Annotated in this window: 50 protein-coding genes (2 of these 50 only partly in view); 24 read left to right on the top strand and 26 right to left on the bottom strand. The window is 54.8% G+C overall.

What is annotated here, in order from left to right:
- Together gatA and gatC are read right to left on the bottom strand one after the other, a co-directional pair.
- Positions 1-625, bottom strand: partial view of an Asp-tRNA(Asn)/Glu-tRNA(Gln) amidotransferase subunit GatA gene (gene gatA / locus TMES_RS09765; RefSeq protein ID WP_085581894.1) — the 5' end (the start) only. Its footprint begins 854 nt before the window's first position; 625 of the gene's 1,479 nt are visible here — the first part of the coding sequence; its start codon is at positions 623-625; its stop codon lies beyond the left edge, outside the window.
- A complete protein-coding gene (gene gatC, locus TMES_RS09760) occupies positions 625-915 on the bottom strand; it encodes an Asp-tRNA(Asn)/Glu-tRNA(Gln) amidotransferase subunit GatC (RefSeq protein ID WP_085581892.1) in 291 nt (96 codons plus the stop codon). Before gatC ends, gatA begins: the two co-directional genes overlap by 1 nt.
- 258 nt (positions 916-1,173) lie before the next feature.
- On the opposite strand from gatC, the gene ruvX reads away from it, so the two are divergent.
- Positions 1,174-1,734 carry a Holliday junction resolvase RuvX gene (gene ruvX, locus TMES_RS09755; protein WP_085582106.1) on the top strand — a complete coding sequence of 187 codons (561 nt, stop codon included), beginning with the start codon at positions 1,174-1,176 and terminating at the stop codon, positions 1,732-1,734.
- A gap of 65 nt (positions 1,735-1,799) precedes the next feature.
- Here the strand turns inward: ruvX and TMES_RS09750 are convergent, their stop codons facing one another.
- Positions 1,800-2,624, bottom strand: coding sequence for a VOC family protein (locus tag TMES_RS09750; RefSeq protein WP_085582103.1), 825 nt, complete (start codon positions 2,622-2,624; stop codon positions 1,800-1,802).
- A 336-nt stretch (positions 2,625-2,960) separates the two neighbouring features.
- Between TMES_RS09750 and TMES_RS09745 the strand changes: the two genes are divergently transcribed.
- The 7 genes from TMES_RS09745 (at position 2,961) to rnr (ending at position 13,730) form a co-directional block, all read left to right on the top strand.
- The gene (locus tag TMES_RS09745; protein WP_085582102.1) at positions 2,961-3,884 is read left to right on the top strand and encodes an AEC family transporter; all 924 of its coding nucleotides are present in this window, start codon (positions 2,961-2,963) and stop codon (positions 3,882-3,884) included.
- Between the two features lie 159 nt (positions 3,885-4,043).
- Entirely contained in the window at positions 4,044-5,006 is a 963-nt protein-coding gene (locus TMES_RS09740) for an aspartate carbamoyltransferase catalytic subunit (protein WP_425444052.1), read from the top strand.
- Entirely contained in the window at positions 5,003-6,340 is a 1,338-nt protein-coding gene (locus TMES_RS09735; protein WP_085581888.1) for a dihydroorotase, read from the top strand. The genes TMES_RS09740 and TMES_RS09735 overlap by 4 nt, the downstream gene beginning before the upstream one ends.
- Before the next feature lie 2 nt (positions 6,341-6,342).
- On the top strand, positions 6,343-7,020 hold the full coding sequence (plsY, locus tag TMES_RS09730; protein ID WP_085581886.1) for a glycerol-3-phosphate 1-O-acyltransferase PlsY: 678 nt from the start codon (positions 6,343-6,345) through the stop codon (positions 7,018-7,020).
- A gap of 64 nt (positions 7,021-7,084) precedes the next feature.
- A complete protein-coding gene (gene dprA, locus TMES_RS09725) occupies positions 7,085-8,404 on the top strand; it encodes a DNA-processing protein DprA (RefSeq protein ID WP_245835316.1) in 1,320 nt (439 codons plus the stop codon).
- 162 nt (positions 8,405-8,566) lie between these two features.
- Positions 8,567-11,245, top strand: a complete 2,679-nt coding sequence (topA, locus tag TMES_RS09720) for a type I DNA topoisomerase (protein WP_085581884.1) — start codon at positions 8,567-8,569, stop codon at positions 11,243-11,245.
- A gap of 151 nt (positions 11,246-11,396) precedes the next feature.
- Positions 11,397-13,730, top strand: a complete 2,334-nt coding sequence (rnr, locus tag TMES_RS09715; protein ID WP_425444051.1) for a ribonuclease R — start codon at positions 11,397-11,399, stop codon at positions 13,728-13,730.
- A gap of 121 nt (positions 13,731-13,851) precedes the next feature.
- Here rnr and TMES_RS09710 read toward each other — a convergent pair whose 3' ends face one another.
- The gene (locus tag TMES_RS09710) at positions 13,852-14,637 is read right to left on the bottom strand and encodes an Hpt domain-containing protein (protein ID WP_085581881.1); all 786 of its coding nucleotides are present in this window, start codon (positions 14,635-14,637) and stop codon (positions 13,852-13,854) included.
- A 206-nt stretch (positions 14,638-14,843) separates the two neighbouring features.
- On the opposite strand from TMES_RS09710, the gene TMES_RS09705 reads away from it, so the two are divergent.
- The 3 genes from TMES_RS09705 to rpmG all read left to right on the top strand — a co-directional run bounded on the left by TMES_RS09705 (position 14,844) and on the right by rpmG (position 17,382).
- A complete protein-coding gene (locus TMES_RS09705) occupies positions 14,844-15,233 on the top strand; it encodes a DUF983 domain-containing protein (protein ID WP_085581879.1) in 390 nt (129 codons plus the stop codon).
- A gap of 255 nt (positions 15,234-15,488) precedes the next feature.
- The gene (locus TMES_RS09700) at positions 15,489-17,120 is read left to right on the top strand and encodes a S41 family peptidase (protein WP_085581877.1); all 1,632 of its coding nucleotides are present in this window, start codon (positions 15,489-15,491) and stop codon (positions 17,118-17,120) included.
- Between the two features lie 94 nt (positions 17,121-17,214).
- Complete coding sequence (rpmG, locus tag TMES_RS09695) at positions 17,215-17,382, top strand: 50S ribosomal protein L33 (protein WP_007089918.1); 168 nt, start codon at positions 17,215-17,217, stop codon at positions 17,380-17,382.
- Between the two features lie 136 nt (positions 17,383-17,518).
- On the opposite strand, the gene TMES_RS09690 is transcribed toward rpmG, so the two are convergent.
- Together TMES_RS09690 and TMES_RS09680 are read right to left on the bottom strand one after the other, a co-directional pair.
- Positions 17,519-17,911: a DUF423 domain-containing protein gene (locus TMES_RS09690; protein ID WP_085581875.1), complete on the bottom strand. Its 393-nt coding sequence runs from the start codon at positions 17,909-17,911 to the stop codon at positions 17,519-17,521.
- Between the two features lie 369 nt (positions 17,912-18,280).
- Positions 18,281-18,961: a Crp/Fnr family transcriptional regulator gene (locus TMES_RS09680; protein ID WP_085581871.1), complete on the bottom strand. Its 681-nt coding sequence runs from the start codon at positions 18,959-18,961 to the stop codon at positions 18,281-18,283.
- Between the two features lie 382 nt (positions 18,962-19,343).
- On the opposite strand from TMES_RS09680, the gene TMES_RS09675 reads away from it, so the two are divergent.
- Complete coding sequence (locus TMES_RS09675; protein ID WP_085581869.1) at positions 19,344-20,180, top strand: alpha/beta hydrolase; 837 nt, start codon at positions 19,344-19,346, stop codon at positions 20,178-20,180.
- A 230-nt stretch (positions 20,181-20,410) separates the two neighbouring features.
- Positions 20,411-22,294: a gamma-glutamyltransferase gene (gene ggt, locus TMES_RS09670; RefSeq protein ID WP_245835315.1), complete on the top strand. Its 1,884-nt coding sequence runs from the start codon at positions 20,411-20,413 to the stop codon at positions 22,292-22,294.
- Positions 22,295-22,386: 92 nt separating this feature from the next.
- Here ggt and TMES_RS09665 read toward each other — a convergent pair whose 3' ends face one another.
- Entirely contained in the window at positions 22,387-23,064 is a 678-nt protein-coding gene (locus tag TMES_RS09665; RefSeq protein WP_085581867.1) for an HAD family hydrolase, read from the bottom strand.
- Positions 23,064-23,417: an ArsC/Spx/MgsR family protein gene (locus tag TMES_RS09660; RefSeq protein ID WP_085581865.1), complete on the bottom strand. Its 354-nt coding sequence runs from the start codon at positions 23,415-23,417 to the stop codon at positions 23,064-23,066. Before TMES_RS09660 ends, TMES_RS09665 begins: the two co-directional genes overlap by 1 nt.
- A gap of 151 nt (positions 23,418-23,568) precedes the next feature.
- On the opposite strand from TMES_RS09660, the gene dusA reads away from it, so the two are divergent.
- The 4 genes from dusA to TMES_RS09640 all read left to right on the top strand — a co-directional run bounded on the left by dusA (position 23,569) and on the right by TMES_RS09640 (position 28,099).
- A complete protein-coding gene (dusA, locus tag TMES_RS09655; RefSeq protein ID WP_085581863.1) occupies positions 23,569-24,591 on the top strand; it encodes a tRNA dihydrouridine(20/20a) synthase DusA in 1,023 nt (340 codons plus the stop codon).
- Positions 24,588-25,913, top strand: coding sequence for an FAD-dependent 5-carboxymethylaminomethyl-2-thiouridine(34) oxidoreductase MnmC1 (gene mnmC1 / locus TMES_RS09650; protein ID WP_085581861.1), 1,326 nt, complete (start codon positions 24,588-24,590; stop codon positions 25,911-25,913). Before dusA ends, mnmC1 begins: the two co-directional genes overlap by 4 nt.
- On the top strand, positions 25,910-27,088 hold the full coding sequence (locus TMES_RS09645; protein ID WP_085581859.1) for an MFS transporter: 1,179 nt from the start codon (positions 25,910-25,912) through the stop codon (positions 27,086-27,088). The genes mnmC1 and TMES_RS09645 overlap by 4 nt, the downstream gene beginning before the upstream one ends.
- Before the next feature lie 153 nt (positions 27,089-27,241).
- Positions 27,242-28,099 carry a class I SAM-dependent methyltransferase gene (locus TMES_RS09640; protein WP_085581857.1) on the top strand — a complete coding sequence of 286 codons (858 nt, stop codon included), beginning with the start codon at positions 27,242-27,244 and terminating at the stop codon, positions 28,097-28,099.
- 63 nt (positions 28,100-28,162) lie between these two features.
- Here the strand turns inward: TMES_RS09640 and TMES_RS09635 are convergent, their stop codons facing one another.
- The 15 genes from TMES_RS09635 to TMES_RS09560 all read right to left on the bottom strand — a co-directional run bounded on the left by TMES_RS09635 (position 28,163) and on the right by TMES_RS09560 (position 47,562).
- Positions 28,163-29,335 carry an ABC transporter permease gene (locus TMES_RS09635; RefSeq protein WP_085581855.1) on the bottom strand — a complete coding sequence of 391 codons (1,173 nt, stop codon included), beginning with the start codon at positions 29,333-29,335 and terminating at the stop codon, positions 28,163-28,165.
- A complete protein-coding gene (locus tag TMES_RS09630; protein WP_085581853.1) occupies positions 29,332-30,330 on the bottom strand; it encodes an ABC transporter permease in 999 nt (332 codons plus the stop codon). The genes TMES_RS09635 and TMES_RS09630 overlap by 4 nt, the downstream gene beginning before the upstream one ends.
- A gap of 70 nt (positions 30,331-30,400) precedes the next feature.
- Positions 30,401-32,386, bottom strand: coding sequence for an ABC transporter substrate-binding protein (locus TMES_RS09625; protein ID WP_085581851.1), 1,986 nt, complete (start codon positions 32,384-32,386; stop codon positions 30,401-30,403).
- The gene (locus tag TMES_RS23310; RefSeq protein ID WP_143589599.1) at positions 32,386-34,440 is read right to left on the bottom strand and encodes an ABC transporter ATP-binding protein; all 2,055 of its coding nucleotides are present in this window, start codon (positions 34,438-34,440) and stop codon (positions 32,386-32,388) included. The genes TMES_RS09625 and TMES_RS23310 overlap by 1 nt, the downstream gene beginning before the upstream one ends.
- A complete protein-coding gene (locus tag TMES_RS09610) occupies positions 34,437-35,117 on the bottom strand; it encodes a hypothetical protein (RefSeq protein ID WP_143589598.1) in 681 nt (226 codons plus the stop codon). Before TMES_RS09610 ends, TMES_RS23310 begins: the two co-directional genes overlap by 4 nt.
- Positions 35,108-35,866 (bottom strand): polysaccharide deacetylase family protein, encoded by a 759-nt coding sequence (locus TMES_RS09605; protein ID WP_085581845.1) that lies wholly within the window; start codon positions 35,864-35,866, stop codon positions 35,108-35,110. Before TMES_RS09605 ends, TMES_RS09610 begins: the two co-directional genes overlap by 10 nt.
- On the bottom strand, positions 35,850-36,992 hold the full coding sequence (locus TMES_RS09600) for a glycosyltransferase family protein (RefSeq protein WP_085581844.1): 1,143 nt from the start codon (positions 36,990-36,992) through the stop codon (positions 35,850-35,852). Before TMES_RS09600 ends, TMES_RS09605 begins: the two co-directional genes overlap by 17 nt.
- Positions 36,989-37,594, bottom strand: coding sequence for a histidine phosphatase family protein (locus tag TMES_RS09595; protein ID WP_085581843.1), 606 nt, complete (start codon positions 37,592-37,594; stop codon positions 36,989-36,991). The genes TMES_RS09600 and TMES_RS09595 overlap by 4 nt, the downstream gene beginning before the upstream one ends.
- Positions 37,587-38,753, bottom strand: a complete 1,167-nt coding sequence (locus TMES_RS09590; protein WP_085581842.1) for a glycosyltransferase family 4 protein — start codon at positions 38,751-38,753, stop codon at positions 37,587-37,589. Before TMES_RS09590 ends, TMES_RS09595 begins: the two co-directional genes overlap by 8 nt.
- 5 nt (positions 38,754-38,758) lie before the next feature.
- Positions 38,759-40,030: a glycosyltransferase family 4 protein gene (locus TMES_RS09585; protein ID WP_085581841.1), complete on the bottom strand. Its 1,272-nt coding sequence runs from the start codon at positions 40,028-40,030 to the stop codon at positions 38,759-38,761.
- The gene (locus TMES_RS09580; RefSeq protein ID WP_085581840.1) at positions 40,027-41,244 is read right to left on the bottom strand and encodes a glycosyltransferase family protein; all 1,218 of its coding nucleotides are present in this window, start codon (positions 41,242-41,244) and stop codon (positions 40,027-40,029) included. The genes TMES_RS09585 and TMES_RS09580 overlap by 4 nt, the downstream gene beginning before the upstream one ends.
- 415 nt (positions 41,245-41,659) lie before the next feature.
- Positions 41,660-43,231 carry an MBL fold metallo-hydrolase gene (locus tag TMES_RS09575; RefSeq protein ID WP_085581839.1) on the bottom strand — a complete coding sequence of 524 codons (1,572 nt, stop codon included), beginning with the start codon at positions 43,229-43,231 and terminating at the stop codon, positions 41,660-41,662.
- 135 nt (positions 43,232-43,366) lie between these two features.
- Complete coding sequence (locus tag TMES_RS09570; protein ID WP_085581838.1) at positions 43,367-44,698, bottom strand: molybdopterin molybdotransferase MoeA; 1,332 nt, start codon at positions 44,696-44,698, stop codon at positions 43,367-43,369.
- 99 nt (positions 44,699-44,797) lie between these two features.
- Positions 44,798-46,534, bottom strand: coding sequence for an ABC transporter permease (locus TMES_RS09565; protein WP_143589597.1), 1,737 nt, complete (start codon positions 46,532-46,534; stop codon positions 44,798-44,800).
- A gap of 14 nt (positions 46,535-46,548) precedes the next feature.
- The gene (locus TMES_RS09560; protein ID WP_085581836.1) at positions 46,549-47,562 is read right to left on the bottom strand and encodes a Fe(3+) ABC transporter substrate-binding protein; all 1,014 of its coding nucleotides are present in this window, start codon (positions 47,560-47,562) and stop codon (positions 46,549-46,551) included.
- 290 nt (positions 47,563-47,852) lie between these two features.
- Between TMES_RS09560 and TMES_RS09555 the strand changes: the two genes are divergently transcribed.
- A complete protein-coding gene (locus tag TMES_RS09555) occupies positions 47,853-48,443 on the top strand; it encodes an RBBP9/YdeN family alpha/beta hydrolase (protein ID WP_085581835.1) in 591 nt (196 codons plus the stop codon).
- An 86-nt stretch (positions 48,444-48,529) separates the two neighbouring features.
- Here the strand turns inward: TMES_RS09555 and TMES_RS09550 are convergent, their stop codons facing one another.
- On the bottom strand, positions 48,530-49,360 hold the full coding sequence (locus TMES_RS09550) for a 3'-5' exonuclease (protein ID WP_085581834.1): 831 nt from the start codon (positions 49,358-49,360) through the stop codon (positions 48,530-48,532).
- Positions 49,361-49,712: 352 nt separating this feature from the next.
- On the opposite strand from TMES_RS09550, the gene TMES_RS09545 reads away from it, so the two are divergent.
- Positions 49,713-50,753, top strand: a complete 1,041-nt coding sequence (locus TMES_RS09545; protein WP_085581833.1) for an ABC transporter substrate-binding protein — start codon at positions 49,713-49,715, stop codon at positions 50,751-50,753.
- A gap of 147 nt (positions 50,754-50,900) precedes the next feature.
- Here the strand turns inward: TMES_RS09545 and TMES_RS09540 are convergent, their stop codons facing one another.
- The gene (locus TMES_RS09540; protein ID WP_085581831.1) at positions 50,901-51,404 is read right to left on the bottom strand and encodes a MarR family winged helix-turn-helix transcriptional regulator; all 504 of its coding nucleotides are present in this window, start codon (positions 51,402-51,404) and stop codon (positions 50,901-50,903) included.
- A 227-nt stretch (positions 51,405-51,631) separates the two neighbouring features.
- Between TMES_RS09540 and proV the strand changes: the two genes are divergently transcribed.
- The 5 genes from proV to TMES_RS09515 all read left to right on the top strand — a co-directional run bounded on the left by proV (position 51,632) and on the right by TMES_RS09515 (position 57,291).
- Positions 51,632-52,837: a glycine betaine/L-proline ABC transporter ATP-binding protein ProV gene (gene proV / locus TMES_RS09535; RefSeq protein WP_085581829.1), complete on the top strand. Its 1,206-nt coding sequence runs from the start codon at positions 51,632-51,634 to the stop codon at positions 52,835-52,837.
- The gene (gene proW, locus TMES_RS09530; protein ID WP_085581827.1) at positions 52,830-53,960 is read left to right on the top strand and encodes a glycine betaine/L-proline ABC transporter permease ProW; all 1,131 of its coding nucleotides are present in this window, start codon (positions 52,830-52,832) and stop codon (positions 53,958-53,960) included. The genes proV and proW overlap by 8 nt, the downstream gene beginning before the upstream one ends.
- A 62-nt stretch (positions 53,961-54,022) precedes the next feature.
- Positions 54,023-55,039: a glycine betaine/L-proline ABC transporter substrate-binding protein ProX gene (proX, locus tag TMES_RS09525; RefSeq protein ID WP_085581825.1), complete on the top strand. Its 1,017-nt coding sequence runs from the start codon at positions 54,023-54,025 to the stop codon at positions 55,037-55,039.
- Between the two features lie 351 nt (positions 55,040-55,390).
- The gene (locus TMES_RS09520) at positions 55,391-56,263 is read left to right on the top strand and encodes an ABC transporter permease (RefSeq protein WP_085581823.1); all 873 of its coding nucleotides are present in this window, start codon (positions 55,391-55,393) and stop codon (positions 56,261-56,263) included.
- Positions 56,260-57,291 carry a quaternary amine ABC transporter ATP-binding protein gene (locus TMES_RS09515; RefSeq protein WP_085581821.1) on the top strand — a complete coding sequence of 344 codons (1,032 nt, stop codon included), beginning with the start codon at positions 56,260-56,262 and terminating at the stop codon, positions 57,289-57,291. The genes TMES_RS09520 and TMES_RS09515 overlap by 4 nt, the downstream gene beginning before the upstream one ends.
- A 75-nt stretch (positions 57,292-57,366) precedes the next feature.
- Here the strand turns inward: TMES_RS09515 and rfbC are convergent, their stop codons facing one another.
- Positions 57,367-57,671, bottom strand: the end of a protein-coding gene (gene rfbC / locus TMES_RS09510; RefSeq protein WP_085581820.1) for a dTDP-4-dehydrorhamnose 3,5-epimerase. It continues 346 nt past the right edge of the window; only the last 305 of its 651 coding nucleotides appear in the window; the start codon falls outside the window, past its right edge — the gene reads right to left on this strand; it ends in the stop codon at positions 57,367-57,369.

The raw sequence follows: 57,671 nt of genomic DNA, 5'->3' as shown, positions 1-57,671 counted from the left end.
AGGCCACCACACCCCAGCGCGAGCAACGGCCATAGGTTGGCTTTAAACCAACAATGCCGCAATATGCCGCAGGCTGGCGAATAGAACCGCCGGTATCGGTGCCGGTTGCTGCCAGCGCCATGCGCCCGGCAACGGCCGCCGCCGACCCGCCCGATGAGCCGCCAGGCACCAGATCCTTGCCATCCTTGCCCTTCCACGGGTTAATGACATTGCCGTAATAGGACGTCATGTTGGACGACCCCATGGCAAATTCATCAAGGTTGGTTTTACCCAGCATCACCGCGCCATTGCCAAACAGGTTGGCCGTCACGGTTGATTCGTATTGCGGGATGAACCCTTCAAGAATATGCGACGCAGCGGTTGTCTGTACATTTTCGGTACAAAACAGATCCTTGATCGCAATCGGCAGGCCTTCCATTTTACCAGCTTCGCCTTTGGCGCGTTTGGTATCGGAGGCCTTGGCCATTTCAAGGGCCTGTTCCGGCGTTTCGGTAATATAGGCATTCAGCTTGCGCTGCGCTGCCATCGACGCAATATGGGCTTCGGTCAGTTCAACCGACGTGTAATCCCCCTTTGCCAGCCCGTCACGGGCATCGGCAAGGGTCAAATTTGTCAGATCAGTCATTATTCAATCACCTTGGGCACAACAAAACAGCCGGCATCGGTTTTCGGCGCATTGGCCAGCACTTTTTGCTGGATGTTGCCATCGGTGACTTCGTCCTTGCGCAACGGCAGGGTCAGATCGGCAACCGAGGTCAGAGGTGCTGCGCCCTCGACGTCAACTTCTTGCAGTTCCTCGATGAAATCGAGGATACGGGTCAAATCACCCGCCAGTTCGCCCAATTCTTCCTCGCTTACTTTAATACGCGACAGGAAGGCGATTTTACGAACCGTTTCCTTATCCAAAGACGACATGGATGAAAGTCTCTCTTAAGGAATGACAAAACACCCGGCGGACGGTCGCCCGCCAGAAACTGAAAATACAGGGCGGAACCTAGCACCCGGAACGGCCCGCGGCAAGGGCCGTGCGCCGCACTTTTCATCGTGTTTTTACCACACGGCAGATTTTATCAAAAATACCCTGCCCCGGCCCGGCAAAATGGCATGCCTGAAATACCGTTTCCACCATGCTTTGCGCTGGCATTTTTACCGATCTGCGCCTATAAGGTCGCCATGATTTGTAATGATACTCAGGAATTGCTGCGGTACCTGGCACCGGCAGCTCGGATTTTGGGCCTGGACCTGGGCACCAAAACCATTGGCGTTGCGCTTTCGGATGTCGGGCTGCAAATTGCAACCCCCTACAGCCTGATCAAGCGTAAAAAGTTCACCCGCGACATTGCCGAACTTTCGGCCATCGTCAGCAAACAGAATGTCGGTGGCATTGTCATCGGCTTTCCGCGTGAAATGGATGGCTCGATCGGCACATCCTGCCATCGCGTTTATGCGTTTGTCGATGAAATGGACAAACATATCGACGTGCCGGTTTTGCTGTGGGACGAACGCCTTTCCACATCGGCGGTTGAACGCATCCTGATTGGCGAAGCCGACATGTCGCGCAAGCGCCGCGCCGAAGTTGTCGACAAGGCCGCTGCGGGGTACATCCTGCAAGGCGCGCTTGATAATCTTAATCGTCACACCGACCCCGGTATGGTTGACGACGATGAAGACGAAGACGGCGACGATGATATTGACGTGTTCGACGACGAAGACGCCACCGACGCACAAAAATAAGGCCCGATGAATGTCTTGCAAGGCATTCATTCAAAAGCCGCGAAATCAAGCCGCCGAACTTTTGTTCAGGCGGCTTTTTGCTGCGCGATCACCATCATCACGCCAAACATCCGGCTGGGGGGCAAAACAAGTTCACCGCCACATTCAATCGCACCGAGCGATAAGGCCGCCGCACGAATGGCGCCCATATCGCGCACACGCAAACGGAACCCGGCAAAGCCGTCATCGGGCAGCATCGTGCCCGCAACCGGATATTTTTCCAACAATTCATCTTGATGTTTCACATCAACAAGACCATCCAGCGCCATTGAAGAAAAGAATTCTTCCACGGCCTCCGCCGCCCAGTGCGTAAGAAAGATACGGTCAATCGACACGGCACTGTTGATGTGGTTTTGATATTCCGGGAAATAGAAATTTTCAGCAGGGTGATGATGCTGACAGGAAAAACAAACCCCGTGGCGCAACAACGGATGGCTGGCAAAGGCCAGTGAAAAACCAAGATCAACCAGCGCACCGTCCGGCGTTTGCCCTTTGCGCTCAAAATCGAACACGTCAGGCACTGCCGCACCGGCCTTGATAAAGGCTGCGCGATCGGCATGGGCATCATGGGACTGTAACGCCAGCATCGACATACCTTCGCGCAGGCGCAAAAAATCGCGGTTGTAAACGGCAAAGGAAAAGGGCCGGTCAATGTCGTCGGGGCCAATCTTGTTCGGGTCAACCACGGCCAGAAGTTCCAGATACATGCCGTCAAGCTGCACCAGCGCATTACCCGTCCCAAACGGATGCACCGCACGCGGCGTTACCGTAAAGCCCAACTGACGATAGCGCTCGCATGCAAGGTCCAGATCTCGGACACACAACACAAGATGATCGATTTTTTTGTTCATTACTGCATCCATTTGCCACTGGACCAACCAGAAACCACCCCAAACGGTACCTGCCGATCCGTGAAAATAAATGTGCCGGTTCTTATAGCGTGCGGCAATGTAATTTTGCACCCCTGCCCCCGCATGTAGCGGATTTATCATATTTTTTGCCAAAAAACACATCCCGCGACACGCCAGCAACGGGTAATGGCAAAAACCCGCAATCCGCCGCGCCCCTCCGCACGCGACCAACCAATGATTTGCCGGGGCGGCCCTGTTTGCGTTACCGGCCTTGCAGTGATGCAAAAACTGCCTTATTCGAACTGTTCGCGTTCGCATTTATTACTGGACAGTGCCATGCTGGCAATTCTTTCGGCCCTTATCCCGACATTTGGCCTGATTGTAGCTGGCTTTGCCTTGCGACACTGGCGCTTCCTGCCCGATGCGTTCTGGCCGGGCGCAGAAAAACTGACCTATTTCATCACTTTCCCGGCCCTTTTGTTTGCCAATACCGCCAAGGCCGATCTGGGCAGTTTGCCCGTTACCGGCATTGCCATTGTTATTTTGGGAACGGCATGTGCCATGGCCGCCCTGACCATTTTGGCAAAACCCGCCTTGCAGGTCAGCGATGCGGCATTCACATCTATTTTTCAGGGGGCCATCCGCCCCAATACCTATATCGGCCTTGCCGTCGCGGCGGCGCTTTTGGGCGAACGCGGGTTAACGGTTACGGCGCTGTGTGTTGCCCTGATCGTTCCGACTGTTAATGTTCTATCTGTTCTGGCCTGTTCACACTGGGGCGATAATAACCGTAAAACCGGGATTATCTCGGTATTGCGCGATGTTATTCGCAATCCGTTGCTTATGGCCTGTGTCTTGGGCCTTGTCGCCAATGCATCAGGTTTGGGGTTACCGCCCATTGCCGGGCCGTTTTTAGAAATACTGGGCCGTGCCGCCCTGCCCATTGGTTTGCTTGCCGTTGGGGCCGGTATTGATTTGCAGGCAGCACGCCGGGCGGGTGGCCCGGTTGCCGCCTCCACCCTTGGCAAACTGGCGCTTAGCCCGGCCATCGCTATTGGCCTGTCGCTTTTGCTTGATATGCCGCCCATCGATATGGCGGCACTGGCGTTTTATGCGGGCCTTCCCTGTTCGGCCAGTGCCTATGTTTTAGCGCGCCTGATGGGCGGGGACGCCAAAATGATGGCCAGCATCATTACGGTTCACACCCTGGTTGCCATCGCCACCATGCCGATATTGGCGATATTGCTGCATGCCGCCTGAAACTGGAATAACTCCAGTATTTTCGCGCAAAAAGCTGACCAGATGGACAAGGGGAAATTTGATATTTTACCTTTCCGTAACAGGTGCAATTCGTTATGCTCCGCACGCAATTTTCCATTCAGAGTGTAGCCAAGGAACAAGTGCAACGCCATGAGTGTCATGGGACCAGAGGCGGATCACTATCCGCATCCACATCTTCTGGGGATCGAAGGTTTGACCCCCGGGGAAATCACCCTCATTCTTGATCGTGCCCAGCATTATGCGGAAAAAAACCGCACTGCCGACAAGACCAGCAATATCCTTGCTGGCAGCACGGTCGTTAACCTGTTTTACGAAAACTCCACCCGGACCCTGACATCGTTTGAACTGGCCGCCAAACGGCTGGGCGCGGATGTTATCAATATGACGGTGGGCACCAGTTCGGTCAAAAAGGGCGAAACCCTGATTGATACGGCGATGACGCTAAACGCCATGAACCCCGACGCACTGGTAGTGCGCCACGGCGATAGTGGCGCGGTCAAGCTGCTCAGCGAAAAGGTCAATTGTACGGTTCTTAATGCTGGCGATGGTCGGCATGAACACCCGACACAGGCATTGCTTGATGCCCTGACCATTCGCCGCCACAAGGGCCGCCTGCACCGTTTGACCGTGGCCATTTGCGGCGACATTGCCCATTCCCGTGTAGCCCGGTCCAACATCCTGTTGCTCAACACCATGGGGTCGCGCGTGCGCCTGATCGCGCCGCCAACATTGATCCCGTCAAAAATCGACCGCATGGGCGTTGAAATTTTCCACGACATGGAAGAAGGGCTGAAAGACTGCGACATTGTGATGATGTTGCGTTTGCAGCTTGAGCGCATGGAAGGCAGTTTTATTCCGTCTGTGCGCGAATATTTCCATTTTCATGGTCTGGACCGCGCCAAGCTGGCCAATGCCAAACCCGATGCGCTGATCATGCATCCCGGCCCCATGAACCGGGGTGTGGAAATTGACAGCGAAGTTGCCGACGATGTTGAACGTTCGGTCATTCGCGAACAGGTTGAAATGGGGGTTGCTGTGCGCATGGCAACCCTGGAAATTCTGGTGCAAAACCAGCGAAACCTTGCAGGGGACCGTAAATGATGCCTGCCATTCGCGCCAAAGCCAGCGGCAAAACAGCTTTTGTCAATGTCCGCCTGCTAGACCCGGCAACCGGGTTGGACCAGACCGGCGGCCTTTTGACGCAAGACGGCATTATTGTTGATCTTGGCCCGTCCGTCACCCGCGACACCGCCCCTGGCGATTGCCGTATTATCGACGGCGAAGGCCGGTGCCTTGCCCCGGGTCTGGTCGATATGCGGGTACAGCTTCGCGAGCCGGGCTTTGAACATCAGGAAACCATCGAAACAGCAGGCAAATCAGCGGCGACCGGTGGCGTTACCACCATGGTCGCCCTGCCCAATACCGACCCGGTGATTGACGACGTTGCCGGGGTGGAATTTATCGCCAGGCGGGCGCGCAAGGTTGGCCTTGCCAAGGTATTTGTTTATGGCGCGGTGTCCAAGGGCATCGAAGGCCATGAAATTACCGAAATGGGCCTTTTGCATCAGGCCGGGGCCGTGGCCTTTTGTGATGGTGTTAAAACCATTGCCAGCCCCCGTCTGCTGCGTCAGGCGCTGGCCTATACCACGTTTTTCGATGGTATGATTATACAGCACCCCGAAGAACCGGAATTATCGCGCGGCGGCGACATGAATAGCGGCGAACTGGCAACCCGCCTTGGGTTATCGGGCATATCGCCGCTGGCCGAAGTGATACAAATCGAACGTGATATCCGACTGGCCGAAATGACCGGCGGCCGATTGCACTTTTCGCATATTTCCACCGGTGAATCGGTCGAGGTTATTCGCAAGGCCAAAAAACGCGGCCTGAAAATAACCTGCGATACCGCGCCGTTTTATTTTGCCTTGAACGAAAATGCCGTCAGCGACTATCGCACCTTTGCCAAGCTGGCCCCGCCGTTGCGTTCCGAAGAAGACCGTCAGGCCATTGTCATGGGCCTTGTCGATGGCACAATTGATACCATCGCATCGGACCATAACCCGCAGGACCAGGACAGCAAACGCCTGCCGTTTGCCCAAGCCGCTGCCGGGGGTGTCGGGCTGGAAACACTGCTGCCGATCACGCTGGAGCTTTATCACAACGGGCATATGTCGCTGCTTGAAGCGATAGGCAAAGTCACATCGGCCCCCGCAACACTTATGAAACTGGCCGGTCATGGCACGCTAAAACCGGGAAGTTCGGCCGACATCGTCATGTTCGACCCGGACCGTCCGGCAAAGATTGATCCATATAAATTCCAGTCAAAATCCAAGAACTCCCCGTTTGACGGGCGCCTGATTCAGGGGGTGGTTCTGCGCACCCTGATTGATGGAAGGGAAGTCTTTACGCACACCAGCTGCATTGAAGGTTCATAACCATGGAACTAGATCCCGCCTACAAGGCCCTGTTGATGTCACTGCAAATTGCTACCGTATGCGGTTATTTGCTGGGTTCTATCCCGTTCGGGCTTGTGCTGACCAAAATGGCCGGACTTGGCGATATTCGCAAGATCGGCTCGGGCAATATTGGCGCGACCAATGTTTTGCGCACCGGCAATAAAACGCTGGCACTGCTAACCCTGATTGGCGATTGCGGCAAGGGTGCGGCGGCGGCCTTGCTGTTTACCCATTTTGTCGGCCCCGAACAGGGCATTTTTGCCGGTGCCGCCGCCGTTGTCGGGCATATGTTTCCGCTTTGGCTGCGGTTCAAGGGCGGCAAAGGTGTTGCCACCACGCTGGGCACACTGGCAGCGGTGAACTGGGTTATGGGCCTTGTGGCTGCTTTGACGTGGCTGGTGATGGCAGTTATTTTTCGCTATTCATCCCTTTCGGCACTGGTCGCACTTGCCGTTGCCCCGTTGGCCGCCTTTTACATTGCCCATGACACGGGTGCAGGCTGGCTTGCGCTGTTTTTGGCGGTCATTGTCTGGGGGGCGCACCACACCAATATTCGCCGCCTGATCAAGGGCACCGAACCAAAAATCGGCGACAAGAAAAAAGCCGCCGCGCAGGATGCTGCAGATACCGAGACTGAAACCGAAATGCCGATCAACTAACTTGCTGAACCGGCACCATAAATGCTTGACGATATAACGCCCGGATGATCACAATCCGGGCGTTATGATTTTAAACACACCACAACCAACGCGGCTTCCCCAATCTGAACGGCTGGCACGGGTGCGCCTTGCGCGCAGCGGCCAGATTGGCCCTGTCACATTTCGCCGCCTGCTTGAACAGTTCGGCTCCGCACGAACCGCGTTAGACGCCCTGCCCGACATTGCCAGACAAAGCGGCGTCAAACGCCCGATTGTGATTGCATCTCGCCAGGATACGATTGCCGAAATTGAGGCTGCCCTGGCCCTGTCGGCCAAACCGGTTATCTGGGGCGACCCGGAATATCCCCCTGCCCTTGCCGCCATTGAGGATGCCCCGCCGTATTTTTACGTCTTGGGCGATGCGGGTTTGTTAACCCGGCCCAGCATTGGCATTGTCGGCGCGCGCAATGCATCGCTGGGGGGCTGCCAGTTTGCCCGGCGGCTGGCGCGCGAACTGGCACAGGCCGGTTATAATGTGGTTTCCGGGCTGGCACGTGGCATTGATGGTGCGGCGCATCAAGGCGCCCTTGATGCCGTTGCCCACGGCACCGGCACCAACACCGGCGCAACAATTGCCGTGGTTGCCGGTGGGGTCGATGTTATTTATCCGCGCGAACACGCCGATTTGCAGGAGCGCATTACGCAAACCGGCTGTGTCATTTCCGAAATGCCACCGGGGTTAAAGCCGCAGGCCCGGCACTTTCCGCGCCGCAACCGGATTATTTCGGGGCTGTCGCAGGGCATTGTCGTTATCGAGGCGGGGCGAAACTCCGGATCGCTCATTACAGCCCGCATGGCCGCCGAACAAGGACGCGATGTTTTTGCCGTTCCCGGCGCGCCGACGGACCCGCGCGCCGCTGGCCCCAACAGCCTGATCCGCGACGGGGCTGTTTTGTGCGACTCCATTGATGCAATTTTAAATGTCATCGGGCAAGCCCCCGCCATTTCGCAATTTGATGCCCCGATACATACATTTAATAATGAAACGCGCCCGGCCCCGGCAAACAATACCGACTATAACCTTGATGCCATCCTTGAAAGCCTGATGCGCGATCAGGCCCTTGAAAACACCACAAACCCCGAAGATACCGATAAAATTGCCGCTAACCCGGCACAAACTGGCGGCTCTGCCCAAAATTTGTCTTCTGCGCCAACCGGGGGTGAAACCAACGATCTTACCCAAACTTTGTTCGACTTGTTATCAGCAGCCCCCATTGCGATAGACAGCCTGATCCGGGCGTCAAATCTGCCTGCAAGTACGATTTCAACGCTGCTGATCGAACTGGAACTTTCAGGAAGGGTTGAACGTCACCCCGGAAATAGGGTATCGCGTATCGCTAATTGAGTCTTGTCGTCGTTGAAATTGCCACAATATCTGGTTTCAACGATGTTTTAAGGCGCAATCCGAACGCATTTCCTGTCAATATGTGATGGGCACTTGCGAAATATATGCATTGCGGCATACCTTTTCCGCCAACAGGCGCAAAAACCGGACACGTAAAAAGTAATGAATCTTGTCATCGTCGAATCGCCAGCCAAAGCCAAGACGATAAACAAATATCTCGGTGATGATTTTAAGGTCCTGGCTTCGTTTGGTCACATCCGTGATTTACCATCCAAGGATGGCTCGGTTGATACCGATAACAACTTTGCCATGATCTGGGAAACCGATGGCCGGTCTGAAAAACAGATCCGCGAAATTGCTGCTGCCGCACGCGATGCTGACACCATATATCTCGCAACTGACCCGGATCGCGAAGGGGAAGCCATTTCGTGGCACATCCTTGAAGTACTGGAACAGAAAAAACTGCTGCGGGGCCGCGAGGTTCACCGGGTGGTTTTTCACGAAATCACCAAAAAAGCCGTTACCGACGCCATCGCCAACCCGCGTGCCCTAAATCAGGAACTGGTCGATGCCTATCTGGCGCGCCGGGCACTGGATTATCTGGTTGGCTTTAACCTCTCGCCGGTGTTGTGGCGCAAATTGCCCGGTTCGCGTTCTGCCGGGCGCGTACAGTCGGTGGCGTTGCGGCTGATTTGCGAACGCGAAATCGACATCGAGGCCTTCCGTGCCGACGAATACTGGTCGCTGGAAGCAAATTTCGGCATTCCCGAAGGAAAATTCAGCGCGCGGTTAACGCATCTCGATGGCAAAAAGCTCGACAAGCTGGCCATTGGCAGCGAGGGCGACGCCCAGATTGCCAAGGAAAAAGTCGAAGCACGCAGCTATACCGTATCGAAGGTCGAGCGCAAGGAAGTCAAACGACGCCCGCAGCCCCCTTTCACCACCTCGACATTGCAGCAAGAAGCATCGCGCAAACTGGGCTTTGGCACCAAACGGACCATGCAACTGGCACAGCGCCTGTATGAAGGCGTTGATATCGGCGGCGAAACCGTTGGTCTGATCACGTATATGCGTACAGATGCCGTGATCCTGTCTTCCGAAGCCCTGGCCGGGGCACGCCGCCTGATCGAAAAGGATTATGGCGCGCAATATATGCCGGAAAAACCGCGCAGCTTTGCCAACAAGGCCAAAAATGCGCAGGAAGCCCACGAAGCCATCCGCCCGACCGATGTTTTCCGCCGCCCCGATCAGGTTGCCCGCCACCTTGATAAAGACCAGCAGGCCCTTTACACCCTGATCTGGAAGCGCACCGTTGCCTGCCAGATGGAAGACGCCCGGTTTGATCAGGTTGCCGTTGATCTGGCATCGAACGATAACCATGTGGTTTTGCGTGCCAATGGCTCGGTCGTTAAATTTGACGGCTTTTTAAAGCTGTATCAGGAAGGCAAGGATGATTCTTCGGATGATGACGACAATGATCGTCGCCTCCCGCCCCTGACAGAAGGCCAGAAACCCGGCCTTGAAAAAGTATCGATCGACCAGCATTTCACCCAGCCCCCGCCCCGCTATACCGAGGCAAGCCTGGTAAAACGCATGGAAGAACTGGGCATTGGCCGCCCGTCGACCTATGCCTCGATCATTTCGGTATTGCAGGACCGCAATTACGTCACGCTCGCAAAACGCCGCTTCATTGCGCAGGATCGCGGACGTTTGGTTACGGCGTTTTTGTCGAAATTCTTTGAACGCTATGTTCAGTACAATTTCACCGCCGACCTTGAAAACCAGCTTGATGATGTCTCGAACGGGGACCGCGCATGGCGCGATGTGCTGACCGAATTCTGGACATCGTTTAAAGGCAATGTTGACGAAGCCAAGGAACTCAAGATCACGGATGTTCTTGATGCCCTGCAAATTATGCTGGAAAATTATCTGTTCGCCGAACGCGAAGACGGATCAGACCCGCATAAATGCCCGAAATGTGAAGAAGGCACCCTCAGCCTGAAACTGGGCAAGTTCGGCGCGTTTCTGGGCTGTTCGAACTATCCTGATTGTAACTATACCCGTCCGCTGGTCGCCAATGACAATGCTGGCGAGTCCGAGCTTGATGGCGGCCCCAAGGTTTTGGGTGTTGATAGTGCGACCGGCAAGGAAATCACCCTGCGCAAAGGGCCTTACGGGGTCTATGTGCAGTTGGGCGAGGAAGAAACCGTCGAGGGTAAAAACGGCAAGCCGAAAAAGGTTAAACCCAAACGCACCTCGTTGCCCAAGGGGCTGGAGCCTGCGGTTGTTGATTTAACCAAAGCCGAAGAACTTTTGACATTGCCCCGCGATATTGGTGTGTACCCGGAAACCGGCGAAGACATGAAAGCCAATATCGGGCGCTTTGGTCCTTATGTTCAGGCGGGCAGCACCTTTGCATCGTTAAAAGCCGATGATGATGTGCTGACCATTGGCCAAAACCGCGCCATTACCCTGATTGCCGACAAACGCGAAAAAGCGGGCAAGGAAATTGGCAAACACCCCGATGACAACGAACCGATCCTGCTGGCCGATGGCCGCTGGGGACCGTTTGTAAAACACAAAAAAACCAATGCCAATTTACCGCGTGACACAGTCAAGGAAGATGTCACACTGGAAATGGCGATTGCAGCATTAAAAGAAAAAGAAGCCAAGTCGGGTAAATCGACGTCGGCAGGTGCAAAGAAAACGGCTGCGAAAAAAGAACCGGCAAAAAAGGCTGCACCGAAAAAAGCCGCGGCAAAGAAGCCTGCCGCGAAGAAACCCGCAGCCAAAAAAACGGCTGCAAAAAAGACCCCCACGAAAAAAGCAGCCGCGAAGTAAATACGCGGCCCTGCTTTTTGCCGGACCAGAAAGTGACAGTCACCTTCTGGTCCGATGATACAAAATTTGAAAGGACGCCACAAACTTGGCGAACGAACCAGAAAATAAAACACCCTTCCCGACCAAAGAGCAGATTATTGAATTTGTCGAGATGAGCCCGACGCCGGTTGGCAAGCGCGAGATTGCGCGCGCTTTTAACATCCGTGGCGCGGCCAAAATCGAACTTAAAAAGCTGCTTAAGGACCTTAAATTCGGTGGCGATGTGGTCGGTGGCCGCAAACGGTTTGACAAACCCGGTCGCCTGCCCCCGGTCGAGGTTCTGGAAATTACCGGCCTTGACGAAAATGGCGAGGTTTTGGCCCGCCCCAATGTCTGGAAAGAACCGTTTGACCCGCCGGTTATTTATGTAAAAACCACGCGCCATGGCGGCCCGAGTGCGCCCGGCATTGGCGACAAAATTTTGGCCAAGCTGCGCTATACAGGCAAAAACACCTATGATGCCAGCATCATGCGCCTTTTGGGCAGCGGACCGCAGCGTGTTTTGGGCCTTTTTCGCCCCAACGAGCGCGAAGGCCGTGTTGTGCCAACCGATCGTAAGGATAGCGGCGAAATTGTTGTGCCGCTCGACGATCATCCCGGCCTTGAAGCTGGCGCACTGGTTCTGACCGAACTTTTGCCCGGCAAACATTTTGGCCTGCGCAAAGGGCGGATTGTTGATGTTTTAGGCAATATCAACGAACCCAAATCGATCAGCCTTGTTGCCATTCATGCCCGTGGTATCCCGTTTGAATTCCCGCCCGAAGTTGAACTTCAGGCCCGTGAATCCAAGGCCACCCCGATGGCCAAGCGAACCGATTTACGGCAAATTCCGCTAGTCACGATTGACGGCGAAGACGCCCGCGACTTTGACGATGCCGTTTGGGCCGAGGCCGACACCGACCCGGAAAACCCCGGCGGCTGGCACGTAATGGTCGCGATTGCCGATGTATCCTGGTATGTGCGCCCTGACGATGCCCTGGACCGTGAAGCCATAAAACGCGGCAACAGCTGCTACTTCCCGGACCGCGTGGTGCCGATGCTGCCGTTCGAACTTTCAAACGGCTGGTGTTCGCTGGTTCCCCATGAAGACCGGGGCTGCATGGCGGTTGAAATGTGGCTAAACGCCAAGGGCCAGAAAATTCGCCATAAATTTTGCCGGGGCATGATGAATTCTGCCGCACGACTGACCTATAACCAGGTTCAGCGGGCGATGGATGGCGACCCCGACGACATCACCGGCCCGTTGGTCGACCGCGTGATCAAGCCGCTATACGGTGCCTATCATGCGTTTTTAACCGCGCGTGAAAAACGCGGGGTTCTGGAACTTGACGTTCCTGAACGCAAGATCGAGCTTAACGAACAGGGCCAGATCATTGCCGTAGCCCCCCGCGCCCGGTTTGATAGTCACAAACTGATCGAAGAGTTCATGATTGCGGCCAATGTTTGTGCCGCCGAAGAACTTGAACGGTTAAAACAGCCCTGCATGTATCGTATTCACGATGCGCCCAGCGAAGAAAAACTTGAGGCCCTGCGCGAGTTTCTTGAAGGTGCCGGGTATAAATTGCAACCCGGTCCGGTATTAAAACCGCGCGATTTCAACCATATTCTCGAACGTGCCAAAGGCACCGCCGAAGCCGAACTGATCAATACCGTGGTCTTGCGCAGCCAGTCACAGGCGATGTACAGCCCCGATAATATTGGCCATTTCGGCTTGGCTTTGAACCGCTATGCGCATTTCACATCGCCCATTCGCCGTTATGCCGACCTTTTGGTCCATCGCGCCCTAATCGCGGGCCTGCGCCTTGGCGAGGGTGCCTTGCGCCCCGAAGACGGCGAACGGTTTGAACAGCTTGGCGAAGACATTTCAGGTACTGAACGCCGCGCTGCGATGGCAGAACGCGATTCGGTTGATCGTTATGTCGCGGCTTATATGGCGGATCGTGTGGGTGCGGAATTGCCGGGGAAAATCTCGGGTGTTACGCATTTCGGGCTGTTTGTGTCGCTGCGTGAAACCGGTGCCGACGGGCTGGTACCGATCAGCACATTGCCGGATGATTATTATGTCCATGACCCGATCAAGCATTGCCTGGTCGGTGATCGACGCGGCAAAATCTTCCGCCTTGGCGATGATGTGGTGGTGCGTGTGGCCGATGCCGATGCTGCGACCGGCTCGTTGTCGCTTCGATTGGCAGAGCATGCCGATATTACCAGCCGCGATCTGATTGAACGTCCGGGTGGGAATAAACGAGGCCCCAGAAAGGGACCGCGCAGCCCCGGCGATCGCAACAATCGTCATGGGGCGAAACCGGGTTTTCGGGCCACGGCAAAACAAACGCCGGGTAAACCCGAAGGTGGCCCTGCCAGTACCGGCAAAAAGACCACCCCGAAAAAACACCGTAAAATCCGGGTTGCCAATCGCAAATCAGCGACGCAAAAACCGTCCTGATTTCAACAGGCCTGTCCCGATACCGGCACCAGACAAAACAAAACCCGCGTCACAAATGAACTGACGCGGGTTTCCATTTTTCAGGGCTTGTTTATCGAAAACCAAAATTCAATTTGGCGTTTCAGCCAAGTGTTTCAATAAACTTTGCCAGATGTTCGGCAATCTGCTTGCCACGATTGGTAATGATCGTCACGTTTGCGGGCAACCCTTCAAGGTCGGGGTGGTTGGCCTCAAAGCTGGTTAAAAGGCCCAGTGGCTTGCCTTCAAGGGTTTTCATGGCCGCCAGGGCACGTATCAGTTCAATGCCACTCAGCCCGTCCAGAACCGCTGCTGAAATAATCGCATCGGGCCGGGACTGAACAACTGTTTGAAATGCCTCGACAGCGGTGCGCGCCGTGATGGTTCGATAGCCGCGCTCGCGAAGTTCACGCTGTAAAAAATGCGCCTGTACAGCCGTTGCTGTTACAATCAGAATTTCCTGATGCCCGGCGGGGGCAACCACCCCCTCGCCCACGTTGCCTGCTGCACGGCCTGTGGTGCGCGATGGCAGCGAACGCAAGATCCGAATTTCTTCTTCCGGGGCCGGATTGGTTCCGCTTTCAATAATTTCGCGAATCCAGGTGGTAAAATCGACCAGGGACGCTGCCTGCAAATCGTCGATTTCGGTCATATCGGCAATATAGTCTTCCAGTCGGTGCGCGATTGCGCCAACCAGCGGAAACCCGAAAGACCCTGCCAGCCCTTTAACGGTATGTGCTTCGCGTCGCAATTCGGCAATGCCTGCCGATGCCTCGTCCATGTGGCCGGCCACGCGATCAATCGTGGTTTCAATCCGGTCGACACGTTCAATGGTGTCCTCGATGAAATCCTGCTTTAATCGTGCAATGATATCGTCGGCATTGTCCATGGAAGAGCTCCTGAATCTGTCGCGGGCACGAATCGAACCGTTTAAAAATGCTTGCCGTTCCCCGGCAACGGCCCGATGATATAGTCTATTAAACAATACATATACGCGCAGGCATCCGGGCGCATTAATTTTGCGGGACGAATTGCTAAAAAAACCGTCCGTCCCATATAAGATGCCACGCCCATACAGGACAGGAACGCCGCGTGATGACCACTCAAAATGACCAGAATGTCGACCAAAATCCGGGTTCATCCCGGTTTTTTACCGGATTAGGTCGGGGGTTTCGCCGCAAATGTCCAAATTGCGGCCTTGGTCTGGCGTTTAGCGGTTATCTGACCGTCCGCAAGACCTGTGAATGCTGTGCCCATGAACTTGGTGAATACCGGTGCGATGATGCGCCGCCCTACTTCACCATTCTTGTTGTTGGTCATATGGTGGTTGGTGGGGCCCTGACGCTTGAACAATCAGGCAATCCGTCGATGGCTTTGCAACTGGGCATCTGGATTCCGGTCACACTGATTTTATCACTGAGCTTGCTTCCCTTTATCAAAGGGGGCGTTTTGGGCGTACAATGGGCCATGGGCATTCGGGGTTAAGCCTGGCGGTGTTGCTCACTCCTCACAAAACCAAATCCGGTTAACCTGCCCTGTCATCGCCCAAATCTGTCCTGCCTGGCACCGTGTGGTGCTTTGGCAGGTTTTTGGGCTCATTTACCCCGTAAGTTAGCGACATTTCAGGATTAATTCGAAATATCCGTGCCGATCGGTCAGCTTTATCGTATGATCACAATGCACTACCCGTAAAATACCATCACTTTGAACTGATTTCTCGGCACAGGAAACTTAGCTGCAATGATTGAAGGGGTCCGTTACCGGTTTTTGTTTCGCCATTCCGGTGTCGTTAAATCTGCGGTTACCGCACTGGGCCTTGCCTTTTTTGTATTGCTGGCATCCTGTGCGCCGCGTTTACCCATGGCCCCCGATGATGAGTACGACACCCAAACCATTGCCGTGTTGTCGCAAGCAATAAGATTGCTGGAAAACCGCTATATCGACCCGCTGCCGCCCGAACAGCTTGCCTTCAAGGCCATCGAAGGGCTCCAGCCGCTAGACCCCGATATTAAAGTTGATCTGACCCCCGACCTGATTATAGCCCGCTATGGCAAAGACCCGATTACCCGCCTGCCCTTGCCAGCAGATACCCCGGACGACGATGCAAACAATAACAGTGCCAATGTCTGGGCATCGCTGGTGATGGATTGTGTGCGCGCCTATCGGGTTTATTCGCCAGCCTTGCGCCAGGTCAGCGCACTTGATCTGCAATCATACCTGATCAGCGGTGCCATTGACGGGCTTGATCCCTATAGCCGGTATGAAAACCCTAACCGCGCCGCAATATCGCGTGATCGCCGCGAGGGATATATTGGCATCGGTGTCGATGTCATTGCCGGGTCGGGATATCCGGTGATTAAAAAAATCACCGAAAACAGCCCGGCCACACAATATGGCCTTCATCCCGGCGACCAGATCGTCAGCGTGGACGGCACCGACCTTTACAATCGCAGCCGTCTGGATGTTTCCCAACAGTTAAAAGGCGCCCCTGAAACGATTGCCCAGCTGGAAATCAACCCCACCGGGTCTAACATGGTGCGCGCGGTTTCGGTGCCGCGTGCCCGCATCATTGCCCGCACTGTATTTCCCGAAATTCGCCACAACGCCCTGATTATCGAGGTCAGCAGTTTTAACAACGATACTGCCGACGAAATTGATCAGGCCATCCACGATGCCCGGATATGGAGCAACGGCCCCCTGCAAGGCATTATCATGGATTTGCGGGGCAACCGCGGCGGCTTGCTTAACCAGGGGGTTTCTGTGGCCGACGCGTTTTTAACCAGCGGCCCGATTGGCACGACGATAACCCGCGTTCCGGCGGCAAAGCATATTTTCACATCCGATGCCCGCGATGTGACCCACGGCCTGCCGCTGGTTGTTTTAATCAACGGGCGCACTGCATCGTCGGCAGAGCTGGTGGCAGCCGCACTGCAAGACCGCGCGCGCGCGGTGCTGGTGGGATCAACCAGTTTTGGCAAAGGGGCCGTGCAGGCTATTAATGATCTGGCCAACCATGGCACCATCACATTTACCTGGTCCCGACTGGTCGCACCGTCAGGATACACATTTGACCGCATCGGCCTTCACCCGGCCATCTGCACATCGAAAGCCGCCGATATTTCGCCCCGGCAACTGGTTTTAGACAGCCAGAAACAAACCGGGCAGTTATCGGCCATAATGGCGGCATGGCGGCAGGTTAATTTTCTTGATGAATCGACACGCCATAAATTGCGAAATACCTGCCCGCCAAGCTATGATGCAGATAAATTCGACATCGATGTTGCCCTCGCACTTATCGAAAACCCGGTCGCATATGGCTATTTTCGCCAGCAAACTGCGCTCGAAATTGCCGGTATGCCAACAAACCGCTAAAAAAGCAGAAATTTGGTCCAATATAGGTTGACAGACGGGTGATAATCTTTATGTTCCGCCGCCTAGGACACACCTGAATACAGGATGCAGAGATATGGCGAAGCCCGCTTCGATCCTCGTTAAGTTGGTAAGCACCGCAGATACCGGTTACTTCTACGTTGTGAAGAAGAACCCGCGGAATACCACCGAGAAATTCTCATTTCGCAAATACGACCCGGTCGTGCGCAAGCATGTCGAGTTTAAAGAAGCGAAAATGAAGTAATCAGTCTGTCCCTCACGGGGCAACTGGATTACCGGAATTTAAAAAGACGTGATTCATTTATGGATCGCGTCTTTTTTTTGTTTGCTGATCCGGAAACGGGATTGGCACCGGCACGGAGGTCGCACCGGCATCTTCGTCAATCAGCGGGGGCCTCATCGGAAAATGATTTGAACCCGGCAATTGCCAGCATTAACCATCCGGCCATAAAGCTGATGCCACCCAGCGGGGCAACCATGCCAAAGGCCTTAACGCCGCTAAACGCGATCGCATAAAGCGAGCCACAAAACAGCACCGTCCCCAGCAAAAATGCTGCATTCGCCAGGCTCAGCAACCGAATGGAGGGACGAAACAATGCCAATGCCGCGACAGCAACAATAACAACCGCATGAATTAATTGATAATGCGCGCCCTTTTCCACCAGTTCACGGGCATAGGACATTTCCTCGCCTGCCATGCCATGGGTGGCAAAGGCCCCCAATGCCACGGCGCACATCCCGCTGATCCCCGCCAGCCCAATCGACATTCTCATTTCAAAATTGCCCTTCTGTCATTTCGAAGCCCATCCTAAAACCGTTTATGAAAAACATGAACCTTTTGATGCGCCTGCCGCGATAATTGCACCGATGATCGCCAAAAATCAGACACATGGCCATAAGACACAACAGCGTGCTGCCGCCGGTGCCCCCGGCAACCGCCCCGTCAGACAGGGCCATCAGACATAAAAAAATGGCCGCACCAAACGGCGCGGCCAGTATGTTTTCTCTTGGGGGAGATGTGCCACGATCTATCGACCGGACACTGATAACATAAAATCCCCGATGCCATTTCGGCTGTGACAGCCATCACAAGCAGCACAATTTTTTGCCTTTGCGCAAAACCGCATCCCGGAGCTAAACATTTAACCAACGGCACTGCCCAGCAAGGCTTCAAGCTGGTCGATATCGGGGATGACAAGGCTGTCCCCCTTTTTCAGGACAATGCCCTGTCTGGCAAGGCTGCCAAACACGCGCGCCACGGTTTCGCGCGAGGTGCTAACCTTGCCTGCAAGGTCGGAATGAACCGGGACCGGCGCAATAATCGCCTGCCCGTCGTCCGTCACCACGCTTTGTGCCAGCCGGAAAATTTCGGCAATCACCCGCTCGTTTGCACCCAGCGTGCTGACATCCACAATCCTTCGGGTCGATGCGCGAACAATCCGGGCAAGTTCACGAATAACCCGCCAGGCCACGGTTGGATGGTTTTTGATCACGGTTTCAAAGCTGGCCGGGTTCATCATACCAACTTCGGTTAACCCCTTTGCCAGCACACAAGCCGACCTTGGTTCGCCGTCTATCGCGGCGAGATGGCCGACACAGCCGCCAACGCCGATTTCTTCCAATGTGACTTCCCGACCCGAGACCGAATAATTAACCACCCGCACGCCCCCCGAAAGGATCAGGAAAACATCGCTGCTATCCCCTTCGGATTCGATAATTTCCGACCCGCCTTGAAATACCCGTCGCCGAACGTGCTTTTCCACATCCGCCAGCGCCGCGTCGTCAAGGTCTGATAATATCCCGACAACACCAAGCTTAACCATCTGCCCCCGGCCTTTTGACCTGCAACCAAAACCGCCATGAACACCCGTCATACCGATGGTTGCTTTTATATTTTTTGTTGTTCCCCTACGATCATAGGCAATGCACCGGTTCGCCGCAATCATATCTGATGTGATACGGGATGCAGCGCGCGATGATACATGCTAAACTATGCATATAACCATTCTGGCAATCTTCATTGCACGTACCAAACGGGCAACGGGTGCCTTTTAAACAAACCCGGTACCGGTATGGGATTGCAGCACGCCCCGGCAGAAGCCGCCGGTTTGGTTAAACCGATTTTTGTAAAATGCCCGGCCCCCCGGCATCTCGCCCCCGGACACCGCCTGAATTTACCTGAAACAACAGCGTAAGGAGGCCTCCATGCGACCAGAACTGGAAATTTTTCGCCGCAGCCCCACCGGTCCGCGTTTGTGTTCACACCCGATTGTTCTGGTGCATGGCGCCTTTACCGGTGCCTGGTGCTGGAACGAGCATTTCCTCGGCTATTTTGCCGATATGGGTTTTGAAACCATATCCTTTTCCCTGCGCGGGCATGGTGGATCGGGCGGGCGCGATTTTCGCAGCCTGGCCTCGATCGACGATTACGTCGAGGATCTCGAAGCCGTGGTCGCAACGCTGGACCAACTCCCTGTTCTGGTCGGGCATTCGATGGGCGGATATGTCATTCAGAAATACCTCGAAAAACATCCTGCCCGTGCTGCGATCCTGATGGCATCGGTACCGCCCGAAGGATTGCTCGCCAGCAATGCCATGATGGCCTTTTCCCAGCCCGATCTGTTTTTGCAGATGTTCTGGCTCCAGGCCATCGGCCCGCACACCCTGCTGCGCGACCGGCTGGGCCGTGCCATGTTGTCGCCCGACATCGCATCGGATGAAGGCATGATTTATTTTGGCCGCCTCGAAACCGAAAGCCATCGCGCCCTGATGGACATGGCCGGGGCTAACCCTGTTTTCCTCTCTCCGCTTGATGCCCCGCCAATGCTGGTTGTCGGCGCGCGCAATGACGAAATTGTCCCCAGTGAAATCGTGCATCGCATGGCCACCCGTTACGGTGCCGACTGCATCATGGTCGATCATATCGCCCATGCCATGATGCTTGATACCCACTGGCAAAAGGTCGCCGACGCGGTTCTGGGCTGGATGGAAAAGAACCTGGCCGACAAAACCGAAAAATCCGGAAAACAAAGTGCCGCCTAGCCGCCCTCGCGCGGGCCGAACAGACACTCGGATCAGCCAGAACGATGGCGAAACCTCCAATCCCCCTGCCAACAAAACGGGACGCAACATCGCACATGTTCGTCCCGTTTTAGCTGAACCCGGATCCATTTCATGCGCGCAGGACGCGATTGTTTTCTTTCCAAAACCGGACTTTTCTGAAACCATCAACCGCCTGTAGTCATCCACCAAATCGCAAAAGACTGGAAGCCATGACAGGAAAAATCCCCCCGGCAGTTGCCCCGGCATCCGCGAAAACTGCCACACTATTCCCCCTTCCTTTCGGTGTTGCTGGCAAATTCCATTGCCATGCGCCCCGTTTCCACCACGCCGCGATGCCGTATATGGCCATTGCCGCCGTGCTTGCCACGCTGGCAAGCCCGCAATTCGCACACGCCCAGCAGGCAACCGATGCCATCGCACCAGAAAGCGGCATGACCACCAGCGAAACCCGCCCGGCGGTTAAATCACAAAACTGGATGATCAGTGCGGCCAATCCGCTCGCCGCACAGGCCGGTGCCGATGTGCTGCGCCGGGGTGGCAACGCCATTGATGCCATGGTCGCCGTGCAGGCGATGCTGGGGCTGGTCGAGCCGCAATCGTCGGGCCTGGGCGGTGGGTCGTTCATGGTTTATTACGATGCGGCACATCAAAAACTGACAACGATGGACGCGCGCGAAACCGCACCGATGGCCGCAGATGAAAATCTGTTCATGGGGGCCAACGGCGAACCGATGAAATTTTATGACGCCGTTGTTGGCGGGCGGTCGGTTGGCACACCGGGCACGCCGATGTTACTGGAAAAGGCCCATCAAAAATGGGGTCAAATGGCATGGCCCAACCTGTTTGAAATGGCAATTGACCGCGCCGACAAGGGCTTTTTGATCAGCCCGCGTTTGGCCGAACTGATCGTGGAAGACGGCGGCAAACTTAAAAAAGACCCCGAAGCGGCAGCCTATTTCCTTGATGCCAATGGCATCCCGCTTCCTGCCGGAAAACTGCTTAAAAACCCCGACTATGCCAATACCTTGCGCACCCTGGCCCAAGGCGGTGCCGATGCGTTTTACAATGGCCCGATTGCCGATGCGATTGTTAAAAAGGTGCAAGGGGCGTCTTGGAACCCCGGCTTGCTCTCGCAAAGTGATTTGTCGGCCTATGACGTAAAGGAACGCGATCCGGTTTGTGCGCTGTATCGGGGCTATGATGTGTGCGGCATGGGCCCGCCTTCATCGGGTGCGCTGACCATTGGCCAAATTCTGGGTATGATCGAACCTTACGACATTGCCAAATTCGGCCCCTACTCTGCCAAAAGCTGGCGGCTGATTGGCGATGCTTCACGCCTCGCCTTTGCCGATCGCGGGCGTTATATGGCGGATAGCGATTTTGTCCCGATGAACCTCAAGGGTCTTGTCGATCCCGGCTATCTCGCCCAGCGTGCCCGCCTGCTTTCCGGTGGCCTTGCCCTGCCCGCCGACAAAGTTCAGCCGGGCAACCCGCCGCAAATTCACGCGGCCAACTGGGGCGAGGACAATGCCATCGAATTCCCCTGCACCAGCCATTTTTCAATTGTCGATTCCTGGGGCAATGTGGTGTCGATGACCACCACCATCGAAAACGGTTTTGGCTCCCGCCTGATGACAAACGGGTTCTTGCTCAATAACGAAATGACCGATTTTTCGTTTAAACCGACCGATGCCAAGGGCATGCCGGTTGCCAACCGGGTGGAACCGGGCAAACGCCCGCGGTCCTCGATGGCACCCACCATTGTTATGCAAGGCAACCAGCCGGTTATTGCCACCGGCTCGCCGGGCGGCAGCCGCATTATCGGCTATGTCGCGCAATCGGTTATCGCCATGATCGACTGGGGGATGGACCCGCAACAGGCCGCTGCCATGCCGCATCTGCTTAACCGGTTTGGCACATTTGATATCGAGGCAGGCACACAGGCCGAGGCACTGGCCCCGAAATTAAAAGCCGCCGGGTTCGATACCAAAATAACCGATCTTAATTCCGGCCTGCATATCATTAAAATCGGCCCTGACGGCCTTACCGGCGGAGCAGACCCACGCCGCGAAGGCATTGTGATTGGTCAGTAAAAACGAACACGCTTCCACCCCCAACCTATAAACAAAAACGGGCCCCTTGCGGCCCGTTTTTCAATACATATGCAATCACGCAAAACCGGCAATCACAGCCAGCTTTTCAGCAAATCATATAAATCATGATGGCCGTTGGCGACGTAATGCGCACCGTTATCACGCAAAAACTCACCCGGCGTTTCACCCACCAGCCCGATTGTAGTGGCCCCGCTGGCAACACCGGCGCGAACGCCGCTAATGCTGTCATCAATCACAATGCAGTCGTTAATATCAACCCCCAACCGGCTGGCTGCCAAATGGTACACATCAGGGGCGGGTTTGGCATTTGGCACATCGCGGGCCGAACAAATCCGCCCGGTAAAACGGTCTAACAACCCGACCTTGCCCAGCGATACATCCATCTTGTCATGCGGGCCATTGCTGCCAATCGCCATCGGGATGCTGGCAGCGTCGAGCATATCAAGAATATCGTCAATCCGCTCAAACGGTTCCATGTCATTGCGCAGGGCTTCGAACGTGCGCGCATAACATTCAGCGGTCCAGTTATCGGGCAACGTCACACCATACATCTCGGTCATTTTCGGACCGATCATGGCAAGGGTGCCGCCTAAAAACAGCTTGTGGGTCATGTCTTCGGTAACAGGGCAGCCATATTCGTTTAGCAGCTTTACCAGTACCGCATTGCCAAGGTTTTCGGTATCAACCAGCACCCCGTCGCAATCAAACAGCACAGCACCGACTTTGGGCTTTACAACAACCTGATCCATTATGCTTTCACCAGATCAGACCAACGGTTTTCGTCATAACCCACCGTGCGCACCGCGCCAAAATCGACCACCGGGCGCTTGATCACGGTCGGGTTATCGGCCAGCACCTTTGCCGCTGCCAGATCATCGTTTTCAAGCAACGCCTTGTCGGCATCCGAAAGGTTGCGATAGCTCGGCCCGCGTTTATTAACCAGCATCTTGCCGCCAATCTCGCCCAGCCACATCACCACCAGCGACGGGTCCAGTCCATCCACACGGAAATCATGGAACTTTGCCTCAACACCCTGCCCGGCAAACCACTTCAGCGATTTGCGCACCGTGTCGCAATTTTTAATGCCGTAAACCGTAATCATAAAAACAATCCTGTCTGCCCGATATGTGCAAAGCTGCCATGTCATCCTGCCTGAATTCAGACATTTGCACCATAATCCAAGACACTATATAAAGACCGTGCCGACACTACGGCAACCCCAAGGATTAAAACCACTTCAGGAACAGGATGGCATGACTGTCAACCGGCGTATTTCTATTGCCCCGATGATGGACTGGACAGACCGGCATGATCGCTTTTTTCTTCGGCTGATCAGCCGCCATGCCCTGCTTTATACCGAAATGGTCACAACCGGTGCCCTCATCCATGGCGATGCCCACCGGCATTTACGTTATAACGATGGCGAACATCCGGTGGCACTGCAGCTTGGCGGCAGCAACCCCGATGATCTGGCGCGCGCCTGCGACATTGCCAATGCCTATAACTATGACGAAATTAACCTTAATTGCGGTTGCCCGTCTGACCGGGTGCAAAACGGGGCTTTTGGTGCCTGTTTAATGGCGCAGCCCGATACGGTGGCAAATTGTATTCGGGCAATGGCGGCGGCATCAAATGCGCCAGTCACGGTTAAAAACCGCATCGGGATTGATGATCAGGAAGATTACCCGTCGTTAAAACGCTTTGTTGAAACCGTTGCCAATGCAGGCTGTAAAACCTTTATCGTTCATGCGCGCAAGGCGTGGCTAAACGGATTAAGCCCCAAGGAAAACCGCGAAGTTCCGCCGCTTAAATATGATCTGGTTTATCAGCTAAAGCAGGATCTGCCGGAGCTTGAGATCATCATTAATGGTGGCATCAAAACGCTGGATGAAACCGAAATGCATCTGGCCCATGTCGATGGCGTCATGATTGGGCGGGAAGCCTATCAGAACCCCTATATTCTGGCCGATATTGACCGGCGTTTTTATAATGATGCCACCACCCCGCGCACCCGCATACAGGTGGTTGAAGATATGCTGCCTTATATTGACGCGCATTTAGCGGAGCCCAACGGCATGCTGGGCCATGTCACCCGGCATATTCTGGGGCTGTTTCAGGGCCTGCGCGGGGCCAAACAATGGCGCCGTTACATCAGCGAAAATGCCCATCGCAAGAATGCCGGAACCGACATTGTGCGCGCCGCACTGGCCCGGGTCAGTGACATCAGCAATAGTGATGAAGACCGCACCGCCAGCAACGAAGCCCTGCGCGCATGACAAAACCGGTTGCCCCACAAGGCGGCAGCAAACCTGCCGACAAGCCGTGGTTCGACCCTGCCGCCCCCTTTATTCGCCAATCATCGCACAATAACGACGTTGCCATTATTGGCGGCGGCATTGCCGGGGCATCGTGTTGCCATACGTTAAACCAGCTTGGCATTGGCACCACCCTGTTTGAACAAAATGATACACTGGCACAAGGGGCTTCGGGCAACCCGATTGGGATGTTAGAGCCTTATGTGACAGCCGATAACAGCCTGTCGGGCCAGTTTTACGAAGCCGGATACCAGCATAGCAGCAACCTTGTGCGGCGGCTTTTGGCCGAGGGCAAAGATGTTGAGGCGGCATTTTGCGGGGTTTTGTCCCTGCCTGCCAATCCGCGTGATGCCACCCGCCAACAGGCGATCCTTGAACGCTTGTCACTTGCCCCAAAGGTGGATGGCGCAACGGCGGTTCAACCCCTTGACCAAAAATCCGCCAGTGATGTACTGGGCTTAACTGTTCCCACCGGCGGGCTGTTTTACCAAGATGCAGGCTGGGTTAATCCGCCGTCACTGTGCAAGCTATTGGCCGAACAGGCAACCATCCAGCAGGGCATTCAAATTGCCCGTATCACGCCCCTTCAAGGCAGTGGCGCGCGCCTGCATAACCCGCAAGGGTCGCTTGTTGGCGATTTTGGGGCCATCATTATCGCCGGGGCGATGGAAACCGCACATTTTGCCCAAACCACCTGGATGCGCGATTACATGATCGCCCTGCGTGGGCAAATATCATGGTTTTCCAAGAATGTACTAGGTGATTTAAATGTAAATTGTGTGTTGAGCCACAAGGGATATTTAACCCCGGAACGGGCAGGAATGCATGTTTTTGGCGCAACATTTGACCGCCATGCCAACAATACCGACATTACCGAAAACGACCATGCCGCCAACATCGCCCAACTGGCCCTTGCCGTGCCCGACCTTGCCGCAAGGTTACATCCGGGCGCACTTGGCGGGCGCGCCGGGCTGCGTACAACAACACCGGACCATCTTCCCATGATTGGCCCGGCACCGGATTATGACGCTTACCTTGCTGCCTATCCCGACCTTGATAAAGGCCGTTATTACGCGCGATATTGCAGTGCGCCTTACCATAAAGACGTGTATGTCTGTACCGGGTTTGGTGCGCGTGGCATGATCGGCGCGCCGCTGGCAGCAAGCATGATTGCCAGCCAGATCGCCGGTCACAAACACAGCTTGCCGCCCCTTGTGCAAGAGGCCCTGCACCCTGCCCGTTATATTGTTCGAGCCATCAAACGCGGACTTCTTGCCCCATGACACACAACGCCGATGCCACCCGCAAACAAACCGCCATCATACTGGGCCTGTTTTTTGTCGGGCTGTTTTTAATACAGGGCGTGTTTTTGCCCTATTGGCCGGTATGGCTTAAGGGGCACGGGTTAAGCGGCGGGGAAATTGGCATTTTGTTATCGCTGCCAAACTGGATCCGCATTTTTGCCGACCCGTTAATTGCGCAGCAGGCCGATCGATCTGGCAACCGCAAAACCCCCATGATCATTCTGGCCGGGATTTATATCCTGACCATCATCGCCTTTGGCTTTGCCGATGATTTCTGGTTTTTGCTGGGTCTGTCCGCCATCATCGGGTTCAGCTTTGCGCCTTTGCTGCCACTTGGCACCACCATTACGGTCCATGAATGTAAACGCCAGGATCTTGATTATGGCCGGGTGCGGCTATGGGGCTCGCTGGCGTTTATTGGCGCGTCCTACGGCGCGGGCTGGGTGCTGGACGCTACGGGCAACAATGCCATTATCTGGATGCTGTGTGCGGCGGGTATTGTTAATTTCGTCATCATCACGCAAATGCCCAACCCGCAAACCGACCGCCCACTTCGCAGTGGCTCGTCGATCATGTTTTTGCTGAAATGCCCGACATTTCTGATTTATCTGGGCTGCATTTGTTTTGCCCAGGCCAGCCACGGTACCTATTACGGTTTTGCCTCGGTCCATTGGGAAGATGTTGGTTTTTCACACGATGTGATTGGCCTGTTTTGGGCCACCGGTGTGGCCGCTGAAATTGTTTTGTTTGCGCTGGCGGGCAAATATATGCGCGCCTATCACCCTGGCCTGTTATTTGCCGTTGGTGCGCTGGGCGGCATTGTCCGTTGGGCGGTTTTGGGCATGACCGATAATTTCTGGCTGATCTTGCTGGTGCAACCGCTTCACGCCCTTACATTTGGCATTACACATCTTGCCGCCATCGGCTTTATTGCCCGTGCCGTACCATCGCAAATTGCCACCTCGGCGCAAAGCCTAATGGCAACCTTGTCGATGGGGTTGTTTCTGGGCGGGTCGATCTGGGCATCGGGGCCGATATTTGAAAATATCGGATCAAACACCTATTTCCTGATGGTGGTGTTTTCGGCAATATCGTTTTTGTTTGCCCTGTGGTTGCGTCGCCGCTGGCAAGAAGGACAAACCATTCCTATATAGCCGCCGTTTGATAATGCCTGCATTTTTGATTACGCAATAACCCTGCGTGATGGCTCCGGAGGGTGATTGCCCTTTGCCATTTGGGCAAAACCGGATAGAAATCTGTTCATCATCTGCCGATTTTTCGCCATTGCACGCCCATAAAGGACGATAATGACCGACCTTCCCTTTGCCAAAAAACTGCGTCGCTGGAAATTGGGGCTTAAAACCCTGTTTGGCAAAGAACCGGCGGGTTATTTCATCCCTTATCGCTATGCCGCCCAAACCCGGCGCGCCGTTGGCCGCCCGCATTATACCGCCCTGGAACAGCAATTTTCGCAGCATCGCGGCGATATGAAAGCATGGCTGTTAAAAGCCGAGCTTTATCGCGATGCCCTTGTCGGGTTTAATCAGGCAACCCCGCCCGACCCGCGCTGGGAACAGGGCTGGTTTCCCGGCATGGACGGCATGATGGCCTATGTCATCACGCGTGAAACCAAACCCAAACGCGTTGTCGAAGTGGGCTCGGGCCACAGCACGCGCTTTTTCTATCGCGCGGTGCTTGATGAAGGGCTTGATACCGATATTTCAACCATCGACCCTGCCCCGCGTGCCGACATTGCCCAATTGCCGATCACGATCCATAAAAAGATCGTTCAGCAGGTGCCGATGTCGGTTTTTGCCGATTTGCTGCCCGGCGACATTCTGTCAATCGACAGCAGCCATATCCTGATGCCGGGCACCGATGTGGATATGCTGTTTTCCAATGTCCTGCCCATTCTGCCCGCCGGGGTGATTATTCATATCCATGACATATGCCTGCCCAACGATTATCCGTCGGCATGGCAATGGCGCGGCTATAACGAACAACAGGGCGTTGCGGCCCTTTTGGCGGGCAATGGCTTTGAAATTATGTGGTCATCGGCCTTTGCCAACAATTTCATGAAAGACAGTGTTACGGCATCTATCGCCAATGACCTGCCTTTGATCGATGGCAGCATCGAAACCAGCCTGTGGCTGCGCAAGAAATAACAATGCGGCGCCACCCCCCCGACCAAAGCCTGTTACCCCGGGGCAATCGCCCCAAAGGATAAATCAGTTTTTATAAGGGTCGGCCGCGTCACGCAGACCATCGCCCAAAAAGTTAAACGCCAGCACCACAATAATCACCGGCACCACCGGCAACATCAGCCACGGATAAACCGCCACGGCATTGATGTTTTGCGCCTCATTAAGCAACACGCCCCAGCTTGTCACCGGCGGGCGCAGGCCCAACCCCAAAAAGCTGAGCGCTGTTTCCCCCAAAATCATATTGGGAATGGAAAGTGTGACCGATGCGATCAAGTGGCTGGCAAAGTTGGGCAATAAATGGCGTGCAATGATGCGTTTGGGCGTTGCCCCGGTTAACCGGGCCGCAAGGGCATAATCTTCTTCGCGCAGGGCCAAAAATTTGGACCGCACAGCACGGGCAAGCCCTGTCCAGTCGATCAAACCCAGAATAATGGTAATGCCGAAATAGATCAAAACCGGGCTCCAGGTGACCGGCAAAGCGGCGGATAATGCCATCCAGAGCGGAATTTCCGGCAACGAGCGGATCACTTCGATTACACGCTGCACACAACTATCGACCCAGCCGCCAAAATACCCGGCCGCCCCGCCAATCAACACGCCCAGAAAAAAGCTGACAGCAATGCCGACCAGCCCGATGGTCAGCGAAATACGTGCGCCGTAAATGATGCGCGAAAACATATCGCGGCCCAGCCGGTCTGTGCCCAGCAAAAACAGCGTGCCGTCTTTGGCCGGGCACACCAGATGCAGGCTGGCATCAAACAGGCCCCAAAACTCGTATGGATCGCCCGAACAAAAAAAGCGCAAGCGGTCGATTTTTTCCGGGTTGGGGGTATAGATCGGTTTTAGCGTTTCCATATCGATGGCAAAATCGGTGCCATAGGTAAACGGGCCAACAAACGTGCCATCATCAAACAGATGAACACCTTGTGGCGGATGATGAATGTTCAGGCTGTCGCGGCTTTCCTGCGCATAGGGGGCGAGAAATTCGACAATGAAAATCGCCGCATACATCCCCACCAGAATAATCAGCGAGATCAATGCCAGGCGGTGCTGCTTTAACCGCCACCAGATCAGCTTCCATTGCGACGCCTGAAAATACTTTTCCTGCGCGGGGGTTAGTTCTTCCTTGTCCCATGGGTCAAACGGCCGTGTATCAACAAAATGTTCGTCGGCGCGGTCAGGTTTATGGCGGCTCATTCCGATATGCTCCCTTGCAGGCGAATACGCGGATCAAGCCATGCCAGCAACAAATCCGATACGAACATGCCAACCACGGTCAGCAAGGCCAGAAACATCAGGAACGATCCGGCCAGATACATATCCTGGCTTTGCAAGGCCGATAGCAACATTGGCCCGGTGGTGGGCAAAGACATTACCACCGATACCAGCACCGACCCCGACACCACCTGGGGCAGGATATTGCCAATATCGGCAATAAACGGGTTTAGCGACATGCGCAGCGGGTATTTGAACAAAACCTTCATCGGCGACAGGCCCTTTGCCCGCGCCGTCACCACATATTGCTTGCCCAATTCGTCGAGCAAATTGGCGCGCAACCGGCGGATCATGGATGCCGTGCCCGATGTGCCAATCACCAGCACCGGTGCCCATAAATGTTCAATCACCGACATGATTTTGGGCAAGGACCAACCGGCATTGATAAATTCCGGGTCCATCAACCCGCCAATCGAGGTGCCAAACACCACATTGGCATAATAAAGCAACACCAGTGCGAACAAAAAATTGGGCATCGCCAGCCCCAGAAACCCCAGCAGGGTAATGCCATAATCGCCCCAGCTATATTGCCTTGTGGCGGAATAAATGCCGATCGGGAAACTGACCAGATAGATAAACAGGATGGTGCTGAAATTAAGCACCATCGACAGCCACAACCGGTCGCCAACAACGTCGGTTACCGGCATGTTATATTCAAAACTGAAACCGAGATTACCGTGCAACAGCCCCCACGCCCAATGCACATACTGCATATAAAGCGGTTCATCCAAACCATATTGCGCCCGCAAAAAGGCGATTTTGGCCGGATCAACGGCTTCTCCCTGGGCCTTTAGCTCATTCATATAGGTGGTTAGAAAATCGCCGGGGGGAAGCTGTATGACAATGAAAACCAGCACGCTGATCATAAACAGCGTGGGTATCATTACCAATAGCCGCTTGGCCAAGAATGTAAGCATTCGTGCCTTCCCCCTGTATGTCGACCGATTTTAACGCACCATCCCCGATCGGTACGTCAAATTATTCTAACTAGCGATCCCACCAAAAGGTATCGGGATGATAGATGCCGAAAAACCCGCCCGGCTCCCAGCTGTGAATGCCTTTTTCCGGAACGTTTTTCAAACCGTCCGCCACCACAACCGGTTGTGGCACATTCCCGACCAGGCCGATAGAGAACAGATTTTCGGCATTGATATCAAGAATATGTTCCCACGCCTTCTTTTGCTGATGCGGGCCGCCGGTGCGCCATTTTTCATACAGCTTCATCAGTTCCTCGGCGGCTGGCATATCGGGTTTTTCGCCCGCTTCGCCGCCGGTATCATAATATTGGCCCCATTTGGGCCATTGCAGGCTGTCCTGGTTGACCGGGACAAATTCCGACGGCACGGTCGATGGCACAGCAAGGCCGTTATCAATGCCGGTAAAAATCGACATCACGGTATCACCGCTATAGGCGCGCGTGCGCATCACTTCGCGCTGCAACGCCTTGACATACAGTTTGATGCCCGCCTTTTTCCAGCTATCACCAACCAGTTCAAGAATATCATCCTGTTCCGGATTTTCGCCGGTTGTTTCCACAATAATTTCCAGCGGACGCCCATCGGGCATCAGGCGAATGCCATCGTCATTGCGTTTGTCGAGGCCGATTTTATCAAGCAGGGCATTAGCCTTTTTCAAATCGAAGCCCACGTTTTCCGTGGCATATTGTTTTTTGAAAAGCGGGCTTTTGGGCAAAATGGTATTATTGCGCGGGGTGGCCAAACCAAAAAACAGTACCCGGTTCAATTCGGTCCGGTTAATTGCCAGCGACAATGCCTTGCGAAACCGTAAATCGCGCAGCAATTTACGCCAGACCGGGTCCGACACGGTCAAATTCGGATACAGGGTGGCATAGTTGCCATAGCCCACATCCCACAACCGCACATGATAGGCCTTTTGCTTTTCCGCCTGTTTAAGGAACGTATAGTCCTTAAGCGTCAGGATACGGCTTTGGATATCAACCTCGCCCGCGCCGACCTTGGCGGGCACCAGTTTGGCATTGGCAATGTTAAAAATCATCCGGTCGATATAGGGCAACTGGTTGCCATCAGGATCGACCCGGTGGAAGTAGGGATTGCGTTCAAAAATAAACCGGTCAGAGGGTTCCTGGGTGCGAATAACCCACGGCTGCAAGGTCGGCAGGTTGATGTTTTCCAGCTTATAGGGCCGGTCCATATCGGTTTCCAAAACCGCCCAGTTGCGCAGGTTGCGTTCCTTGACCATTTCCTCAAGTTTTTGCGGGTCCTGATATGTCGCATGGAACTGTTTGAGGTAATGTGCCGGCCGGTAAATAAACGGCGGTCGCGTTCCCGCCAGTTCGGGCAGGAAAAACGGGTTGGGCTGCGACCAGCTATACCGCACGGTATATTTATCAAGCACTTCAAATTTCGGCGGCTCGCCGTCGACCAGCAAAAAACGCGGCGGCCCCACCGGAAACAGTTGCTCGTTATTAACCACATCTTCCCAGTAAAACCGGAAATCCTCGGCGGTAAACGGTGCCCCGTCCGACCATTTATGCCCTTTGCGAAGATGCAACGTAAACACGCTGCCGTCATCATTCACATCCAGGCTTTCAAGAATATCGGGTTTTAATTCCAGATTTTGGTCATAGCCCACCAGATGAGTATAGCCATAAACCACCGCCATGCGGATGTCTTTTGACCGGCCCATGATGGTGACCAGATCGCCGCCATATTTGCCAATCTCTTTGCCTTCGGCAGCAAAATCCATTTTCAACGGATGTTCGGGCAAACGCTGTTCCATCGCCGGCAAGGTGCCTGCCTTGATCTGGTCGGCGAAATACGGCACCTCGGCCCAGGCAGCGGACGCCGCCAGCATGGTGGCGCCAAACAACAAGGCCGCCCCGCCCCACCCCGCAATGCGGCCAATGCGCCACCCGCTGCGATGCGTTTGTTTGAAAGACGACACGGTATCGGTCACCGGGCGAACAGACGGGGTATGTGCGGGCGACACCATCAAACAGCGATCTCCTGATAATCGGGTCGGGTCATACGAACAAAATGGTCTTCGGCCAGTTGCACCATTGACGGGTTCACCGAACGGTCCACGGTAAAGGGGGCTGGCCAGGCCGCCGGGTCGGAACATTTACCATCAATGATTTTGGAAAAATCCAGCGGGTGATCAAGGTCGGCATAGGGCACGGCATTTAACAAGGCCTGGGTATAGGGATGGGCCGGACTGCGAAACAGACTGGCGCGCGGGGCAGATTCGACAATACGCCCGGCACACATCACCGCAATCCGGTCTGCCATATAATCAATCACCGCCAGATTATGCGATATAAACAGATATGTAAGGTTAAGGTCACGCTGCAAATCTTTTAAAAGGTTAAGGATTTGCGCCTGAACTGACACATCAAGTGCCGATGTTGGTTCATCAAGGATCAATAAATCCGGGCGCAGGCACAAGGCCCGGGCAATGCCAATACGCTGGCGCTGCCCGCCCGAAAAACTGTGCGGATAGCGGTTTAAAAAGCGCGGATCAAGCCCGACAACTTCCATCAGCTCCAGCACCATTTTGCGCCGATATGCCGATGTGCCAACCCCGTGAATTAACATCGGTTCGCTGATCAGATCCTGCACCGTCATGCGCGGATTAAGCGATGAAAACGGGTCCTGAAACACAAACTGGATGCGTTTGCGATAAGGGGCCAACCGGTCCTCGTCCAGCCCGACCAGCTCGGTCATTTGCCCGCTTTCACCACGAAACAAAATGCTGCCGCTATCAGGCGCCATCGCCCGCATGATCAGCTTGGAAAGTGTTGTTTTGCCACAGCCACTTTCACCGACCAGCCCGACACATTCGCCGCGCCCCACCGTCAGCGACACATCACAAACAGCCTCGATACGCCGTTCATCCATGCCAAACCAGCCGCTTTTGCGCACCGGAAAACTTTTAGTCAAATGCGACACCGCCAAAACGGCTTCGCCTCGCACCCCGGTCGACAGGCGCGGCTTCGGGCTTTCCATCGCACTGGCAATGGCCGCGTTGTCAGGGTCGGGGTGCCTTTGCGCTATTGCACTGTCGCCCCCCCGCTTGTCATCCCCATTAACAGCCTCGTCGTCAATATGGCGACCATTCGTCGCATGTTGTTCCAGACGGGCCATTTTGCGGTCAAACTTGTCAACCAGCGTTAACAGGCCATCAATGCGCGGTTTTATTTCGCGCAACGGTTTCAGGCGTTCACCCGGCTCCATGTCAAAATGCGGCACCGCCTGCAACAGCGAGCGTGTATAGGCATGGCCGGGATTAATGAAAATATCGTCGGTTTTACCGCTTTCAACTACGCGGCCATTATAAACCACCACCATATGGTCGGCCATATTGGCAACCACACCCAAATCATGCGTGATCAGCAGAACCGACATTTTCAGGCTTTTTTGCAAATCCTTTATCAGACGCAATGTTTGCGCCTGAATGGTCACATCAAGGGCAGTTGTGGGCTCGTCGGCGACCAGCAGGGCCGGACGACAGACCAGCGCCATCGCAATCATCGCGCGCTGGCGCAACCCGCCCGAAAGTTCAAACGGATAGGTTCGCAAAGCCGATTTTGTATTGGGAAAGCCGACCAGTTCCAGCATTTCACGCGCCAGATCGCGGGCTTCACGCGTGCCCACTTTTTGATGCAGGCGCACCGCCTCGCATATCTGGTCGCCAACGGTGTGAATGGGCGACAGGGAACTCATTGGTTCCTGAAAAATCATGGAAATACTACCGCCGCGAATGGCGCGCATTTCGGCGCTGTTGGCCGATAGCATGGCAATATCAACCCGTGTTCCGGGCTTTTTCGGGTCGGCAAAAATAATACTGCCACCTGCGATCCGGGCGGACCGTGGCAAAATCCCCATAATCGCTTGCGATATGGTGGTTTTACCCGATCCCGATTCCCCCACCAGGGCAACCGTTTGCTGCGCCCCGATCCGAAAGCTGACTTTATCAACAGCTTTGGTCCGCATATGCGGTGTTATAAATTCAACCTCTAAATCGCGGATACGCAGAATATCGGTCATTGCCCCTCGCCCATTGCCCCGCCATGCCGCGCTTGCGCGCGCATAATATTATCCGCTTCATCCAGACGCATCAGATTGGTTCGCGTCACATCGTCGATCATAAGCTGATTTTCCGTCGCCGCATCGCGTGCCAGGTCAAGCAAATGGCCAAAGCCCTGCAAGGTGGATTCCGCCACCAGTTTTGTCCCTGCGGCCTGCAAGGTCATTTCAAACCAGCCTTTTTTGCCGTCCCGGCGGGTGCTGAAATAACGCAGACGAAACCCCGAAAGTTCCGACCAGCCAAATGGCGCGCCCGACAAAACCCCGCTTTGCCGAACCCCGTATTCAGAGACATGCACCCGCGATTGCATCCGCACCAAGGTGCGCAGCAAATAGATGGCAAACAGCAAAATCAAGGCCCCGGCGACCCAGCGCAACAGCTCGATAATATCGGGTGCAATCGCAATTCCGGCGCACAGCACCATGCCCAGAACCGCCCGAATAAGATCAGGCATGACAACGCGGCGCGGATATTTCATCACCACAATATCTGTCGTGCGCGTATCGGCGGCCTGTCGCACCTCAATTTGGGCGGCATTAACATTGGCATCCGCCCCGCCGCCCTGTGCCCCGGTTGCCGCCCCCGAACGATCCGATGCATTTGCTTCGCTGTTGATCGATCCCTGCTTTATTGCCATGGGAAAACCCCGGCAATTGCTTGCCAGTTCAAGGCCGAATGCTCAAACGAAAACAAATCATGCAGAAATGCCGTGGTTGGAACATCATGCACCAGATGATGGGTTAAAAGGCCGGTTGTTTCATCTTCGTCCACCGCGCCGGTGCGCCGTTGGTGCAAATGCGCAATCATCGCATCCAGACAGGCCGCTTCGCCAACAAAACCACGGGTACCGCGCCAGTCGATCACATCAATATGGGTGTTAACCTGTAATAATCCCGGCACCGGGCAGGGTTGCGTGCGCGCACCAAAGGTCGAAACGCCGCGCAATCCGATATCGGGCAAGCCCGCCATCACGCCCGGTGCAATCCTGTTCCACGGCGGCACCATCACAGGCAAAAACCGGCTGGCAAACCGCGCTGTTAAAACATCAAACCCGGATTGTACGTCTGCCAAAACGGATTCGGTCGACCGAACATCATCAAGTTCCTGTTTTTTACGATCCGCCGGAGCATGATTTTCATGGCGCCAGCCATGTTGTAAAACACGGGTATCAAGGGTTTCCACCAGCCGTTCCACAAGGTCGATTTCAACCTTTCCCGGAATGACCGCCAATGCCAAAGGCACATGATAACTGCGCTCGCAGGACAGTATTTCCTCAAGCTGCGGGGTTGGCGAAACGGCATCGTCGTCACGCCACCACATCGTCGCGTGTTTGTCGCTTTGCGCCCAGCAATCAAGCTCGGCGCGAAGATCATCCCAGGTGCCCATGGTCTTTTCCCATTATTATTGCCCTGATTTTAGCCGCACCTATACGCGCCCCGTCCAGCGATAATTCAAATTCCTTGGGAAAATCTGCATTATCAATCGCTTTTGCCAGTGTTTGCGCGGTGAGATTGGATGAGGGCAACAGCGAAATAATGTTTTTTGCTGCAAAAATTTCCGCCCGCTCGGTTTGCTCGCTTTCCCCGCCTTCGGCGAACGGCACCATAACCGATGGCACCCCCGCGACCAACACATCCATCAGGGTATTATATCCCGCTTGTGATACCGAAACATTGGCGCGGGTCAAACGGTGGCGAAAATCGCTTAAAAACCGGTGCAGGGTGATGTTTGGTGGCAAATTCCGGCGTATCGCGGCAAAATCATCGGCGGGAAAATGCGGGCCGGTAATAATATCCCACGGGGCCATTGCATATTTTTGCGAAAGCGGCATCGCGGCAATGGCCGCCCGGATCAAATCACCCCCAACCGCCCCGCCCCCGGCCGATACCACCACGCCATCGCGCGGGGCATTCGTCGCGCGCACCTGTGGTGCAACATAACCGGTATATTCCAGCCGCGCGGCAAGGTCGGCAGCAAAGGGGAAACTGCGATCAAATTCCAGAACCGCCGGGTCACCATGCACCAGTATCTGGTCAAAATGTGACAAGGCCACATCCCGCATCCAGCGTTCTTTGGCGATATCGGTTTTACGCACCAGTAAATCGCGTACCGAACACACCCGTTTCACCCCATCCTGCCCGGCCTGTTCCAGCAACGGCAATAATTCAAAGCGAAAGGCACGTCTGCCAAAGGGAAACATCTCGACCATCAACAAGCGCGGCGACAATATCTGATACGCATCAAACAGCGCCTGCTTGCGCCTTGCTTTCCAGTCGTCATCAACGACAACGCCATTTTCATCGACCAGCCCGGAAAACCCGTGATCGGCACTGCGGCACGGTGGCAGTTGAATAACGGTGTCGGTGCCAAAATCAATCGCGTCATCGGGGATACCACCGCTGACCACGCCAACACTTAACCCCGCCTCGCGCATTTCGCGCACCAGCAAGGCTGTGCGGCGCACATGACCAATTCCCAGCAAATGCTGAACATAAATCATAACATCGGTCATTGTGGCGCCCCTTCGTTTGCAAGCAACGGAATGTTCAATTGCTTCACCGACAAACCATTTTTTGCCGACCAATGAAACACATGCAGGGCATCCCAGTGCAATTTATCGGGGATTTTCCCCATCATATCCCAGCCCGCCGCACGGGCATATATCGCCCGGATAACTCCCTTATGGGCAATAACGCCAAAATCACCACCGCTCCATTGCGCCAGAAATGCTTCAACCCGGCGTATTACATCGCGCGGGCTTTCGCCGCCGTCGGGCCGAAAATCAGGGCCGCGATCTTCGTTTCGGGTCATTTCTGCCCCAAGTGTCGCCCGCAGGGTCGCCAAGTGTTGCCCTTCCCACACACCCCAATTCATTTCAATGAAGGCAGGTAGCATCCCCACCGGCGACACCCCCAGCGCCAGCGCCGTTTGCACGGTACGTTTTAGCGGGCTTGTATACCACGGCATATCCGACCACGGGGCGGGCACACGAAACGTCGCCAACGTGCTGCGGGTTTCCGGCAACAGGCCAATATCGCTATGGCCCTGTATGCGACCTTCCACGTTCCAGGATGTGGCCCCATGCCGCAACAGGGCGAACGAAAAATCAGGCATCTTCGGCATCCCTTGCGGATATTCTGCCTGTGATGATCGGGCTCATCACATAGTCGAGCATCCGTGCCGCCGATGAAATATCGTGATGTTCACGCGCATTTTGCGCAGCAGCTTTGCCCGCATTTTTCAAGCTGGCCGGGTTTTGCAGATGTAATGCAAGGGCCTTCGAAAACGCTGCAACATCGCCTTCGGGCACCAGCCAGCCGGTCGTTCCATGCCGCACAATGCCGCTCACACCCCCGCTGTCGCCTGCCAATACGGCAACGCCTGCCGCCTGGGCTTCCAGCAGGGCCATGCCATAGGCCTCGCTAATCGCGGGCCAAACGCACAAATCGGCTTGTGCAAGATAGTACCGGGTTGCTGACACGTCACATTGCCCGGCAAAACAGATTTGATCGGGGGCAAAACGGGCAAACAGCGCAACAACATCACCGCGCACCGGGCCATCGCCCACCAGCGTTAATCGCCACCGGCCCTGCAATGATGACGGCAATGCCGCAAGGGCGGCAGCCAGAACGGCAAATGATTTCCACTTGTCACCGGGCCGCATCATCGCCACCGCAATCAAGTGTACGATATCGGTTTTTGAAGGTGCCAGCGGGGCGGTTTCGTCAGGCCCGTTTAACGGCGGTACCCATGTGGCAATATCGGCAAAGGGTGGCAAAAAATGCACTGTCCCGGCCCGCGCAAGCGGTGCCAGACATGCCATATCCGCACGGTTCGGGCAAAAAATGGCATCGGCCTGTTTGACTGCCCGTTCAATGGCATGGTGGCTTGCGGCCCACGGGCCATGCGCCCGTTTTGGCGCGTGCGATGCTTCGCAAATAAAATAGGGAATGCCAAGCTCTGCTGCCACCAACGGGCCAATCCAGTCCGGGGACTTGTAATAAAGATGATAGGTAAACCACGCATCCGGGCGCGGTAAAAACCCGTTTTCATACCGACGGATCAATCGCCGGGCCAGCTTGCCGCCCAGTTCGGCCAACCGGGCCTGCCGCAGGGCATTGCCATCGCCAACCCGGCTGCGCAGCTTTGATGCCACATCAACCTCATATCCGGCCCGTTCAAGGGCGATTACAAGCAACCTTGCCATCAACCTGTCGCCTGATGGCACCGGGTGGTCAAGCGGCTTTAACGGGGCATAAAACGCAATCCGCACGGCACTTACTCCTGCCTGGATGCAGGCGCGTCCTGATCAACGCCAAACCGGTGGCCCAGTTCGCGCATGCCCGCATGAAAGGAAAAATCCTGTCGGACAATGGCATTTCCTGCCTTGCCCATTTTGTCGCGCGCCGCCGGGTCCGCAATCATTTCAGCCAGCACTGCCGATAATGCATCGGGATCGCGTTCTGGCACCAACCGCCCGTTCACCCCGTCGCGGATCAACTCGGGAATGGCGGAAATATGGGTTGAAACGGCAGCAAGCCCGCAAAGCTGTGCTTCCATCAGCACATTGGGCAACCCGTCGCGGTCACCGTCTTTTTCAATGCGGCTGGCCAGCACAAACAAATCGGCGTTCTGGCAGGCGGTTATGACCTCGGCCTGATCGCGCGGGCCTTGCCAGTCACAGCGATCGGCAATGCCCAATTCATTGGCAAGGGCCGCATATTTTGCACCATTGCCACCGCCAATATGGACAAACCGCCACTGCAGGTTTTGCGGCAATTTCGCCAGTGCCTTTAACAGGTCGTCATAGCCCTTTTTGCCAACCAGACGCCCGACCGACAGGATAATAACGGGATCAGCCGCATCATCGCCGGCCCGCATGGGCCGGTTTGGCAATTGTTCGGGAAAACGCGAAAAATCCAGCCCGTGATAGAGCAGATTCACCTTTGCCGGGTCATCGGCCAGGGCGCGCAAATGGTCAACATTGGCGCGCGTACAGGTCACCAGCCAGTCCATATCAGCCAGCTTTTCGCGCATTTCCCAATCGGGGCTGGTATAAATATCCTTGGCGTGTGCCGAACAGCACCACGGCAATTGCCGCATCATTGCGCCGTACCGCGCAACCGATGCCGGTGTATGCAAAAAATGGGCGTAAATCCGGGTGATATCAGCGGGCAGTTCGGCCGCCATCACCATCGCCTGCCCCAACCGGCGCAGGCGATTGCGGGTCGGGTCGCGGCGAAAATCGCGCCGCCAGGCGGCAATTGCGGCTTTGTAACCCGGCATTTTGCGGGCTTTCCACCACCCGGCCAGCACGCGCAGCGGTGCATCGTGCAAATATTCGGGCAAATAATCGACCGGGCCGGTAATACGCTGATGAATCGGGTGGCGTTTTTTATCTGTTGGATGGCGCAGCGAAACGATGCGATAGGGAATTCCCGCCTGCTGAATACCCAGAATTTCCTGGGCAATAAAGGTTTCAGACAGGCGCGGATAGCCCTTAACGACAATAGCAATATGGTCAACAGCCGCAAGATTGGCGGAAGTCATGCCGTTGCGTACTCTGCATCAATAATTTCGCGTGGCAACCACTGTTCGACCATTGACGACACCGTATCAAGGCCGCCCATCAAACCGGGCACCGTCACACTGGATGGCGATGGCTGGGCAGCCAACCCGCGCAAGGCCTGCGCCATTTCAAGCGGCGGGCGCCCACCTTCTTCGGTCAGCATCCGAACCAGGCCAAGCTTTTCGGCCTGCGATGCCCGTACATATTGTTCAAGCCGGGGCACGGTGCGCGGCACAATAATGGATGGTTTATCAAACGACAGAATTTCACAGAAGGTGTTATAGCCACCCATGGCAATCACGCCGCTTGAGCGTGACATCAGCATTTCAACGTTGGCGTCGAACGTAATCAACGACAGTTTGTCGATGGTTTCGGCCCGTTCCATAAATTTCTGCTGATCGGCAGGTGCCATAAACGGCCCCAAAACCACAAGGGACGGCATGGGAATATCGGGATCGGCTTCATAGGCGCTAATCACCCAGTCAACCAGGTTAACCCCGTCGCCGCCACCGCCGGTGGTAACCAGAAAATAAGGTTCATCAAGCCCCAGCGACCCGTGTTCGGGGGCTGGTTTGCGGGTGGCGGTGCGCGGCAAATACCCGGTATAGGTCATTTTTTCTTCAACACCGGGGGCCAGGTCGATACCGGCAAGCGGATTACAAATCTCGCGCAGGCCATAAACCCAGATGTCGTCGTAATAATTTGCCAGCGCGGGCGCGCAGTTTTTGCGCAGCCATTCTTCGCGCAGGGTTTCCGGGTCGTCCATCACATCACGGAGGCCTAAAACCAGTCGGGTCTGGCGGTCTTTAAGCAGCTTCAATGTCGGCTCCACCTCGCCACGCAGGCCGAGTGGTTCCTTGTCAACAATGAACAGATCGGGGTCAAAAACATCGGCGGTATGCTGAATGATTGATTCACGCATTGCCAGCATCTGTTCAACGTCGATATCAAGATTAAGCGATGTATATTCGCCGTTCGACAGTTTGATCACGCCCGGTATGCGAACAAAGTCCACCCGTGAACGAAATTCAAAACTGCCAATAATCGGCGATCCCGACAGGATCAAAACCGAAACATCGTCGCGATTTTCGACCAAAGCATGCGCAATGGTGCGGCAACGCCGCAAATGACCAAGACCGAATGTGTCGTGACTGTAAATCAGTACACGGTAGCCGCGTGCGCCCTTTAAAGACATAATACCGTCCGCAATTCAGATGCCCCCAGAGACATGGTCGCCGTTGCGGCAAAAACCTTGCCGGTGTAAATCGCCCATATCCCAGAACCTCCCGCCGCCTCTTTTTTGCAAGGGTGACAGGAATTGAAATAATGACAAGCAAATCTGTCCTATAGTTAACAGATTTCAGACAGATGCAACCATCACAAACACCTTCCCTGCCCGCATCGGGAATAAAAACCTGTCAAATCCCGCCAATGCCGCCAGCTTGGCCTTTATAACAATTTTAGCACGCCCTTACCTGTGGTTGTGCCGCGCAAATATCAACCAACTGCCAAGGGGCAGTTGCCAGCCCGCAACCTGCCCCCACCCATGGCGCGCGCACCAGTTTCAGTTCCCCTAAATCGCAATGGCAAAAACAGTTTTCCCGGTAAAACTATGCCCGGTCGATAACACTTGCCAGTTTGGCCAGCAATTTTTCCCGTTCCTTGTTGGTCGAGACGTCAGTCAGCTTTTCGGAAAGAGCGGTTAATGTGCGGGCATAATCGTTATGCCAGTCTTCCCGCGACATCGCATCGGCCCCCAGACGCCGGGCAATCGGTGGCTGGTGTTCCTTGCCACGGCGCAAAACCACCGTTTCATCAAGTGACGGCAACGACAACAGTTTGGCTGGCACATCATTTGCTGCCAGCAAATCGCGAAACGTGGTTCTGGCCGGGTTTTCACCATGGGTCAGGAAAATGGCCCGATGCACAGGCAAGCGCGCCTTGACCCATGCCAGCAATGTTTGCTGATCGGCATGGCCCGAATAAATATCAAGGTTTCGAACCCGGGCGCGAACATGGATGGGATCGCCATGGATACGAACATTTTTTGCCCCCGACAGCAAAATACGCCCCATCGATCCGGCCGCCTGATAACCAACCAGCAGCACCGTGCATTCAGGACGCCACAAATTGTTTTTTAAATGATAGCGAACCCGTCCGGCATCGCACATGCCACTGGCGGAAACAATAATGGCCCCGCTTTTGACCCGGGCCAGTTGAATGCTGGCTTCAACATCGGGAACCATATGAAAATTGGGATGGTTCAGGGCGCGGGCATCGTCATGATCGAGATAGCGCGCAAACACTTCGGTTGCACGCTGCGCCAGCGGGCTATCAATAAACACATCGGCCTTGGGCAATTGCCCGCTATTAAACAACGCCGCCAGATCTACCAGCAATTCCTGGGTGCGCGCCACGGCAAAACTGGGAATAACAAGGTTCCCGCCCGCAATCAGGGCCTCGCGCACCTCGTTGGCCAGCATGGTGCGGCGTTCATTTGCCGACATATCGGCTCGTTCGCGGTCGCCATAGGTGGTTTCAACAAACAGATAATCAACGTCTGCCGGCCCTTCGGGGGCATCGTTAAAAACGGCCTCGCCGGTGCCAATATCGCCAGAAAACAGCAGATGGCGGGTTTTGTGCCCCGGCTCGCCGTCAATGCGGACTTCAATTGATGCCGATCCCAGAATATGCCCGGCATCCCAATAGCGAACCTCAAAGCCCGGGGCAATTTCGATCCATTCGTGATATTCAACCGCCCGCAGCCGTTGCAATGCGGTTTCGGCATCCTCGCGGGTATAGATTGGCTCCACCAGCGGGCGGCCGCGCCGGGCATTGCGGCGGTTTAACCGTTCAACTTCTGTTTCCTGAATATAGCCGGAATCAGGGAGCATATAGGTTAAAAGATCGCAGGTGGGCTGGGTGGCAAAAACCACCCCGACAAACCCCGCCTTGACCAGCTTGGGAATAAGGCCGGAATGATCGATATGAGCATGGGTTAGCAAAACAGCCCGTATATCACGGGCATCAAACGGAAAAGGACCGTAATTTAGCTCCTTGACCGTTTTGCTGCCCTGAAACATGCCGCAATCAATTAAAAAATTTCCTGCCGGGGTGCGTAACAGATAGCACGAACCTGTTACACCTCCCGCCGCGCCACAGAACGTTACTGACAGGGTCATCAAAGCCTCCTTGCGCATTGCCCGATTGCCATACAACAATGCGGGCGCAGGCCACCTGACTTCAATGATATGGATCAGTTGGGCGATTTATTGCAAAAAGCCGAACTTCCGCAAAGGCGCGTTCGGGTCCAAAACCTAGAAGGCTTGCAAACCGGCAAAGGGAATATATTCCACCAGATCACCCTGCCCGACACTGGCCCGGTCTTCGGCCAGTTCAATCAAACCTTCGGCCCAGACCATCGAGGATAAAACCCCCGAGCTGCTGGAGCGAAACGGCAGTGCAACCAGTTCTCCGTTGCCATTGCGGTGCAAACGGGCACGCAGCCATTCGCGCCGCCCGGTTCCGCGTTTCAGGGCAAACCCGGCGGGCACATTAAACCGCACGGCGGTGCAATCTTCACCGCGTGCGCCCATCATGTGCAACAATAACGGCACGGCAAACAACAGGCCCGAAACCATCACCGATACCGGGTTGCCAGGCAGCCCCAGCACCAGACAATTGCCAATTTTGCCGCGCATCAGCGGCTTTCCGGGCTTGATTGCCAGCTTCCACGCGTGAATTTCGCCAATGCTGTCGACCACCGGTTTAAGCAAATCGGCCTTGCCGACCGACACCCCGCCTGATGTTAAAATAACATCGTGGTTTTGGGCGGCATCGCCAAGGGCTGTTTGCAACACATCAAAATCATCGCGCAGCAGGCCAAGGTCGGTAACTTCGCAGCCAATGGCACGCATCATGCCAATCATGGCAAAGCGGTTGCTGTCATAAATGCCACCCGGTGGCAATGCCCCGCCTGGAACCGCCAATTCATCACCTGTCGAAAAAACCGCCACCCGCAATGGCTGCGTTACAACCAGGCTGTCTTTGCCCTGCCCTGCCGCCACCGCAACATCTTGCGGGCGCAGTCTTTTACCCGCCGCCAGCACAACGGTGCCAGCCTTTACGTCCTCGCCCGCACGGCGAATATTGTCACCACGGCGCAGGCGGTTTACCGCATCGCGTTCAATGCGAATTTCGCTTTCATCGGCATTCACCGTGACATTTTCCTGAATGATAACCGCATCCCCCCCTGCCGGGATCGCAGCCCCCGTCGCAATGCGAATGGCGCGCCCGACAGGAATATTACCTTCAAACGGATGCCCCGCCAGCGACACACCACCAACCGGTATGCTAAGCGGGCCTGTATCGGGCATGGCGGCAATATCGTCCAGGCGCAGCGCATAACCATCCATCGCCGAATTATCAACCGAGGGCACATTGACCGCTGCGATCACGTCTTCACGCAAAATTGCCCCGTAACAATCGGTCAGGCTTCGGGTTCGGGTTGCTGCAAAAACAGGTGTTTGCTTACATGCCAGCGCAAGCGCAACGTGAATTGGCGTCAAACCGGGCTGCGGGCCATTAGCAGAAGCAACATTTAAATTTGCCGCAGTACCGGAAACGAAAAATACGGGTTTGTCGGCCATATCTGCCACCTAGCGATGTGAAAACCAAATTTGGTCTGTGATAGCGCGACCCACGCCCCCGAAACAATGACTTAGGTTAAGCTGCCCACAATAACGCGATTATCCGCCATGCCCCGGCCGCGAGCGGGAAATGGCCCGGCTCAGCATCACAACGGGAATAACCCCAACCACAACAATGGTCAACGCACCCAGAGCCGCCTGTTCGATCATTTCATCCTTGGCATACTGGTAAACGTGGGTTGCCAGCGTATCAAAATTAAACGGCCGCAAAATCAGGGTTGCGGGCAATTCTTTCATTGAATCAACAAACACCAGCACACAGGCGGCCAAAATACCGCCCCGCATCAGAGGGAAATGCACCCGCTTCAAGGTGCCAAACGGGGTTTCGCCCAATGTGCGCGCTGCATCATCCATACTGGGGCGGACCTTACCCAAGGCAGCCTCGATCGAGCCATAGGAAACCGCCATAAACCGCACGCTATAGGCAAAAACAATGGCGAAAATTGTGCCGCTTAACATCAGACCGGTTGAAACACCGAAATGATCGCGCATAAAGCCATCAATGGCGTTATCCAGCCCGGCAAACGGCACCAGAACGCCAATCGCCAAAACAGCCCCCGGCACAGCATAGCCCACCGATGCCAGCCGAATACAGGCGCGCAAAGCCGGTTTGGGAAACAGGCGCAGGGCATAGGCCAAAAACAATGCACCGCCCACCGCCATAACGGTTGCCAGGCCCGACACCATCAGGCTGTTGCGGGCAAATTCAAAAAAGTCTCGGGTCCAGGATTGGTCGAAATACCCCACCGAATAATAAACCAGCACCACTGCGGGAATAACAAACCCCAGCACAATTGGCAGGCTGCAAATCAGCAACCCGGCAATTTTGGCCCCCAGTGCCAGTTCATAGCCCGGCAATTCCTGAAACCGCGATGTGGTATCGTGGAAACGCTGGCGACGGCGGGAATAGCGTTCCGCCACAATCAGCACCAGAACAACCGCCAGCATGGTTAGCGCAATTTGCGCCGCCCCACCGGCATTGCCCATGCCCAGCCAGACATTAAAAATACCCGCTGTTAAGGTATGCACGGCAAAAAAGTCGATGGTGCCAAAATCGTTCAGCGTTTCCATCAGCGCAATAATCACACCCACCACAATTGCCGGGCGTGCCAATGGCAAGGCCACGGTAACAAAGGCATTCCACGGCCCCCGGCCCAGCACCCGGGCGGCTTCAAGCACACACACCGATTGCGATAAAAATGCGGCGCGCGCCAGCATGTAAACATAGGGGTACAATGTCAGGCTTAGCACCACAATCGCACCGCCCTTGGTGCGAATATCGGGGAACCAGTAATCGCGCGCACTTTGAAACCCGAACCATACCCGCAATGTGCCCTGCACCGGCCCGGCATATTCCAGCAAATCGGTATAAACATAGGCCACAATATAGGCCGGAACCGCCATCGGCAGCAGCATGGCCCATTCAAAAAACCGTTTGCCCGGCAGGCGGCACATGGTCACAACCCAGGCCGATGACACCCCGATCAGGGTTACGCCAATACCAACACCCAGCATCAGAACAAAGGTATTGGACAAATACCGGGGCAGCATGGTCGATGCCAGATGCGGCCAGATATTTTCAGTGGGAAACAATGCCAGATAAACCACCGCCACAATCGGGGCAGCCACCAGCAACGCAATCAGCATTGCCCCGCCCAGCCACCATGACGATTGCCCTTGCGGCCACCACCGCATGGAGCGCACCAGCGGGCGCTGTCGCAAGGGATCAATTGTTTCGCTGGGCCCGGTGCCGCGAATATCCTGTTTAACTGCCAATTTGCACCGATGCTTTATTCGTTAAAACCAACTTCGTCGATCATGCGAATGGCATCACCGCGCAAGCTGGCCACGTCGTTCAACGGCAATTGATCGGCCTTGAACTGGCCCCAGGATGCAACCATTTCCGACCATTCAACACCTGGCTTTACCGGATATTCAAAATTGACTTCGGCATACATGTGCTGGGCTTCATCGCCCGACAAAAACTCAACCAGTTTGATCGCGTTTTCGCGGTTCGGCGCATTTTCCATCAGGGCGACACCGGAAATATTCACATGTGTGCCCCGGTCTTTCTGATTGGGGAACACAATGCGCACCTGTTTGGCGGCATCGGCCTTGTTCGGGTCATCCAGCATTTTGCCGTAATAATACGAATTACCAATCGCAACGTCGCACACACCCTGCGAAACCGCTTCGATCTGGTCAATATCGGCCCCCTGCGGTTTGCGCGCCAGATTATCCTTTAACCCGGTCAGCCATTTTTTGGCATCTTCCGGCCCATGATGGGCAATCATCGAGGCAACAAGGGCGATGTTATAAACATGCATGCCCGAACGAATGCAAATGCGCCCTTTCCATTTCGGATCGGCCAGGTCTTCGTAACGTTCAATCGCGTCGGCTTCCAGACGGTCAAGCGATGTGTAAATCACGCGCGCCCGTGTTGTCAGCCCCACCCACTGCGCATCCTTGTCGCGGTATTGGGCCGGTATGTTTTGTTCGATAATGTCGCTGGTCAAAGGCCGCGTCACACCGGCATCCACCGCATCCTGAATACGGCCAATATCCACGGTTAACAGCAAATCAGCCGGGCTGTTGCGGCCTTCATGCTTGACCCGTTCAACCAGCCCGCTTTGCGAGAACAGGGTATTAACGCGAATACCGGTTTCTTCGGTGAATTTCTGAAACATCGGCTTGATCAAAAACGGCTGGCGCAATGAATAGACATTCACTTCCTGCGCGGCCTGGGCGACAGAGAACGAAACCGTTGTCAGCGCCAGCCCAAGGATGAATTTTCGCAGGTTCATGAAGGGTCTCCTGATCGTTCCAATAATGACAATAGGAATGAAAAACATTCGCAAGGCGCGAAATTACCGTTTCAACATCCCGATTGGCAAGGCACAATCACACCGATCACTTTATTGTTGTCAATGCACCCTAACGCCACCTATTCCCTGATAATGCTTTGACCCCAAAAAACGGTGTTAAAACCTGATATTACCGGGTATTTTAAAACATATTCAGTCCTGCCGCCGCATATGGCGATGCACAACAAGCTGTAAAATAATCAACCATCGATCAAAAAGGACCATGCCAAATGGGAAACAAACAAACAGGTTTGCGGGCTATTGTGCTGCACGGCGCACATGGCGGGCCCGATACAAACTGGTTTCCCTGGCTTGATAACGAACTAGGTGCGGCAGGCATCGACGTTCTGCGCCCCCGGTTTCCAACCCCGCACGGTCAGTCTTTGCAAGCATGGCTTAATGCCTATGATCTTGCAGTAACGTCATTGCCCTTGGCCCCCACGATCCTTGTGGGACACAGCCTTGGCTGTGCATTGGCGTTGCGATTGGTTGAAAGATCATCCGAGCCCGTTGCAGGCCTTTTTCTGGCCTCGCCCTTTGTCGGCGCTCTTGGCCTTCCCGATTACGACCCGATAAACCAGTCATTCTTTGACGAACCGTTTGACTGGGCGGGGATTGCTGCGCGCAAAGGACGCACCAGCCAGTGCTGGGCGGGGGATGACGACCCTTATGTTCCCCTGTCGCGCTCACAAGAAATCGCCGACCGGTTGGAAAGCCCGCTTGAGGTTATGCAAGGTGGCGGCCACCTTAACAGCGAAACAGGTTTTAATACGTTTCCACAGGTGCGCGACGCCATTCTTGCCGCCCGCAACAGCATATAGAATTAGCTGATTAATTCTTGGCACGTCACCCGTATCTGGGAAATATCCGCCATAGAACCATCCGCGAAATTGGTGCGGTACCGGGCTTATAATACGTTAAACGATCCCGCACTTGATGTGCGCCATGCTTCGAGAAATTCGGCATAGGCGGGAACATCGCCGGCGCGTTCTTCGAGCCACGCCACGGTCAGGTTAATGGCATGGTTATATCCATCATGGTCCGACAGCCCGGTATGGAGCACATAACGCAAATACAGCAAATAGGTGTTGAGCACATCGGTTTCGCAATAACGGCGAATGCCGTCTATTTCGCCGGCATCATACATGTCGGCCACCTTGCTGCCATTCACCCCGGTTTTGCCCGGTAAATCCAGCGCGGCACAAACTTCGTTCATTTTGGTGCGCGCCGATGCGCCGTAATCAGATAACACCTCGGCCAGATCACAATGCCAGTTGGGCGCATAGCGCGATGTGTAATTTTCCCATTTATTGGCCGCCTGATGTAACCAGCGCGCCGACACACCATGTTTCATCGCCCGGTATTTCAAAACCGGCAAATCAAACCCGCGCCCGTTAAAACTGACCAATCGCGGATGTAACTTGCCGCAATACGAAAAGAACCCTGCAACCAAGTCTTTTTCCTCGCTGGTCAAATCCCCGCCGGAACGTAATTCCTCGATTTGATAGGTTTCAACATTCCCATCGCGCTGAATGGTGGCGCGCAAAAAGCTGATCGCAACAACCTTGTGAAAGGGTTGGCGCGCAAACCCGTTGCGCCCGCTTGTGATATCAAGATGATATTGCTCCAGCATTTGCCGGCCCGTCTCCGGGTCTGGCGCTGTTTCACCGGTTAATTGCGGCAAAACGTCAATATCGGGCACAGTTTCAATATCAAAAACAAACAGGCTGTCATGCATGGGGCGGATCCGGTCTATCAAAATTGGCAAACGGGGTGTGGTCGCGCCACCATATACCCGATCCGAACCGGTTTAACAGGATTGATCACAACACGGCATGTTCCCGTCCAAAGACGTGATGGTAATTTCACACAGGCGCAACCTCCTGACACATCCTGTCACTTTATACCCGATCAAAGGTTGCGCAATGCCAGACAGGGCGGCTAAACTTTTGCCATGACTGTATCAGACTGCATTTCGACCAAGCCACGAAACCGGGACGGAACAAAAACCAATCTGGTTCGTATCGTAAGATGTCGGAATGCACATGATGCGCTTTCGGACTGTTGACGACGTCGAAGGAACAAAAAAGATGAAATTCCTGCCCGCCGGAGCCGCAGCGCTGATGGCCATTGGCCTCGGCCTTTCGTTTCAACTTAATGCGTCCCCGGCCCACGCCGCCGACGCCTCGTGTGAAATTGACCGCCCGGTGATGTTTGCCGGGCTTAATTATGACAGCGCGCTGTTTCACAACGCTGTTGCCCGCTACATCATTGAAAAGGGTTACGGCTGCCAAACCGATGCCCTGCCCGGCGACACCATCCCGCTTCTGACCGGGGCGGGCAAAGGTGACATTGATGTTGTGATGGAAATCTGGCGCGACAATGTTGCCGATGCCTGGAAAAAGGCCGAGGCCGCAGGCACCGTTAAACAGGTTGGCGTTAATTTTGACGACGCGGTTGAAGGCTGGTTCGTGCCCAGCTTTGTCATCAAGGGCGACAAGGAACGCGGGATCGAACCGATGGCGCCGGACCTTAAATCGGTATCGGACCTGCCCAAATATACCAAACTGTTTGAAGATGCCGAAGAACCCGGCAAAGGCCGTTTTTATAACTGCCCGTCAGGCTGGGTTTGTGAAAAGGTCAATAGCAACAAGTTAAAGGCCTATGGCCTTGATGACAGCTATACCAATTTCCGCCCCGGCACCGGTGCGGCCCTGTCTGCCGCCATTGCATCGGCCAATAAACGCGCCCAGCCGATCCTGTTTTATTATTGGGGTCCCACCTGGGTTATGGGCCTGTATGACAGCGTAAAACTGGAAGAACCTGCCTATAACAAGGAAATTTTCGACAAGCTGAAAGATGGCAGCGATACCAGCAAGGCAACGGCCTATCCGCAAAGTACCGTCACGGTGGGGGTGAATACCGGTTTCATGAAATCGGCCCCGAAACTGACCGAGTTCCTGTCGCATTATCATACCAGCAGCGCGCTGGTTTCGGAAATGCTGGCCTATATGCAGGATGAAGGGGAAAAACCCGAAGGAGCAGCAAAGCATTTCCTGAAAGAAAAGCAGGATGTCTGGACCAAATGGGTGCCAGAAGATGTTGCTGCACGGGTAAAAGACAGCCTGTAATTTATACCGGCCCGGCCATTTTGGCCCTTAATCATTACAATCGGGGCAGTCACAGGCTGCCCCTTTTTTATGTGATGATCAAACAGGTAAACCGCACATGGTGCGCAAAACGAAATGCGACAGATAAACGGCTAAAGGATATTTCCGCTAGGACGATGCCGTTGAAGGCCTCTGCCCGCGCCGGGTTGGCGGGCGCGGATCAACGTCGCCTCCCTCCATCAGCATGGCAATTTTCTTTAGGGATGTAACGATACGTCCGCGTTCGTTTTCTTTTAATTCTTCAAAACGGTCCATAAAATCGTCGTCAAGCAAGGGCGGCGTGTTGCAAATCATGTCCATGCCCTTTTGGGTCAAACAGCTATTGACCACGCGCTTGTCGGTGGTGTTGCGGGTGCGGCGCACAAAGTCGCGCTCCTCTAACCGGTTCAGGATTGTTGTCACCGTCGCCTGACTTAACGAAACATGACGCGAAATTTCCTTGACGGTCACCTCGCCCAGCTCCTCGATCGCAAGCAAAACCACCAGCTGCGGCACGGTTAGGCCACAAACCTTCATCACCTGTTTTGAATGCAAGTCCGATGCGCGAATGATTTGGCGTAACGCCACCAGCACATCAAGAGAATCGCGCCTTTTTTGTACTTCAGACGTCATTTGGCCGTTTCCCAATCCGTAAAACCGTCGCCAACCTAGCCCAAAATTCATTTGACATCAAATGTTTTGAATTGTAACTATCTTGGCAAGATTATGTGACGATGCTTGGGGAAGTGATCGCACTGGCCACGACACTAAAGGTCAGCCAACCACAAAACGAACAGCAAGAACTGCCCGTTCAAAACAGGGCGGCTTGATGCGGTTCGTCAAAAAACCGACAAGGGACCATGACCGATAAAATTGTTGTAAAAGACCTCTATAAAGTCTTTGGCGACCAGCCGGACCAAGCCATGAAAATGGTGCGTGACGGAATCGACAAAGCCGAGATTTTCGAAAAAACCGGCCAGACCGTGGGCGTTTGCGGTGCAAACTTTACGGTCCGTGAAGGTGAAATTTTTGTTGTCATGGGGCTGTCGGGTTCTGGCAAATCCACCCTGGTGCGATTGTTGAACCGGCTGATCGAACCCACTGCAGGCCAGGTCCTGTATAATGGTGTCGACATTGCCGCAATGAACGCACAGGAACTGATGAATTTGCGCCGCCGCGATATGTCGATGGTGTTTCAGTCCTTTGCCCTGATGCCGCATTTATCGGTTGTCGACAATGCGGCCTTTGGCCTTGAGCTGGCCGGTGTTGACCTTGAAGAACGCCAGCGCCGGGCGCTGAATGCCCTTGAACAGGTTGGGCTGCACGCACAGGCCAGTTCATACCCCGATGAACTTTCCGGCGGCATGCAACAGCGCGTTGGTCTGGCCCGTGCGCTGGCCAATGACCCGTCTGTGATGTTGATGGACGAAGCCTTTTCCGCCCTTGATCCGCTTATTCGCGCCGAAATGCAGGATGAACTGCTAATTTTGCAGCGCGAACACAAACGCACGATCATTTTCATCTCGCACGATCTCGACGAAGCCATGCGCATCGGTGATCGCATTGCGATCATGGAAGGCGGCATTGTGGTTCAGGTGGGCACACCCGAAGAAATTCTCAACAACCCCGCCAACGACTACGTTAAATCGTTTTTCCGCGGAGTGGATGTTTCCACCATTCTGTCGGCCAAGGATATTGTGTCGAAACGCGAAACCACCGTGATCGAGCGCGAAGGCATCGGCCTTAAAACCGCCCAGCGCCGCCTTGAAACCGAGGATCGTGAATTTGGCTATATCGTGGGCCAGAACATGGAATTTCATGGTGTGATTTCGCAAGAAAGCGTTGAACGCGCGATCAAGGCCGGGGCCGACAAACTTTCGGCAGCGTTCCTGCCAAATATTACAGCCGTAAGCGAAGATACCCAGCTTTCCGAGTTGATCGGAACAGTTGCCCATGCCCCGTGCGGGGTGCCCATTGTGACCGAAACCGGAAAATATACCGGCGTGATCAAAAAGGCCAAATTGCTGGCAACGCTGGACCCGGAAGGAGATTTGACCAATGGCTGATAACAGTAATCCGTGGGCAAGCGGTGCGCAATCCGGTACCGCCGACAGTGCGACCAGCACCGGTGATGCTGCGGCAAGTGGCGGCGATGCCGCATCCTCTGCAGCTGCCAATCCGTGGGGCACACCCGATGCGTCTGCGGGCAGTGGCGTTTCCGATACCGCCGGTGACTGGCTGTCAAACGCCGCCCCGGCCCCGGAACATCATTTTAGCATCATCCATCCGTTTCACGATGCCGCCTTCCCGGTGGATATCTGGGTCAATAATGGTCTGGACTGGGTTGTAAATAACTTCCGCAGCTTTTTTCAGGCCGTTCGCTGGCCGATTGATGCGGTGCTCACCGGTGTTCAAACCGGGTTGCAGGCCACACCAGCCCTGATCGTGATTGTCATCATGGCATTGCTGGCATGGCAGGTTGCCGGGCGCAAGCTGGCCATTGGCACGTTCCTGTCGCTGGTTGCCATTGGTCTGATCGGCGCATGGTCCGAAGCCATGATCACGCTGGCACTGGTGATTACCTCGGTTCTGTTTTGCGTGATCATTGGGTTGCCCACCGGCATCTGGCTGGCGCGCAATGAAAAAGCATCGCGTATTACCCGCCCGATCCTTGATGCCATGCAAACCACACCGGCATTTGTCTATCTGGTGCCAATTGTGATGTTATTCGGGATTGGGAATGTACCGGGCGTGGTTGTGACCATTATTTTCGCCCTGCCCCCGCTGATCCGCCTGACCATTCTTGGCATTCGTCAGGTCCCCGCCGATCTGGTGGAAGCCGCCCGTTCGTTTGGCGCCAGCCCGAAACAGCTTTTGTTTCGTGTGCAGTTACCACTGGCAATGCCGACCATCATGGCGGGCGTTAACCAGACATTGATGCTGGCCCTGTCGATGGTTGTGATTGCATCCATGATTGCGGTTGGCGGGCTTGGGCAAATGGTGCTGCGCGGGATTGGCCGCCTCGATATGGGGCTGGCGACCGTGGGCGGCATCGGCATTGTTTTACTCGCAATTGTATTGGACCGCATGACCCAGGCGCTTGGCCAGGACATGCGCAGCAAAGGCTCCCGTCACTGGTATGAAACCGGTCCGGTTGGCCTGGTTCGTTCCCTTACGGGCAAGAAATAACCGCGACGCGGTTGCAATAAAGGCTGAATCAACGGCCCAAACCACATAACAAGGAGAAGCCAATGACCATCCTGAAAAAACTCACCGCCGGGGCAGCCATTGCTGTCACCAGCAGCATGTTGCTCGCAAGCACTGCCTTTGCCGACACGATGAAGCCGGGCGAAGGTGTTGACGTCCAGCCGCTCAAAAGCTCGATCGCGGAAGAAACCTTTCAGACCGATATCGTGATGAAGGCCCTGGAAGAACTTGGCTATAATGTCAAAGACATCCAGGAAATCGAATATGCCACCGGCATTGTTGCCATTGCCAATGGCGATGGTACTTTCATGGCTGATTACTGGGATCCGTTGCACGCGGATTTCTATAAAAATGCCGGCGGTGCTGACAAAATCTATCGCGAAGGTGTGTATTCCCCCGGTGCGCTTCAGGGTTACCTGATCGACAAAAAAACCGCGGAAAAATACAACATCACCAATATCGAGCAGCTTAAAGACCCGAAAATCGCCAAGATTTTTGACGTCAATGGCGATGGCAAGGCCGATCTGGCCGGTTGCAACCCGGGTTGGGGTTGTGAAAAAGTGATCGAACATCATCTTGATGCCTATGGTCTGCGCGATACGGTCACCCATAATCAGGGTTCCTATTCTGCCATCATCGCCGACACCATCACCCGTTACAAACAGGGCGAACCGATCCTGTATTACACCTGGACCCCGTATTGGGTTTCGGGCGTACTTGTCCCGGGTAAGGACACCGTATGGCTTCAGGTTCCGTTCTCATCGCTTCCGGGTGAAAACAAAGATGCCGACACCGCCCTTCCCGATGGCAGCAACTATGGTTTCCAGGTGAACAACCAGCGGATCATTGCCAACAAGAAATGGGCCGATGAAAACCCGGCAGCCGCCAAGCTGTTCGCCATCATGCAGATTTCGTCCAACGACATCAGCGCTGAAAACACCCTGATGCGTAACGGGGAAAAATCGGCTGAAGACATTGGCCGTCACGCCGATGCGTGGATCAAAGCCAATCAGAGCAAATTTGACGGCTGGCTTAAAGAAGCCCGCGCTGCGGCCAAATAATTCCGCAACCGCCCCGTCAGATAAATATCTGATCGCCGACATTCTAAAAACAGCCCGCAGGTTTGCTCCTGCGGGCTGTTTTGTTTGCTCGGATCGGATTTGAACAGGGCATGCGCGCCGGTTTGTAAAACGGATCAGTGCTTTTAAAATTATTTGCAGGTGCCCTCGTTTTGGCGGGCACACCGCGAACGTATCAATGCAAAATTGCGGAACTTTTCCCCCTGCCCCGGCGTTTATCATGGCTCTCCTGACAGCTCCTGACGCAGCACCGACGATTAAGGGGTGAGTTATGGGGCCGTTATTGTTAGGATTCATGCCAAGCCTTGCCATCAAAAAACGGAAAACAGGTAAATGTTTCCTGACAAGCTGAATATCCCCCTTGGAAAATCGGTAAATGCCCTAGTCGACTGGCTGGTCGTCAATTACGGCGATGCCTTTGAAGCCTTTGCCGATGCCTTGCTGACCGTTCTGGTCTGGCTGGAGCATTTATTGCGTGCAACGCCGTGGTGGCTGGTGATTGTCGTCATTGCCGCCATTGCTTTTCATGCCAGTCGAAGCTGGAAAACCATGCTGGGTCTGTCCCTTGCCATGGTTGCCATTGGCATGCTGGGCCTGTGGGACAAGGCCATGCAAACCCTCGCCCTTATGATCATTGCCACCGGGCTTTCGGTTATTATTGGTATTCCCGTCGGTATTGGCATGGCCATGTCAAACAAGTTGCGCGCCGTGATGGTGCCGATCCTTGACATGATGCAGACCATGCCCAGTTTTGTTTATCTGATCCCGGCCTTGATGTTATTCGGTCTGGGCAAGGTACCGGCCATTCTGGCAACGGTTATTTATGCCGCCCCGCCGGTTATCCGTCTGACCGATCTGGGTATTCGGCTGGTTGATAAAGAAGTGCTGGAAGCATCGCGGTCGTTTGGGGCCAGCCGGGCGCAAATTTTGTGGGGGGTGCAATTGCCGCTGGCCCTGCCCAACATCATGGCGGGCATTAACCAGACCACGATGATGTCAATCTCGATGGTGGTGATTGCTTCCATGATCGGGGCGCGCGGCCTTGGCGAACAGGTGTTAACCGGCATTCAGCGCCTGGACGTTGGCCAAGGGGTTGAGGCGGGCATTGCCATTGTTTTGCTGGCCGTGGTGTTTGACCGCATTGGTCAATCCTATGGCAAACGGTCCCAGCGCAGCAGCACCACCGGGGCAGGAGACGGGGCATGAGCTATATCGAAATTAAAAACATCTATAAAATTTTCGGCCCCCACCCCAAAAAAGCCCTGAAAATGGCTCAAAATGGCGAAAACAAGGACAATATCCTTGCCAAAACCGGCCATACGGTGGGTTTGCAAAACGTGTCGCTGTCAATTGAACAGGGCGAAACATTTGTTGTGATGGGGTTATCGGGTTCGGGCAAATCCACGCTAATCCGCCATCTCAACCGTTTGATTGACCCAACGGCAGGGGAAATTCTGTTTGGCGGGGAAAACATTTTGCAGATGACCACGGCGCGGCTAAATGCATTTCGCCGCGCCAAACTGGGCATGGTGTTTCAACGTTTTGGCCTGTTGCCGCACCGAAGTGTGATCGACAATGTTGCCTATGGGCTGGAAATTCAAAGAACCGACAAAGCCGAACGGTTAAAATCGGCGCGCACCTGGATCGAACGGGTGGGACTGGCCGGATATGAAGACAGCTTCCCCGATCAGCTTTCGGGCGGGATGCAGCAGCGCGTTGGCCTTGCCCGCGCGCTTACCACCGACCCTGAAGTTTTACTGATGGACGAAGCGTTTTCAGCATTAGACCCTTTGATCAGAAGCGACATGCAGGATGAATTGATGAAGCTGCAAAGCGAGCTTCACAAGACCATCATTTTCATCACCCATGATCTGGACGAGGCCCTGAAACTGGGCGACCGAATTGCCATTTTAAAGGATGGTGCATTGATACAGGTAGGCCGGCCGGAAGAAATTGTGATGAACCCGGCCGACGATTATGTCCGTGCCTTTACCCGCGATGTGAACCGATCGAAGGTATTGCGGGCCAAAACCCTGATGCGGCCAACAGGGGCAAGTGACGATGTGACGACAGCCAATACCACGGGCTGGCCCGAAATAGATTCAAATATGCGCCTTGAGGATATTTTGCCCATCGCCATTGCCTGCCCTTATGGCATCAGCGTGATTGATCACGATCATCAGAAAATTGGCACGCTTAGCAAGGATCAGGTTATCGCCGCCCTTGCCGCCTGATTTTGGTGCGGCAAACGCAGATACAAAACGACAGGGCAATGCCACCGGCACGCCCTGTCGTTTTTGGTTCAAGTCTCAGGAAGCCTGTAACGGCTGATAGTCCCACACATCGCGTATCGCGGCATGGTGCTGATGCTGGGGAATGGCGACTTCATCCATCATAAATCCCCGGCTTTCGGTTTTATCTTTCCAGTTAGCAAAAGACGGATGGTTTTCATCCTTTTCCGAAATTACCGGCACCATGCGGCCCAACTGCCAGTCAATTGCCAGATCCGGGTCGTTCCAGGCAATGCCGCGGTCATGGTCGGGGCTGTAATAATCGCTGACTTTGTAAACAACCGTGGTATCGGGCACCAGGGTGCGAAAACCATGGGCAAAGC

This window comes from Thalassospira mesophila, assembly GCF_002115755.1.
Taxonomy (GTDB): Bacteria; Pseudomonadota; Alphaproteobacteria; order Rhodospirillales; family Thalassospiraceae; genus Thalassospira; species Thalassospira mesophila.
This window is presented reverse-complemented; position numbering and strand designations above follow the sequence as displayed.

Coding starts and splice junctions, on each gene's coding strand:
- gatC (WP_085581892.1), bottom strand. CDS start 915: ATGTCGTCTTTGGATAAGGAAACGGTTCGTAAAATCGCCTTCCTGTCG.
- ruvX (WP_085582106.1), top strand. CDS start 1,174: ATGATTTGTAATGATACTCAGGAATTGCTGCGGTACCTGGCACCGGCA.
- TMES_RS09750 (WP_085582103.1), bottom strand. CDS start 2,624: ATGAACAAAAAAATCGATCATCTTGTGTTGTGTGTCCGAGATCTGGAC.
- TMES_RS09745 (WP_085582102.1), top strand. CDS start 2,961: ATGCTGGCAATTCTTTCGGCCCTTATCCCGACATTTGGCCTGATTGTA.
- TMES_RS09740 (WP_425444052.1), top strand. CDS start 4,044: ATGGGACCAGAGGCGGATCACTATCCGCATCCACATCTTCTGGGGATC.
- TMES_RS09735 (WP_085581888.1), top strand. CDS start 5,003: ATGATGCCTGCCATTCGCGCCAAAGCCAGCGGCAAAACAGCTTTTGTC.
- plsY (WP_085581886.1), top strand. CDS start 6,343: ATGGAACTAGATCCCGCCTACAAGGCCCTGTTGATGTCACTGCAAATT.
- dprA (WP_245835316.1), top strand. CDS start 7,085: ATGATTTTAAACACACCACAACCAACGCGGCTTCCCCAATCTGAACGG.
- topA (WP_085581884.1), top strand. CDS start 8,567: ATGAATCTTGTCATCGTCGAATCGCCAGCCAAAGCCAAGACGATAAAC.
- rnr (WP_425444051.1), top strand. CDS start 11,397: ATGAGCCCGACGCCGGTTGGCAAGCGCGAGATTGCGCGCGCTTTTAAC.
- TMES_RS09710 (WP_085581881.1), bottom strand. CDS start 14,637: ATGGACAATGCCGACGATATCATTGCACGATTAAAGCAGGATTTCATC.
- TMES_RS09705 (WP_085581879.1), top strand. CDS start 14,844: ATGACCACTCAAAATGACCAGAATGTCGACCAAAATCCGGGTTCATCC.
- TMES_RS09700 (WP_085581877.1), top strand. CDS start 15,489: ATGATTGAAGGGGTCCGTTACCGGTTTTTGTTTCGCCATTCCGGTGTC.
- rpmG (WP_007089918.1), top strand. CDS start 17,215: ATGGCGAAGCCCGCTTCGATCCTCGTTAAGTTGGTAAGCACCGCAGAT.
- TMES_RS09690 (WP_085581875.1), bottom strand. CDS start 17,911: ATGAGAATGTCGATTGGGCTGGCGGGGATCAGCGGGATGTGCGCCGTG.
- TMES_RS09680 (WP_085581871.1), bottom strand. CDS start 18,961: ATGGTTAAGCTTGGTGTTGTCGGGATATTATCAGACCTTGACGACGCG.
- TMES_RS09675 (WP_085581869.1), top strand. CDS start 19,344: ATGCGACCAGAACTGGAAATTTTTCGCCGCAGCCCCACCGGTCCGCGT.
- ggt (WP_245835315.1), top strand. CDS start 20,411: ATGACAGGAAAAATCCCCCCGGCAGTTGCCCCGGCATCCGCGAAAACT.
- TMES_RS09665 (WP_085581867.1), bottom strand. CDS start 23,064: ATGGATCAGGTTGTTGTAAAGCCCAAAGTCGGTGCTGTGCTGTTTGAT.
- TMES_RS09660 (WP_085581865.1), bottom strand. CDS start 23,417: ATGATTACGGTTTACGGCATTAAAAATTGCGACACGGTGCGCAAATCG.
- dusA (WP_085581863.1), top strand. CDS start 23,569: ATGACTGTCAACCGGCGTATTTCTATTGCCCCGATGATGGACTGGACA.
- mnmC1 (WP_085581861.1), top strand. CDS start 24,588: ATGACAAAACCGGTTGCCCCACAAGGCGGCAGCAAACCTGCCGACAAG.
- TMES_RS09645 (WP_085581859.1), top strand. CDS start 25,910: ATGACACACAACGCCGATGCCACCCGCAAACAAACCGCCATCATACTG.
- TMES_RS09640 (WP_085581857.1), top strand. CDS start 27,242: ATGACCGACCTTCCCTTTGCCAAAAAACTGCGTCGCTGGAAATTGGGG.
- TMES_RS09635 (WP_085581855.1), bottom strand. CDS start 29,335: ATGAGCCGCCATAAACCTGACCGCGCCGACGAACATTTTGTTGATACA.
- TMES_RS09630 (WP_085581853.1), bottom strand. CDS start 30,330: ATGCTTACATTCTTGGCCAAGCGGCTATTGGTAATGATACCCACGCTG.
- TMES_RS09625 (WP_085581851.1), bottom strand. CDS start 32,386: ATGGTGTCGCCCGCACATACCCCGTCTGTTCGCCCGGTGACCGATACC.
- TMES_RS23310 (WP_143589599.1), bottom strand. CDS start 34,440: ATGACCGATATTCTGCGTATCCGCGATTTAGAGGTTGAATTTATAACA.
- TMES_RS09610 (WP_143589598.1), bottom strand. CDS start 35,117: ATGGCAATAAAGCAGGGATCGATCAACAGCGAAGCAAATGCATCGGAT.
- TMES_RS09605 (WP_085581845.1), bottom strand. CDS start 35,866: ATGGGCACCTGGGATGATCTTCGCGCCGAGCTTGATTGCTGGGCGCAA.
- TMES_RS09600 (WP_085581844.1), bottom strand. CDS start 36,992: ATGACCGATGTTATGATTTATGTTCAGCATTTGCTGGGAATTGGTCAT.
- TMES_RS09595 (WP_085581843.1), bottom strand. CDS start 37,594: ATGCCTGATTTTTCGTTCGCCCTGTTGCGGCATGGGGCCACATCCTGG.
- TMES_RS09585 (WP_085581841.1), bottom strand. CDS start 40,030: ATGACTTCCGCCAATCTTGCGGCTGTTGACCATATTGCTATTGTCGTT.
- TMES_RS09580 (WP_085581840.1), bottom strand. CDS start 41,244: ATGTCTTTAAAGGGCGCACGCGGCTACCGTGTACTGATTTACAGTCAC.
- TMES_RS09575 (WP_085581839.1), bottom strand. CDS start 43,231: ATGACCCTGTCAGTAACGTTCTGTGGCGCGGCGGGAGGTGTAACAGGT.
- TMES_RS09570 (WP_085581838.1), bottom strand. CDS start 44,698: ATGGCCGACAAACCCGTATTTTTCGTTTCCGGTACTGCGGCAAATTTA.
- TMES_RS09560 (WP_085581836.1), bottom strand. CDS start 47,562: ATGAACCTGCGAAAATTCATCCTTGGGCTGGCGCTGACAACGGTTTCG.
- TMES_RS09555 (WP_085581835.1), top strand. CDS start 47,853: ATGGGAAACAAACAAACAGGTTTGCGGGCTATTGTGCTGCACGGCGCA.
- TMES_RS09550 (WP_085581834.1), bottom strand. CDS start 49,360: ATGCATGACAGCCTGTTTGTTTTTGATATTGAAACTGTGCCCGATATT.
- TMES_RS09545 (WP_085581833.1), top strand. CDS start 49,713: ATGAAATTCCTGCCCGCCGGAGCCGCAGCGCTGATGGCCATTGGCCTC.
- TMES_RS09540 (WP_085581831.1), bottom strand. CDS start 51,404: ATGACGTCTGAAGTACAAAAAAGGCGCGATTCTCTTGATGTGCTGGTG.
- proV (WP_085581829.1), top strand. CDS start 51,632: ATGACCGATAAAATTGTTGTAAAAGACCTCTATAAAGTCTTTGGCGAC.
- proW (WP_085581827.1), top strand. CDS start 52,830: ATGGCTGATAACAGTAATCCGTGGGCAAGCGGTGCGCAATCCGGTACC.
- proX (WP_085581825.1), top strand. CDS start 54,023: ATGACCATCCTGAAAAAACTCACCGCCGGGGCAGCCATTGCTGTCACC.
- TMES_RS09520 (WP_085581823.1), top strand. CDS start 55,391: ATGTTTCCTGACAAGCTGAATATCCCCCTTGGAAAATCGGTAAATGCC.
- TMES_RS09515 (WP_085581821.1), top strand. CDS start 56,260: ATGAGCTATATCGAAATTAAAAACATCTATAAAATTTTCGGCCCCCAC.